Annotated in this window: 49 protein-coding genes, 1 tRNA gene and 1 pseudogene (1 of these 51 running past the window's edge); 26 read left to right on the top strand and 25 right to left on the bottom strand. The window is 60.9% G+C overall.

Annotated elements, in window-relative coordinates; all coding sequences use genetic code 11:
• The first annotated feature begins 306 nt into the window (after positions 1-306).
• Together J3456_RS13025 and J3456_RS13030 are read left to right on the top strand one after the other, a co-directional pair.
• Positions 307-1,239 (top strand): FAD:protein FMN transferase, encoded by a 933-nt coding sequence (locus J3456_RS13025; protein ID WP_349580610.1) that lies wholly within the window; start codon positions 307-309, stop codon positions 1,237-1,239.
• 177 nt (positions 1,240-1,416) lie between these two features.
• Positions 1,417-1,818: a CBS domain-containing protein gene (locus J3456_RS13030; RefSeq protein ID WP_349580611.1), complete on the top strand. Its 402-nt coding sequence runs from the start codon at positions 1,417-1,419 to the stop codon at positions 1,816-1,818.
• A gap of 30 nt (positions 1,819-1,848) precedes the next feature.
• Here the strand turns inward: J3456_RS13030 and J3456_RS13035 are convergent, their stop codons facing one another.
• The 4 genes from J3456_RS13035 to J3456_RS13050 all read right to left on the bottom strand — a co-directional run bounded on the left by J3456_RS13035 (position 1,849) and on the right by J3456_RS13050 (position 4,945).
• Positions 1,849-3,243 (bottom strand): MBL fold metallo-hydrolase, encoded by a 1,395-nt coding sequence (locus J3456_RS13035; protein ID WP_349580612.1) that lies wholly within the window; start codon positions 3,241-3,243, stop codon positions 1,849-1,851.
• 325 nt (positions 3,244-3,568) lie between these two features.
• Positions 3,569-4,000, bottom strand: coding sequence for a DUF302 domain-containing protein (locus J3456_RS13040; protein ID WP_007117506.1), 432 nt, complete (start codon positions 3,998-4,000; stop codon positions 3,569-3,571).
• Between the two features lie 134 nt (positions 4,001-4,134).
• Positions 4,135-4,548 carry a c-type cytochrome gene (locus tag J3456_RS13045; RefSeq protein WP_349580613.1) on the bottom strand — a complete coding sequence of 138 codons (414 nt, stop codon included), beginning with the start codon at positions 4,546-4,548 and terminating at the stop codon, positions 4,135-4,137.
• 43 nt (positions 4,549-4,591) lie between these two features.
• Positions 4,592-4,945, bottom strand: coding sequence for a phasin family protein (locus J3456_RS13050; protein ID WP_349580614.1), 354 nt, complete (start codon positions 4,943-4,945; stop codon positions 4,592-4,594).
• A gap of 416 nt (positions 4,946-5,361) precedes the next feature.
• On the opposite strand from J3456_RS13050, the gene J3456_RS13055 reads away from it, so the two are divergent.
• A protein-coding gene (locus J3456_RS13055) for an IS5 family transposase (protein ID WP_349580615.1) occupies positions 5,362-6,119 on the top strand; the annotation gives its coding sequence in 2 pieces (ribosomal slippage) (positions 5,362-5,683 and positions 5,683-6,119; 759 coding nt in all).
• A gap of 40 nt (positions 6,120-6,159) precedes the next feature.
• Positions 6,160-6,594: an EamA family transporter gene (locus J3456_RS13060; RefSeq protein WP_349580616.1), complete on the top strand. Its 435-nt coding sequence runs from the start codon at positions 6,160-6,162 to the stop codon at positions 6,592-6,594.
• A gap of 395 nt (positions 6,595-6,989) precedes the next feature.
• On the opposite strand, the pseudogene J3456_RS13065 reads toward J3456_RS13060, so the two are convergent.
• The 7 genes and pseudogenes from J3456_RS13065 to pdxH all read right to left on the bottom strand — a co-directional run.
• Positions 6,990-7,437: pseudogene (locus J3456_RS13065) on the bottom strand (transposase); the annotation flags it as partial.
• Positions 7,438-7,531: 94 nt separating this feature from the next.
• Entirely contained in the window at positions 7,532-9,034 is a 1,503-nt protein-coding gene (locus tag J3456_RS13070; RefSeq protein WP_349580617.1) for a TniQ family protein, read from the bottom strand.
• Between the two features lie 564 nt (positions 9,035-9,598).
• Positions 9,599-13,255: a vitamin B12-dependent ribonucleotide reductase gene (locus J3456_RS13075; protein WP_349580618.1), complete on the bottom strand. Its 3,657-nt coding sequence runs from the start codon at positions 13,253-13,255 to the stop codon at positions 9,599-9,601.
• 696 nt (positions 13,256-13,951) lie between these two features.
• Positions 13,952-14,028: transfer RNA gene (locus tag J3456_RS13080), tRNA-Pro, on the bottom strand.
• A 77-nt stretch (positions 14,029-14,105) separates the two neighbouring features.
• Complete coding sequence (locus J3456_RS13085) at positions 14,106-14,612, bottom strand: DUF192 domain-containing protein (protein ID WP_349580619.1); 507 nt, start codon at positions 14,610-14,612, stop codon at positions 14,106-14,108.
• Positions 14,588-15,136: a cold shock domain-containing protein gene (locus J3456_RS13090; protein WP_349580620.1), complete on the bottom strand. Its 549-nt coding sequence runs from the start codon at positions 15,134-15,136 to the stop codon at positions 14,588-14,590. The genes J3456_RS13085 and J3456_RS13090 overlap by 25 nt, the downstream gene beginning before the upstream one ends.
• 20 nt (positions 15,137-15,156) lie before the next feature.
• Positions 15,157-15,762, bottom strand: a complete 606-nt coding sequence (gene pdxH, locus J3456_RS13095) for a pyridoxamine 5'-phosphate oxidase (RefSeq protein WP_349580621.1) — start codon at positions 15,760-15,762, stop codon at positions 15,157-15,159.
• A gap of 238 nt (positions 15,763-16,000) precedes the next feature.
• On the opposite strand from pdxH, the gene fabI reads away from it, so the two are divergent.
• From fabI to J3456_RS13125, 6 genes are read left to right on the top strand one after another with little or no spacing between them, the layout of a single operon-like run.
• Complete coding sequence (fabI, locus tag J3456_RS13100; protein WP_067935589.1) at positions 16,001-16,807, top strand: enoyl-ACP reductase FabI; 807 nt, start codon at positions 16,001-16,003, stop codon at positions 16,805-16,807.
• A 54-nt stretch (positions 16,808-16,861) separates the two neighbouring features.
• Positions 16,862-17,395, top strand: a complete 534-nt coding sequence (gene gpt / locus J3456_RS13105; RefSeq protein ID WP_067629419.1) for a xanthine phosphoribosyltransferase — start codon at positions 16,862-16,864, stop codon at positions 17,393-17,395.
• A gap of 48 nt (positions 17,396-17,443) precedes the next feature.
• On the top strand, positions 17,444-18,625 hold the full coding sequence (locus J3456_RS13110; protein ID WP_349580622.1) for an aminotransferase: 1,182 nt from the start codon (positions 17,444-17,446) through the stop codon (positions 18,623-18,625).
• Positions 18,626-18,655: 30 nt separating this feature from the next.
• On the top strand, positions 18,656-20,500 hold the full coding sequence (locus J3456_RS13115) for a peptidyl-prolyl cis-trans isomerase (protein WP_349580623.1): 1,845 nt from the start codon (positions 18,656-18,658) through the stop codon (positions 20,498-20,500).
• Between the two features lie 12 nt (positions 20,501-20,512).
• Positions 20,513-22,024: an anthranilate synthase component I gene (gene trpE / locus J3456_RS13120; protein WP_349580624.1), complete on the top strand. Its 1,512-nt coding sequence runs from the start codon at positions 20,513-20,515 to the stop codon at positions 22,022-22,024.
• A 2-nt stretch (positions 22,025-22,026) separates the two neighbouring features.
• A complete protein-coding gene (locus J3456_RS13125) occupies positions 22,027-23,067 on the top strand; it encodes a succinylglutamate desuccinylase/aspartoacylase family protein (RefSeq protein ID WP_067935596.1) in 1,041 nt (346 codons plus the stop codon).
• A gap of 24 nt (positions 23,068-23,091) precedes the next feature.
• Here the strand turns inward: J3456_RS13125 and J3456_RS13130 are convergent, their stop codons facing one another.
• On the bottom strand, positions 23,092-24,663 hold the full coding sequence (locus tag J3456_RS13130; RefSeq protein ID WP_349580626.1) for a divergent polysaccharide deacetylase family protein: 1,572 nt from the start codon (positions 24,661-24,663) through the stop codon (positions 23,092-23,094).
• Positions 24,664-24,829: 166 nt separating this feature from the next.
• Here J3456_RS13130 and J3456_RS13135 point away from each other — a divergent pair, with 166 nt between their 5' ends.
• From J3456_RS13135 to lexA, 7 genes are all read left to right on the top strand, one after another.
• Positions 24,830-25,411 (top strand): anthranilate synthase component II, encoded by a 582-nt coding sequence (locus tag J3456_RS13135; RefSeq protein WP_132443498.1) that lies wholly within the window; start codon positions 24,830-24,832, stop codon positions 25,409-25,411.
• Positions 25,408-26,424, top strand: a complete 1,017-nt coding sequence (gene trpD / locus J3456_RS13140) for an anthranilate phosphoribosyltransferase (RefSeq protein ID WP_349580627.1) — start codon at positions 25,408-25,410, stop codon at positions 26,422-26,424. The genes J3456_RS13135 and trpD overlap by 4 nt, the downstream gene beginning before the upstream one ends.
• On the top strand, positions 26,421-27,080 hold the full coding sequence (locus tag J3456_RS13145; RefSeq protein ID WP_349580628.1) for a uracil-DNA glycosylase: 660 nt from the start codon (positions 26,421-26,423) through the stop codon (positions 27,078-27,080). The genes trpD and J3456_RS13145 overlap by 4 nt, the downstream gene beginning before the upstream one ends.
• Positions 27,081-27,087: 7 nt before the next feature.
• Complete coding sequence (gene trpC, locus J3456_RS13150; protein WP_349580629.1) at positions 27,088-27,900, top strand: indole-3-glycerol phosphate synthase TrpC; 813 nt, start codon at positions 27,088-27,090, stop codon at positions 27,898-27,900.
• Positions 27,900-28,373, top strand: coding sequence for a cyclic pyranopterin monophosphate synthase MoaC (gene moaC / locus J3456_RS13155; protein WP_349580630.1), 474 nt, complete (start codon positions 27,900-27,902; stop codon positions 28,371-28,373). Before trpC ends, moaC begins: the two co-directional genes overlap by 1 nt.
• On the top strand, positions 28,370-29,542 hold the full coding sequence (locus J3456_RS13160) for a molybdopterin molybdotransferase MoeA (protein WP_349580631.1): 1,173 nt from the start codon (positions 28,370-28,372) through the stop codon (positions 29,540-29,542). The genes moaC and J3456_RS13160 overlap by 4 nt, the downstream gene beginning before the upstream one ends.
• Before the next feature lie 71 nt (positions 29,543-29,613).
• Positions 29,614-30,309, top strand: coding sequence for a transcriptional repressor LexA (gene lexA / locus J3456_RS13165; RefSeq protein WP_349580632.1), 696 nt, complete (start codon positions 29,614-29,616; stop codon positions 30,307-30,309).
• On the opposite strand, the gene J3456_RS13170 is transcribed toward lexA, so the two are convergent.
• Positions 30,303-32,330 carry a ComEC/Rec2 family competence protein gene (locus J3456_RS13170; RefSeq protein WP_349580633.1) on the bottom strand — a complete coding sequence of 676 codons (2,028 nt, stop codon included), beginning with the start codon at positions 32,328-32,330 and terminating at the stop codon, positions 30,303-30,305. The genes lexA and J3456_RS13170 overlap by 7 nt on opposite strands.
• Before the next feature lie 115 nt (positions 32,331-32,445).
• On the opposite strand from J3456_RS13170, the gene gltX reads away from it, so the two are divergent.
• The 3 genes from gltX to J3456_RS13185 all read left to right on the top strand — a co-directional run bounded on the left by gltX (position 32,446) and on the right by J3456_RS13185 (position 36,037).
• The gene (gene gltX / locus J3456_RS13175; protein ID WP_349580634.1) at positions 32,446-33,846 is read left to right on the top strand and encodes a glutamate--tRNA ligase; all 1,401 of its coding nucleotides are present in this window, start codon (positions 32,446-32,448) and stop codon (positions 33,844-33,846) included.
• A 115-nt stretch (positions 33,847-33,961) separates the two neighbouring features.
• Positions 33,962-35,257: a citrate synthase gene (locus tag J3456_RS13180; protein WP_349580635.1), complete on the top strand. Its 1,296-nt coding sequence runs from the start codon at positions 33,962-33,964 to the stop codon at positions 35,255-35,257.
• Between the two features lie 480 nt (positions 35,258-35,737).
• The gene (locus J3456_RS13185) at positions 35,738-36,037 is read left to right on the top strand and encodes a hypothetical protein (protein ID WP_349580636.1); all 300 of its coding nucleotides are present in this window, start codon (positions 35,738-35,740) and stop codon (positions 36,035-36,037) included.
• A 2-nt stretch (positions 36,038-36,039) separates the two neighbouring features.
• Here the strand turns inward: J3456_RS13185 and J3456_RS13190 are convergent, their stop codons facing one another.
• The 10 genes from J3456_RS13190 to J3456_RS13235 all read right to left on the bottom strand — a co-directional run bounded on the left by J3456_RS13190 (position 36,040) and on the right by J3456_RS13235 (position 47,301).
• Positions 36,040-36,813 carry an enoyl-CoA hydratase-related protein gene (locus J3456_RS13190; protein ID WP_349580637.1) on the bottom strand — a complete coding sequence of 258 codons (774 nt, stop codon included), beginning with the start codon at positions 36,811-36,813 and terminating at the stop codon, positions 36,040-36,042.
• A 67-nt stretch (positions 36,814-36,880) separates the two neighbouring features.
• Entirely contained in the window at positions 36,881-37,333 is a 453-nt protein-coding gene (locus J3456_RS13195) for a cytochrome c-type biogenesis protein (RefSeq protein WP_349580638.1), read from the bottom strand.
• Positions 37,330-39,294: a heme lyase CcmF/NrfE family subunit gene (locus J3456_RS13200; RefSeq protein ID WP_120350938.1), complete on the bottom strand. Its 1,965-nt coding sequence runs from the start codon at positions 39,292-39,294 to the stop codon at positions 37,330-37,332. The genes J3456_RS13195 and J3456_RS13200 overlap by 4 nt, the downstream gene beginning before the upstream one ends.
• Positions 39,295-39,368: 74 nt before the next feature.
• Positions 39,369-39,944, bottom strand: coding sequence for a holin family protein (locus tag J3456_RS13205; protein WP_349580639.1), 576 nt, complete (start codon positions 39,942-39,944; stop codon positions 39,369-39,371).
• Positions 39,935-40,546 carry a holin-associated N-acetylmuramidase gene (locus J3456_RS13210; protein WP_349580640.1) on the bottom strand — a complete coding sequence of 204 codons (612 nt, stop codon included), beginning with the start codon at positions 40,544-40,546 and terminating at the stop codon, positions 39,935-39,937. The genes J3456_RS13205 and J3456_RS13210 overlap by 10 nt, the downstream gene beginning before the upstream one ends.
• Before the next feature lie 82 nt (positions 40,547-40,628).
• Complete coding sequence (gene ccmE, locus J3456_RS13215; RefSeq protein ID WP_067626977.1) at positions 40,629-41,072, bottom strand: cytochrome c maturation protein CcmE; 444 nt, start codon at positions 41,070-41,072, stop codon at positions 40,629-40,631.
• Positions 41,069-42,097: an N-acetyl-gamma-glutamyl-phosphate reductase gene (gene argC, locus J3456_RS13220; protein ID WP_349580641.1), complete on the bottom strand. Its 1,029-nt coding sequence runs from the start codon at positions 42,095-42,097 to the stop codon at positions 41,069-41,071. The genes ccmE and argC overlap by 4 nt, the downstream gene beginning before the upstream one ends.
• Before the next feature lie 38 nt (positions 42,098-42,135).
• Positions 42,136-42,945, bottom strand: coding sequence for a glutamate racemase (locus J3456_RS13225; RefSeq protein ID WP_349580642.1), 810 nt, complete (start codon positions 42,943-42,945; stop codon positions 42,136-42,138).
• Positions 42,946-42,954: 9 nt separating this feature from the next.
• A complete protein-coding gene (locus J3456_RS13230) occupies positions 42,955-43,827 on the bottom strand; it encodes a lysophospholipid acyltransferase family protein (protein WP_349580643.1) in 873 nt (290 codons plus the stop codon).
• 57 nt (positions 43,828-43,884) lie between these two features.
• The gene (locus J3456_RS13235; RefSeq protein ID WP_349580644.1) at positions 43,885-47,301 is read right to left on the bottom strand and encodes an indolepyruvate ferredoxin oxidoreductase family protein; all 3,417 of its coding nucleotides are present in this window, start codon (positions 47,299-47,301) and stop codon (positions 43,885-43,887) included.
• Between the two features lie 169 nt (positions 47,302-47,470).
• Between J3456_RS13235 and J3456_RS13240 the strand changes: the two genes are divergently transcribed.
• On the top strand, positions 47,471-48,382 hold the full coding sequence (locus J3456_RS13240) for a LysR family transcriptional regulator (protein WP_067937759.1): 912 nt from the start codon (positions 47,471-47,473) through the stop codon (positions 48,380-48,382).
• A gap of 285 nt (positions 48,383-48,667) precedes the next feature.
• The gene (gene purL, locus J3456_RS13245; RefSeq protein WP_349580645.1) at positions 48,668-50,827 is read left to right on the top strand and encodes a phosphoribosylformylglycinamidine synthase subunit PurL; all 2,160 of its coding nucleotides are present in this window, start codon (positions 48,668-48,670) and stop codon (positions 50,825-50,827) included.
• A 211-nt stretch (positions 50,828-51,038) separates the two neighbouring features.
• Here the strand turns inward: purL and J3456_RS13250 are convergent, their stop codons facing one another.
• Positions 51,039-52,298: a vWA domain-containing protein gene (locus tag J3456_RS13250; protein ID WP_349580646.1), complete on the bottom strand. Its 1,260-nt coding sequence runs from the start codon at positions 52,296-52,298 to the stop codon at positions 51,039-51,041.
• Positions 52,299-52,303: 5 nt separating this feature from the next.
• On the bottom strand, positions 52,304-53,212 hold the full coding sequence (locus J3456_RS13255) for an AAA family ATPase (protein WP_067629100.1): 909 nt from the start codon (positions 53,210-53,212) through the stop codon (positions 52,304-52,306).
• Positions 53,213-53,397: 185 nt separating this feature from the next.
• Between J3456_RS13255 and J3456_RS13260 the strand changes: the two genes are divergently transcribed.
• The 4 genes in view from J3456_RS13260 to J3456_RS13275 are tightly spaced (at most 3 nt apart) and all read left to right on the top strand, a layout consistent with a single transcriptional unit that may run on beyond the window.
• A complete protein-coding gene (locus J3456_RS13260; protein WP_349580647.1) occupies positions 53,398-54,417 on the top strand; it encodes a glycosyltransferase family 2 protein in 1,020 nt (339 codons plus the stop codon).
• Positions 54,414-55,040 (top strand): sulfotransferase, encoded by a 627-nt coding sequence (locus J3456_RS13265; protein WP_349580648.1) that lies wholly within the window; start codon positions 54,414-54,416, stop codon positions 55,038-55,040. The genes J3456_RS13260 and J3456_RS13265 overlap by 4 nt, the downstream gene beginning before the upstream one ends.
• On the top strand, positions 55,040-57,394 hold the full coding sequence (locus J3456_RS13270) for a glycosyltransferase family 2 protein (RefSeq protein WP_349580767.1): 2,355 nt from the start codon (positions 55,040-55,042) through the stop codon (positions 57,392-57,394). The genes J3456_RS13265 and J3456_RS13270 overlap by 1 nt, the downstream gene beginning before the upstream one ends.
• 3 nt (positions 57,395-57,397) lie before the next feature.
• Positions 57,398-57,671: the beginning of an FkbM family methyltransferase gene (locus J3456_RS13275; protein ID WP_349580649.1), read on the top strand. Its footprint extends 416 nt past the window's final position; 274 of the gene's 690 nt are visible here — the first part of the coding sequence; the start codon lies at positions 57,398-57,400; the stop codon falls past the right edge of the window.

The raw sequence follows: 57,671 nt of genomic DNA on the forward strand, positions 1-57,671 counted from the left end.
CTGAGGCTGCAAAGAAAACACGAAAGGAGGCCAAAACATTGACCGCGTCATAAACCACGACGCATAACTGAGGGTGGGTCAAATCTCGGTGAAAATACCGGGTCAGTTCTCAGTGACAATCAACAGGCGGCCCACCCGGCGCCCCATGACTGCGAATACTACCTTTGCGGACCGCCAATGATGATCAAGGCGGTCCTCGCCATGCTTGATGATTTGGGGGTCGGCCCGGACCATATTTTCAACGACGATTTTGGAGGATAGGTGATGCGGTTCTCTCGACGTGGTTTTCTGGGGGGCAGCGGCGCCATGCTTGTCGCAACGGCGCTTCCGGCGGCGGGGTCTGACCTGTTACAGATAGAGGGTCCGGCCTTTCGCGCAGGCTGGCGGGTGCGGCTGGGAAGCGGAGCCGATGCAGATGCTGTTGTCCGGGTGATCACTGGCGTCATCGCATCAGTTGACGCGGCGATGTCACCCTTTCGAACAGGGTCGGAAATTTCAGTGTTCAACCGCGCAGAGACCACGGACTGGCAACCGCTTTCGTCCCAGACCCTCGCAACTATTGCCGAGGCACAGCGCATTGCCGACAAAACCCGAGGCGCTTTTGATCCGACCCTTGGCGGTCTTGTGGGCCGATATGGTTTCGGCCCAATCACGGCGGGGCCGGAAGGCGCGATTCATGACCTCACGGTGGGGGCCGGCGGCGCGCGCAAGGCCCATCCGCGGCAAACGTTAGACCTGTGCGGCATTGCCAAGGGCCACGCGCTCGACCGGTGTGTCGCCGCTTTAGAGTCACTCGGCCTTCGCACGTTCTTTTTGGAACTAGGCGGCGAAGTTGCAACACGCGGGTTGAAGCCCGATGGCACTGTCTGGCGTGCGGCAGTCGAACGCCCCCTGCCCGGACAAGTGGCACCGCAATGCGTGGTGGGGCTGACAAATGAAGCTCTGGCAACCTCGGGCGATTTGATAAACAGCTACGCCCTCGCCGGGCACCGCTATAACCACATCATCAATCCGCAGTTGTTGGCACCCTCAGACACGGCGCTGGCGTCGGTTTCGGTCTTTGCGGCACGAGCCATAACGGCGGATGCGCTGGCCACTGCGCTTTTCGCGATGGGGTCGGAACAGGGACCGGCCTTTGCACAGGCCGCAGGGCTCGATGCCCTGTTCCTGTCGCGCGATGGGCCGGGACTGCGCCAAGACATAACAGGCCGGTTCGCGGACCGGATTATCTGGGGGTAAGACAGCGATGATGGCTTTTATGATCACATTCGGATTGTTCTTATGCGCCTTTGCCGGGCTTGGGCTCGGAGCCCTCTTTGGCCGTGCGCCGATCAAAGGCTCATGCGGCGGGTTGTCCTGCATTCCGGGCGCAGACTGCGCCGCCTGCCCCAAACATGGCACCAAAGGAGATCGGACATGACCGAGCGACCTTGTATCGCGGATTACATGGCCGTTGATTTGGTCCTGTTCAAACCGGAATTCGAAATCCTGCATGCCATGAATACACTGCTGGGAAAGCGGCTCTCCGGCGCGCCCGTCGTTGATGACGAAGGTCGGCTCGTCGGGGTGCTGTCAAAGAAGGACTGCCTGCGCGCCGCTTTGAATGGAGCCTATTATCAAGAATGGGGCGGTCAGGTCGACGCCTACATGAGCGCAAATCCCAAGACTTTGGATGCGGGCCTTGATCTCGTAACCGCTGCCGAGTGGTTTCTGAACAGCGATTATCGCCGGTTTCCTGTGCTTCGTGGTGGTAAGCTTGTTGGACAGATCAGCCGTGGTGATATTCTGCGTGCGTTGCTGGACAACTGGTCCGCCTGACCCCTGTCTGAACACGGGCCGTGCAACGGCTCAAAGATCAACAACCTCATGCAGTTCTGGGCAGCGCACTGGAAGACCCTTGCGTTCCAATTCCTGCCGCAGACCTTCCATGCCGCCGTCTCTTTCACCATGCACCAGAAAGGTCATCCGAGGCTTGCCGGTCGTCCCTAGCCAATCCAGTAATTCCTGTTGATCCGCATGCGCCGAGAAACCATTAATCGTGTAGATCTTGGCATTGACGGGCATGTCCTTACCTTGAAGACGAACGGACTTGGCCCCGTCGATGATGTCACGCGCCAAGGTGCCAAGCGCGGCGAAGCCGACAAATACAATGCTGCATTCTTTGCGCCAGATATTCTGCTTCATGTGGTGTCGCACCCTGCCCCCGGTACACATGCCTGATCCTGCCATGATGATGGCGCCCCCCCTGACCCTGTTGATCAATATGGAATCGACAACGTCGCGGGTGAGGCGCAAACCGGGGAGCACAAAGGGATCCGCCCCCCTGCTCATTCCGCGGCGAAGGTGGTCGCGAAACCCCTCCGGATGGGCGCGAAATATTTCGGTCGCGGAAATCGCCATCGGACTGTCGAGAAAGACGGGCGTGTTCGCAGCAAATACATCTCCGTTAATGCCCTTCGCCAGATAAAATAGAACCTCTTGCGTGCGTTCCAAAGCGAATGTGGGGATGATCACATTGCCCCCCCGCGAAAGGGTTTCGCGCACGGCTTCAAGAAGCTCCTCAATTGAGCCGTCAAGCGGGCGATGCTGACGATCGCCATAAGTGCTTTCGACCACAACGTAATCAGCCGTTGGCGGCGGTGTCGGATCAGGAAGAAGCTGATGCCAGCGATTGCCAATGTCGCCCGAGAAAACGATGCGCCGGCTCTTCCCCTCCTCCACTGCGTCAATAACAACAGACGCAGCACCCAGGATGTGACCCGCGTTGATAAAGCGGGCATCGACACCTTCGCTGATCTTGAGCGGCTCCTCATAGGCCACGACGCGGCCAAAGCGCTTCAGCGCGGCGAGGACATCTGGAATGGTGTATAAAGGTGTGATCGGGGATTTTCCCTGCCGCCGTCGCTGTCGGGTGGCGCGGGCTGCGTCCTCTTCCTGAATCTTGGCGGAATCCATCATGATCAATTCGGCCAAATCGCGGGTCGGCGCGGTGCAGATAATTTCGCCTTTAAACCCGCGCTTCACCAACAGCGGGATACGTCCGCAGTGGTCCAGATGCGCGTGGGTCAGAAGAAGGACATCAATCTCGGAAGGCTCAAAACCAAAAGCCCCTGCGTTTTCCTCATCCGTATGCTGTCGGCCCTGAAACATGCCGCAATCGATCAAGATACGCAGACCGGCACACTGCAAAAGATGACAGGATCCGGTGACGTTTTGCGCCGCTCCGTGAAAAGAAAGTTTCATTCGGTCAAATCCTCATTGCAGGTCCGTAACGGTTCGAGCGAGGCGTCGCATTCAGCCCTACTGGCTTTCTTTTTTCGAAAGATTGCGTAGCCCAGCGAGGGTTAAGACGAATTATCTCTCTGGCTGTCGCAGCATCACAAGGACGAGACATCCAATCTCCTCTAAAAGCGCGCCGAGATCATTGATCCGAACCTGGCCGAGACTGAAAATGAGATTGGCTGGGAAAGGACCGCTTAATCTGAAATTGCTGAGTTTCAGTGCCATTGATTGGCGTCTGCATGCGCTGCCCATATCGGCAAGTTCGACTGACCTCCTTTCGCGAAAATCAATTCCCAATGGCGTCTTTGACGATACCGTCCAATAGAGTTTGAACTTCCTGCATGGCGCCTTCGGGGTAATTGCGGAAACCTACGATCACCTCATCGCCCTGATCGGCAACGAATATCCCATAGGGGCAATAGCCGATGTTCATGGGGTCAGCCTCCATCACCTTACGAGAGGTCACAGCTGAGCAGAAAATAAACACATCTGCTGCGTCGAAAAGCTTGACGTCACTCCCCACGTCCGCACCCGTTCGGGCGAGCATGTCCCCAACATGGCTGACATAATCGACAACGAGCCCACGGTCGACTATCGCGCTTTCGACAGCAAACGTGACATCTTCAAAGCTGTCATCGACAGAATAGGTCGTCATGCCTTGGGAAAAGGCCTGCGAGGCTGCGGTTATGGCGACAAGTATTACTGCAAGGCGTTTCATCGTGATCCTCCCGTTAAAGCTGAATGAAATATTGCTGCACGAACCCCCCGCTTTGCATTGATATGCATCAACCTAAGGGCGCAACTGCGGCTTCGGTCGTGGCAATCTCGGACCCGTCGCTCATCAAACACCGTTCAAGGAACGTAGCTGGTGGGCGCTGGATCTTGTAAGCTTAACAGAAATTCGACGATGTCGATCAATTTTGCTGGCACCAAAGTATTAGCGCCATTTCCGGTATCAAATTCGACCATCTCATTATCCAAAAGATTCTCGAAAACAGGCATATCTTCGCGCGGGAGGGTATTTCGTGAATAGCCGTCGATGACCGACATGATCTCAAGCATCGGCCAAACCCCATTGCGGCGCGCGGCGATCTCGGTCAGGTTTGCGGGTTTCGTGGCCAACCCCGCCGCTAAAGGGCCATCCCCCCGCCCCGCGGTGCCGTGGCAAGCCACACAGTTCTCCATAAAAAGGGCTTCCCCTGGGCTTTGGGCCTCCATAGTAGTCCCAATAAGGAGAAGCGGAAGCAATACGAGAAAGTGTTTCATATGTGACCTGCTTTACTGACGTCCTATTGTGGGTGAGCCATGCTTAAAGCGGAATATCGTCATAGCGACGAGCATGACCAGTTCGCGCATCTTCTGCTGTATTGATAGTTGTAGTCGAGATCATCCTGTATAGACGGGTGAATTCTTCCGCATACTGGGCCAAGGCTATCTCGTAGAACTCCGCTTGGACCTGCAACAATTCGCCAGGGTTTTTGCAGGCGAGCATGGCGCTTTGAGCGTTCATATTCTCTTGCAGCCGATTGTTCACGAAGCGCGTGCTTTCGGAAATGACGTCGAGCCAGCCCTTGGTGGCGACCGGGTTTGTCGCCATCATGGCGACGGTGATCGCGGGAAGGTCGATGTTGGCAATCGTGGACGCCTTATCGTTTACATTCATCGTTCACACCTCTTTATCTGCGCGGCTACTCTGCTGCTCCGAAACTGCTCAGCGACCAAACATAGCTTAACCCACATTCAACCAACCACATTGATCTAAATCATTCTGGCGGAGGGTAAGGTCTGTAAAATAGCGGTGCTCAATGTCGGGTACGACGGCGGTACCGGGTAGTGATGCATAGTACCTCGACCGGCGGCCAAAGGCCGTAGCGCCTAACTGCGCTGCGGATTGGGTCAAATCCGCTAGCTCAACCGCCACAGGCCCTTCCCACGGCCCGTGACAAAGAAGCATATCCTATTAGCGGACCATCGATTTAATTTTTGTCAATCTGAGGTCAAACTAAAAGTCTACTAGGCTCAGGACCCATTGATTATCGTGGAGCCGCATGATTCACCGTCCGAAAACGGAGCGGTGATATGTCTGATCTTTTCTGGCTGAACGATGCGCAGATGGCGCGGCTGGAGCCCTACTTTCCGAAATCCCATGGCAAACCTCGTGTCGATGATCGGCGGGTTTTAAGCGGGATTATTTTCATCAATCGCAATGGTTTGCGATGGCGAGATGCGCCTAAGGAGTATGGCCCCCACAAGACGCTCTATAACCGTTGGAAGCGTTGGAGCGACAAAGGCATTTTCGCACAGATGATGGTGGGACTGGCTGCCGAGCACAGCGAAAAGAATACCGTGATGATCGATGCTACCTACCTGAAGGCTCATCGCACAGCGTCCAGTTTGGGCGTCAAAAAGGGGGGCGTGGACGTCTTATTGGACGAACCAAAGGCGGCATGAACACCAAACTTCATGCAATCTGCGATAGCCGGGGGCGCCCACTCAACCTGTTCGTAACGGCAGGACAGGTGAGCGACTACATAGGTGCGCGAGCGCTTTGCGATAGTCTTCCGGATGTCGATTGGCTGCTCGGCGATCGCGGCTACGACGCCGACTGGTTCAGAGAAGCATTAAAAGACAAGGGGATACACGCCTGCATCCCCGGACGAAAGCAGCGGAAGGCGACGGTGAAGTATGACAAGCGCAGATACAAACGCCGCAATCGGATCGAGATCATGTTCGGCAGACCCAAGGACTGGCGGCGCGTTGCCACTCGCTACGACCGATGCCCAAAGGTCTTCCTCTCAGCCATCGCTCTCGCCGCCACTGTCATCTACTGGCTATGAGTCCTGAGCCTAAACGCTTAAACTCAAAAGAGGAAAATTCATGCATTCCGTTTCAGAATCTTGGCTCTTTTGGGCCATTCTCGCCGCCATTTTTGCCGCGCTAACTGCGATCTTTGCAAAGGTCGGGGTGTCGGGCGTCAACTCCAACTTTGCGACTTTTCTGCGCACCATCGTCGTTGTTTTCGCACTGGGCCTTCTGATCTGGTTGACGGGCGAGGTGCAGTTACTATCCACGATCTCCCCGAAGACGGCAATATTTCTGGTGCTGTCCGGTCTTGCGACTGGCGCGTCATGGTTGTGTTATTTTCGTGCGCTTCAGCTCGGCAAGGTCTCGCAGGTCGCACCCATCGACAAGTTAAGCGTTGTGCTCGCCGCAATTATCGCCGCGGTTTTTCTGGGGGAGAAGTTATCGGCGACCGGGTGGAGCGGAGTGGGTCTGATCGGGCTCGGCGCCGTCCTCGTAGCCTTGGCATGATATGTTTCAAAAAGGTTTCAGAACAGAACGGTGCCTAATGATTTTCGGTAGTAACATCATGTCGACCTACCTTCAGGACATTCTCTAATGCGTAGGGACTTAGCCAAAAGATCAGGTCGTAGAACTTGAACGTTCTCAAGAATTTGACGTATGAAAGCTCGCGTTCGAGCGTCATGTAGCGATAGTCCGCAACCCGCACTTCCGCCCAAAGGTCCTCTCAACAGCAACGGAAACTGAGCGGCCGCAGCGAACGGCAGGAAGGTCCGGAGACTGTGTGAAAACTCCTCCATTTTGACCGGACTGATGGTATAAATTTTGTATTCGGCACGGAGGTTGATGATGACGCAATTTATCTCCTCCTTCGACGTCGAGTTTTGTTTGTTGGCCTCAGATTAGATAAGGCTGGCATCAACGGACATCCTTTGACCGCTGACCAGCCCCTCGTCGATACGCGGTGAGACGGTCGTTTCGAACAGCTGCCGGAGCAATTCACTCTCACGGGAATGGCCGTGCCGGTTCTTGGAGAATTTGGAAAGATCCGGGATGCGGTCGCTCAAGTCGAGGCGGCAGAACAACCGTACGCAAGGTTCATATGTACCTATTCGCAAAGCTGGCGCTCCGATCGGATGCCGAAGCAATAGCCCACCCGCAGGATCCTGATGGGGAGCTGGGGATCGACAAACGGCCGTCCAGTGTAGCTGTAGAAATGGACAAGGTAGGTGCGGATCCGGGCAGGTCGACGAACCGATCAATGGAGCGCAGCAGGTGGTTCTACGGGACATGATCCTCGAGCGAGATTTCGTAGAACTGCGCCGATTGCGCCTCCTGCCGCGGCCCCATCATCACTGGTTCCTTCAATCCCTCACAGGAACTGAATCAATCGATGGTCCTTCGATCAAGAGCGAGTTTGTCAAAATGCGCCCGTTGATCCGTAGCCCTAAACCGTTTCTTCGGTGTTTTCGTCGTCCCGAAGAAGCATAGAAATTTCATATTTGTCGATCAGGATCGCGGAAAATGCACTCTGCCCCTGCAGCCGGAAGACTTTCTTGGCGCGACATTCTAGGATGAGCTTAAAAATACGATCAGTAGATGCCCGGTGCTTGCGGACCGCATCGGCGATACTGGTCAACGTCTCCCACTTCTTAGATTCAGGAAATGAACCAAACAGCTCCACCCACGACACTATTGTAGCCTCAGTGAACCTTGGGCGTGCCAGATCGCCCCCCTCACCCGGAACCAAAATCTCGGCTTTGATAAGCGTTTCCATCTGGCCACGGGTCAGCCCCAGTCTCTTTTGTGCGGCCGTAAATCCGACTGACCCACTTGCCTGCTCGAGGAACTCACGCGCTTCTGCTGCGTCGAAGATGACCTTGAAGTCAGCCAGATTGCTGTCCTGTATGATGCCTGCATCGACCAAGATGTGGCGCAATCGTTTCGGGTGTAGATCATGGGTCTTCGCCGCCGTCCTAATCGAATGGAGACGTCGGTCAGCCATGACGTAGTCCAGTGCCTGATCCCCCGCACCCAGCGGCCAGTTTTCTAAAATGTGTTGCCGCACTAGTTCTCGAAGAGGCTCAAACTCTGTGCCACTCCCTGCCCCACGTTTCAGCCAATCATATATCTTACCGTAACAAGCTTGTGGCCGATCCTGGGGCTTCCCGGGGTTCATTCTCAGGTGCTCGAAGTAGGCAAGAACTTTATTAGGGCCGCCATTCAATAGAGCAAACCCTGTAGATGTCGCTGTGGCCAGTTCTTCTTGCGCCAGTTGGGTCAAAGTCGCTGTCTTCCCGTGGATGACCGATACCCCCAACACTTCGCAAATCGCGCCCAATGCACCGATAGGGAAGCTGGTGGCCCATCCTTCGGGATGGTCGCCGTCAAGCCGGCGAACGATGTGATCCTCGTATACACCACCCTCGGTGACGTCCTGGTCGAGTTCACCCTCCATCACCTCAAACATCCACGGCAGCCATGCATCTACAAATTCATGTTTGGAAGAGTCTTCCGGGGGTGGAACTAAGGCAAGCTTGTGAACAGGACAGACCCGTGCTGACGAAATCACCCAGAGCGTACGACCATAGGTTTTTGCCATCGCCTCAGGGGTGAGCTGCATGTCGAAATCGCTACGAAGGCACGCCGGGCAAACTCGACTTTCTCCGCGCAAGAGATGTTGCTTTCCCAGGTCATGTCCAAACAATCGGTATCGAGACAGTCCGGTTGGCACGCATGCCTGCCTCAGTAGATCGCAAACGGGGACTCCAGAAAGTTCAAAAAGCTTTCTGAAAACCTTTGGGTCCCCCTTTAGGAATTCCGCCATAGTCAGCTCAGCATCAAGCAAGAGATCTGCAATTGTTGGAACCCCGTTGGCAAACGCCAAACGCGCGACAAATGATGTCGTTGTTTCGTCAGAATGGAGCGGAACCGTGTTCTTCAATCTCATGGTTTTGGATGTTGCAAAGAAAAAGGCGCGCCACAAGGGCACCCCGAGGTTTGAATGACTCAGCCCACTATCTTAACGCTCGGTTTGTTCTATGCCTCTGGCTCAGTCTTCTTCAGGAGGTAAGCGCACTTACATCTGGTGTCCCTGCAGACCTAGAAAGAAAAGCTCCCGGGCCGTGTAACATCATCAGCCCTCAAGAAACGTCGATTATAGGTGGTTTCTCTTTGCTCTTTCCCAGAGGATCCTCAATTTTAAGAGCAAATGTCAACATCCATTTTTTTAAGGGGGCAAGCGCACTTGCCCCTTGTCTTTTTACCCATGTTACACGAGCTAAGCTCGCTTCGCAGGAAATTTCAAAAATTCAAGAAATCGCCTTTATAAGCTATTTTCCATAATTCTTTCTTTAAGTCGCCTGAATTAAAGTAATTTCACTTGACACCAAATTCCGCCAAATTTTGAAATTCCGACAAAATTACGGATTTTTACAGCTTTGCCTTTTTAAATTGCGAGCACCTGAGCGCCCTCAGGCCTTAAGACCCTCGCAAATGAGCGCCACAACCCCGTTTAGCTACAGCCGCTGGTGCCGCCGCAGGTGTTGCACTTCATGCAGGTGCCGTTGCGAACCAGCGTATAGTTGCCGCATTCGCCGCAGGCTTCGCCTTCGTAGCCCTGCATCTTGGCTTTGGCCCGCGCATCAAGGCTGACCCCGCCGGAACTGACGGCTGTGGAGGATTTCACCGCCAAGGCCAAGTCACCGCTGCCGCTGACCTGTGGGGCGAGCCCCTGCGGGCCCGCATCTGCGTCCGCGTTTTGCCCGCCTTGCAGCACCACAAGATCTTGCGGCAGGCGGTTGCGCAGATACCCGGACGAGCTGATCTGCTTGAGCACCTCAAGCGATTTATTCGCCGCGTTCTCACTCAACTCGCTCACATTCCCAAGGTTCTCTTCCTCACCCCGGCCCAGATCGTCAAAGGTCGCGCCTTCAGGCTTCACATGCGCCAGATCGGTCCGGTCGAGGTAGGACACGGCGAGTTCGCGGAACACATAGTCAAGGATCGAGGTCGCCTGTTTGATGCTGTCGTTGCCCTGCACCATGCCCGCGGGCTCGAATTTGGTGAAGGTGAAGGCATCGACGAACTCCTCCAGCGGCACGCCGTATTGCAGGCCCACGGAAACCGCGATGGCGAAGTTGTTCATCATCGCCCGGAAACCCGCGCCTTCCTTGTGCATGTCGATGAAGATTTCACCCAGCTTGCCGTCTTCGTATTCGCCGGTGCGCAGATAGACCTTATGCCCGCCGACATTCGCCTTCTGGGTATAGCCCTTGCGGCGCTGCGGCATCTTCTCGCGGTGCGATTTGATGATCTCTTTGACGATCACCTTCTCGACGATCTTCTCGGCCAGCACGGCGGCTTTCTCATGCGTGTTGCCGCTCTCCAGTGTCTCGGCAGCGTCATCGTCGTCTTCGACCAGCGCGGCCGCCAGCGGCTGGCTCAGCTTTGAGCCGTCGCGGTAAAGCGCATTGGCTTTGATGCCCAAGGACCAGCTTAGCTCATAGGCCTTTTGGCAGTCCTCGATAGTGGCGTCATTCGGCATGTTGATCGTCTTGGAGATCGCCCCCGAGATGAAGCTCTGCGCCGCCGCCATCATATGGATGTGGCTGTTGACCGACAGATAGCGTTTGCCCTTCTTGCCGCAGGGGTTGGCACAATCGAAGATGCCGTAATGCTCTGCCTTGAGGTGCGGCGCGCCTTCCAGCGTCATGGTGCCGCAGACGTGGTCATTGGCCGCTTCGATATCCGCCTTGCTGAAACCGAGGGAGCGGAGCAGATCGAAGGTCGGGTCGTTCAGCTTTTCGGTCGGGATGCCCAGCACCTGCGTGCAGAACGCCTCGCCCAGCGTCCATTGGTTGAACACGAAACGGATATCAAACGCCTGCTTCAGCGCGGCATCCACCTTGGCCAACTCATTCGCGCCAAAGCCGTGACCCGCCAGCGTGGTATGGTTGATTGCAGGCGCGTTGCCGATGGTGCCGTGGCCCACCGCGTAGCTGACGATTTCTTCGATCTGGGCCGAGCCGTAGCCGAGTTTCTCAAGCGCTGCGGGCACGGATTGGTTGATGATCTTAAAGTACCCGCCTCCGGCGAGTTTCTTGAACTTCACCAGCGCGAAGTCCGGCTCGATCCCCGTGGTGTCACAGTCCATCACAAGCCCGATGGTGCCCGTGGGCGCGATGACAGAGGTCTGGGCGTTGCGGTAGCCATGCACCTCGCCCAGCTTCAGCGCCTCGTCCCAGCATGATTTGGCGATGTCGACCAGCCCGTCCTGTGGACAATTGGCGTGATCCAGCGGGACTGGCTTGACCGAAAGCTGCTCATAGCCATCCGCCTTGCCATAGGCGGCGGTGCGGTGGTTGCGGATGACGCGCAGCATATGCTCAGCGTTCTTGGCATAGCCCGGAAAGGCCCCCAATTCGCCCGCCATCTCTGCCGACGTGGCATAGGCCACGCCGGTCATGATCGCGGTCAGCGCCCCGCCAAGGGCACGGCCCTCGTCACTGTCGTAGGAATAGCCCATGTTCATCAGCAGCCCGCCGATATTTGCATAGCCAAGCCCAAGCGTGCGGAAGTCATAGGAGCGCTGCGCGATCTCCTTGGAGGGGAACTGCGCCATCATCACGCTGATCTCAAGCGTCACGGTCCACAGACGCGAGGCATGCATGTAATCCTCGACCTGGAAAACGCCGTCCTTGAGGAAGGTCAGCAGGTTCATCGACGCCAAGTTGCAGGCCGTGTCGTCAAGGAACATGTATTCCGAACAGGGGTTCGAGCCGCGGATCGCACCGTCTTCGGGGCAGGTGTGCCAGTCATTCACCGTGTCGTGGTACTGGATGCCCGGATCGGCGCAGGCCCATGCGGCATGACCGACCTGATCCCAAAGATCGCGGGCCCGGATGGTTTTCACCACACGGTTTTCGGTGCGGCTGATCAATTCCCAATCGGCGTCCTTTTCCACCGCCTTGAGGAAGGCGTTGGTGACCCGGATCGAGTTGTTGGAGTTCTGGCCCGAGACCGAGTTGTACGCCTCGGAGTCCCAATCGGTGTCATAGGTCGGGAATTCGATGCCGGTATGGCCCTGCTTGGCGTAATCCAGCACGCGCTTGACGTAGGTTTCGGGGATCGCGACCTTCTTGGCTTCGCGGATCGCGGCCTTCAGCTGGTCGTTCTTTGCGGGGTCATAGGCATCCGCCGCGGCCCCGTCCCATGCCTTGATCGCGTCGAACAAGAGGTTCAACTTCTGCTCGTGCATCTTGGAGCCGGCGACGATGCTTGCCACCTTCTGCTCTTCGAGCACTTTCCAATTAATGAAGTCCTCGATATCGGGATGGTCGGCGTCGACGATCACCATCTTCGCCGCGCGGCGGGTGGTACCGCCGGATTTGATGGCGCCGGCTGCACGATCGCCGATCTTAAGAAAACCCATCAAACCCGAAGACTTGCCGCCGCCCGACAGCTTCTCGCCCTCTCCGCGGAGCGATGAAAAGTTGGTGCCTGTGCCTGAGCCGTATTTAAAAAGCCGCGCCTCACGAACCCAGAGGTCCATGATACCGCCCTCGCCCACCAGATCGTCGGCAACCGACTGGATAAAGCAGGCATGGGGCTGCGGGTGCTCATAGGACGACTTCGAACGAGTCAGTTTCCCGGTTTTATAGTCGACATAGTAATGCCCCTGCGCCGGACCATCGATGCCATAGGCCCAGTGCAACCCGGTGTTGAACCATTGCGGGCTATTGGGAGCCGCGCGCTGGCTGGCCAGCATGTGGCGCATTTCGTCGTAATAGGCGCGGGCGTCTTCTTCGGTCGAGAAATAACCGCCCTTCCAGCCCCAATAGGCCCAAGCGCCCGCCAGCCGGTCAAAGACCTGCTTGGAGGAGGTCTCTCCCCCCATCTCGGCGCTCTCGGCGGGGACCGAGCGCCAGAGGAACTCCGGCACGCCCTTTTCTTTGACACGGCGCGTGGCGCTTGGCACGCCCGCTTTGCGGAAATACTTCTGCGCGATCACGTCGCTTGCGACCTGGCTCCATGATTTCGGGACTTCGACGTTGTCGAGCTTGAACACCACCGAACCGTCAGGGTTGCGGATCTCTGACACCGTGGTGACAAAGTCCAAATCCGCATAGGCGTCCTGCCCGGCTTTGGTGAAATTCCGTTCAATCTTCATCGTCGCTGCCCTTTTCTAAACTTTTAAAATCTTTAGCCGACCCGCTCTGAGCAGACCGTCTCCCCCCGTTTGTTGGCAGTTTGGACAGAGCTTCGCCGTGCCACCTGCTGACGCGGGCGGCTGGAATCCCATTGAAACACTGGTTCTTGTATTCTGTCCCCACTGCCAAAGCGCCGGCTGCGTTGCACACAACATCTTGTGGCGCTCTACTTGACCCCCACAAACTGACGTAGATAGACCTAATCGGTCAACGGTTTTTTTACGTTTTATTTCCGGGAGGACAGTTGACCGATGCGCCGCTACTTGCCCCATCCGCGCGCGAAGTGATTCAGCCTCAGGATATCCCCAAAGATACCCGCAAGCCCGGTGCGGCGCTGAATTCCAAATAATCCATTGCCCCGGCAGAGTTAGGGGCGGTGCTTGAGGGATTGGTCAAATTCATCCACAGGCCGCGGCGGCTGAGGCGGCGACAAGCCCGCCGAAGCTGGCCCCACATCGCATCGGAAGGGGTCCTGCGCCCCTGCCCGTCAGCTCAATGTAAAACCGCGACAGAATCATCACGGTCTTTGCGGGCAATGGCGCAAATCTGCCAAAGCACAGGCGGCAGACACTATATCTTGTGCAGAATGGAAATATTCCAGCCGATAGAGCCCCTAGATCGCTAAGGACTGAGATAATCTCAAGACTGGAAGAAAGTGGTCGGAGCGAGAGGATTCGAACCTCCGACCCCCTGTACCCAAAACAGGTGCGCTACCAGGCTGCGCCACGCTCCGACTGGGGCTTCTTTAGCCATAAGCCCGCCGATTGAAAAGCCCCGATTGACCTTAAACTCAGAAAAACGACGAAGTCTTTAGCAGGGCCAGGCCGGGGTGTTCCCAGCAAAGGCCGGATGGCGGATTTCGCTGCCTTCGGTGATGCCCAGACGTTTCGCCAGACCGCCGTTAATCTCCAAAACCGACAGCAGATCATCCCCGCCCAGAATCGGTGTCTCATCCAGTGGTATGGCGGAGTGGTGAATTTTCTTTACCACGCCCCGATCGTCGATAAACAGCAGATCGAGCGGGATCAGCGTGTTGCGCATCCAAAAGCTCAGCGGCTGGGGTGTCTCATAGACAAAGAGCATCCCCGCACTTAGCGGCAGGGAGCGCCGGTGCATCAAGCCCTCGGCCCGCTCCGCCGGGTCATCCGCCACCTCGACGGAAAACCGCGCCTTGCCCCAGTCGCCCCGCAGGTTCACGCCATCGGCGCGACAGGCCTCGGCCAGCGCCGCGCCGGTGAGCAGCAGGCTGGCAAGCGCCGCCCCTGCAATATGCCCTGTCAGATGTCGTACCTTCAGCCGTCTATCACCGCGTCCCATGAACTTACCTCCGCCGCCAGGTGGCCCCGATCGCCAACAATCACCCGCATGGCAAGCGCTTCGCCCGGTTGCAAATCACAAAGTCCGGATTGGCGCAGTACATCGATATGCAGAAACACATCTTCCGCGCAGCCAAAGACATTTGCAAACCCAAAACCCTTGGCCTTGTCGAACCATTTCACACGGGCGGGCTCGAACTCGGCGGCGGCGAGTTGATCTGGATCAAATCCTGCGAATTCGACCACGGCGGCGGGCGGCTCACTGGGGGGCGTGACGGCAAGCACCTCGACCGCCTGCGCGCCGCGATCGGTCTGCTGCACCCGCACCGTCACCCGCGCCCCGTCGGCGACCGAACTTTGGCCGAAATTGCGCAGAACATTGACGTGCAGCAATATGTCGGCCCCGCCCGCATCGGCCACGATAAAGCCGAAACCTTTGAGCGGATCGAACCATTTGACCACACCCTCAAGGGGATCGTTTATTCCCGGCGTTTCTGCCGTTTGGGTATCAGACACATCTTTCATCGCTAATCCGTGCCGTCCTATCAAGGATTGAGCCGGGTGACGGCCCAAGGCGCTGCGACATCCGCGCGGCGCCATTGAAAACGGTCATGCAGGCGGAATTCGCCATCTGCCCAGAACTCGATTTCCAGCGGGGTGATCCGGTAGCCGCCCCAGAACGGCGGACGTTTGGGGTTCACCCCCTGCTGCGCGGTAACTTTGGCGACTTCGGCCATCAACGCCCCGCGCCCTGAAAGAGGCTGAGATTGGCGCGAGGCCCAAGCCCCCAAGCGGCTCTTGAGCGAGCGCGATGCGTAGTAGTCATCGGCCTTTGGCCCGTCTTCGCGGCTGATCAGCCCGCGCACCCGCACCTGACGGCGCAATGATTTCCAATGCATGACAAAAGCCGCTTTGCCCGCGCCATCCAGCTCTTGCGCCTTTTGGCTTTCGTAATTGGTGTAAAAGACAAAGGCGTCCGCTTCGATCTCTTTCAACAGCACCATACGGGCGTTTGGCAGCCCGTGCGAATCTACCGTGCTCAGCGCGATGGCGTTGGGGTCATTCGGCTCACTCGCCTCTGCTTCGGAAAGCCAACGCTGCGCAATCGCAAAGGGATCATCCCCCGCAAATATACCAGTCCGCGTTTCCATTCGGCATCCCCTCTTAGAGTGTTCGAGCCCGTCACCGGTTCTTCGCCGGAGTCTGAGTTATTCGCTAAGACATTTGTTAACGATCGGCAACTCAAAGGACAACCTTACCCGATTTCCGTCAGTTAGCCGCCGATCTTATGGCAAATCACGGGGGTGAAGCCGCCTGTGCAGTCTTGATGGCCGCGCTGCAATCGCCTAGACCAAGACAACCTGAACGGAACATAGACAAGGCGGCGGAATGGGAAACGAATTGATGCGGGGCAAGCGCGGGCTCATCATGGGTCTGGCGAATGACAAATCCATCGCATGGGGCGTGGCCAAAGCGCTGGCCGATGCGGGGGCGGAACTTGCCTTTTCCTACCAAGGTGACGCGCTCAAGAAACGTGTTGGGCCTTTGGCCGAGCAGCTTGGCAGCGACATCGTTCTGCCCTGCGACGTGGGCGACGAGGCGTCGATCGACGCGATGTTTGATGGGCTGAAAGAACGCTGGGACGGGCTTGATTTCATCGTTCACGCGATCGGCTTTTCCGACAAGGGGGAACTGCGGGGCCGCTATGTCGACACCAGCCGCGGCAACTTCACCATGTCGATGGATATCTCGGTATACTCTTTCACCGCCGTGATGCAGCGCGCGGAAAAGATGATGTCGCCCGGGGCCAGCGCCCTGACGCTGACCTACTACGGCGCCGAGAAAGTCATGCCGCACTACAATGTCATGGGTGTGGCCAAGGCTGCGTTGGAAGCGTCCGTGAAATACCTCGCCGAAGATCTGGGCAAGGACGGCATCCGCGTCAACGCGATTTCGGCGGGGCCGATCAAGACGCTGGCGGCCTCTGGCATCGGTGATTTCCGCTACATCATGAAATGGAACGAGTACAACTCGCCTTTGCGCCGCAATGTCACCACCGAAGATGTTGGCAAGGCCGCGCTCTTCCTGCTGTCGGATCTGGGCAGCGGCACCACAGGTGAGAACCTGCATGTCGACGCAGGCTATCACGTTGTCGGCATGAAGGCGGTTGACGCGCCCGACATGTCCAAGGAATAAGCCGCCCAAATTAAATCGCGCGGGTGCCCGCGCCAGCTGCTGCAAAGGACCATCATGACCAAATCCAAGGACGCCTCGCGCCTGCCCCATGAAAAGGGCTTTCACATCTCCTGGGATCAGATCCACCGCGACAGCCGTGCGCTGGCGTGGCGGCTCGATGGTCTTGGTCCCGACGATGGCGCCTGGCGTGCCGTGGTGGCGATCACCCGCGGCGGCATGGCCCCCGCGATGATCGTCGCGCGGGAACTCGACATCCGCACCGTCGATACGATTTCGGTCATGTCCTACCATTCGGGCGGCGGCGCCGCCGACCAACGGCGCGAGGCCAAGGTCCTGAAATCCCCCGACGCCGAGATGATGGGCGATGGCACCGGCATCCTGATCGTCGATGATCTGGTCGACAGCGGCAAAACCATCGAACTGGTGCGCGAGCTTTACCCCAACGCCCATTTCGCCACGGTCTATGCCAAGCCCGAGGGCGAGCCGCAGGTCGATACTTTCATCACCGGCGTCAGCCAAGACACCTGGATCTTCTTCCCGTGGGACATGGCGCTGCAATATGTCGAGCCCTACCGCGGCAAGGACTGAGGGGCCCTGCGCCACCTTCCCCTGCCCCTTACCTGACCGGATACACCAATGCAGCTTTCGCGCACCGCCACCACTTTCTTCCCTCCGGTGATGGAGGCGCGGCGCTGGCTAGATGGTGTGACATTCACCGATGATCGCCCGCTGATCAACGTAAGCCAAGCCGCCCCCGTCGATCCGCCTCCAGAGGGGCTGCGCCGGGCGATGGCCGAGATCACGCTGAACAACGATGAGGCGCATCTCTACGGCCCCGTGCTGGGCCTGCCGGAACTGCGCGCGGAACTGGCGCGGCAGACGGCAGAGAAATACGCGGGCGTGGTGACCGACGAACAGGTCTGCATCACATCCGGGTGCAACCAAGCCTTCGCCGCCGCCATTGCCACGCTCTGCGGTGAAGGCGATGAAGTGATCATCCCGACGCCTTGGTACTTCAACCACAAAATGTGGCTCGACATGAGCGGGGTCGCCGCTGTGCCGCTGCCCGTGGAAGCCGACATGCTGCCCGACCCCGATAAGGCCGCAGCCGCCATCACCCCGCGCACCCGCGCCATCGCGCTAGTCACCCCCAACAACCCCGGCGGCGTGGAATATCCCGCCGCCCTCGTGCAGGAATTCTTTGACCTCGCGCGCCGTCACGGCATCGCGCTGATCCTCGACGAGACCTACCGGGATTTTCACAGCCGCCCCGGCCCGCCGCATGCGCTGTTCCGCGACCCCGACTGGCACGACACGCTGGTCCACCTCTATTCCTTCTCCAAAGCCTACCGCCTGACCGGCCACCGCGTCGGCGCGCTGATCGCCAGCAAGGCGCGGCTGGCGGAGGTTGAAAAGTTTCTCGATACCGTGGCCATTTGCCCGGCGCAGATCGGCCAGCATGGCGCGCTCTGGGGGATGCAAAACCTTGGCCCCTGGCTGGCAGATGAACGCGAGGAAATCCTTGCCCGCCGCGCCGCGATTGCTGCGCTGATGCCCAAGATTGAACCGCTGGGGTGGGAATTGCTTGGGCTGGGCGGCTATTTCGCCTATCTGCGACATCCCTTCGACCTCTCCTCGGCGGAACTTGCCCCGCAACTGGTGCGCGATGCAGGCGTGCTTTGCCTGCCCGGCACGATGTTCCAGCCCGAGGGGGACACGCGCGGCGAAAGCCAGTTGCGCATCGCCTTTGCCAACCTCGACACCGCCGGTCTCGAAGTGCTTTTCGACAGGCTTGCAGCCCTGCCACGCAACGCATAGACAGGTCCGAAATCAACGAGGGACCGTGTCATGGCCAAAAAAGGCTTCAGCTTTTCGAAAACCGCCGTTTGGGTCTTGATGGGCCTGCTTATCTTAGGTCTGGGCGGCTTTGGCGCGATCAATCTCAGTGGCAATCTGCGCAGCATTGGCACGGTCGGGGACAAGTCGATCTCGGTCGATCAATATGCCCGCCAATTGCAGCAGGAAATCCGCGCGATTGAAGCGCAAACCGGCGAGAGCCTGTCCTTTGCCCGCGCCCAAGAGATGGGTCTGGACCGCGCCGTTCTGCAACGGATCGTCCGCAACCGCGCGCTGGATCACGAAGCCGACGAAATGGGCCTCTCCATCGGCGATGCCACCCTGCGCGATGAGATCGTGGCCATTTCGGCGTTCCAAGGGATCGATGGCAACTTCGACCGCGAAGGCTATCGTTTCGCCCTTCAGCAAAGCGGCATGAGCGAGGCCGAGTTCGAGCGTTCGATCCGCGAAGAAGCGGCGCGCGGCCTGCTACAGCGTGCGGTTCTGGGCGGTGTCTCCATGCCCGACACCTATGCCCGCACGTTGGTCGACTACGTCGCCGAACAGCGTAGCTTTACTTGGGCCCGCCTCAGCGAGAGTGACCTCGACACCCCCGTGGCCGCACCGACAGCCGAAGAGCTTCAGGCCTATTACGACGCCAACACCGATGACTTCATGCTGCCCGCCAGCAAAAGCATCACCTATGCATGGCTCCGCCCCGAAGACCTGCTGGACGAGGTTGAGGTGCCCGAAGAAGAACTGCGCGCCGAATATGACGCCCGCAGCGATGAATACGACCAGCCCGAGCGTCGCTTGGTCGAGCGTCTGGTCTTTGCCAACGAAGAGGCCGCCACGCAGGCCGCAGCAGCGCTCGAAGTCGACGGCACCACCTTTGAGGCGCTGGTCGAAGAACGCGGGCTGGCGCTGGCGGATGTGGATATGGGCGACGTGGCCAAATCCGATCTCGACGCCGCAGGTGACGCGGTGTTTGGGGCCCAGAGCGGCAACATCGTCGGTCCCCTCCCCACTTCGCTTGGGCCGGCCCTCTTCCGCGTGAACGCAGTTCTGCCTGCGCAGAACGTGCCTTTCGAAGAGGCCCGTGAGGTTTTGGAAGAAACCCTCGCCATTTCCCGCGCGACCCGCGCCGTCGAAGCCCGCGCGCAGGAGATCGACGACCGCCTTGCCGGAGGGGCCACGCTCGAAGATCTGGCCGAAGAAACCAAGATGAACCTCGGCACCATCGACTGGACCCAAGAAAGCAGCGAAGGCATCGCCGCCTATGGCGCCTTCCGCGAAGCCGCAGCGAGCCTGAGCGCCGATGCCTTCCCGCAGATCGACCAATTGGAAGACGGCGGCGTTTTCGCCATGCGCCTTGATGAGACCAAGCCCGAGCGCCCCGAACCTTTCGAGCAGGCCCGCGATGCGGTTGAGACCGCGTGGCGCAACGCTCAGATCGTGGAGGCGCTGACCGCCAAGGCCGAGAGCCTGACCGGCACATTGGCCGAAGAAGGTGGTTTCGAAGCCGCCGGTCTCACGCCGGAGCTTGGCGAAGGCCTGACCCGCAGTTCCTATGTCGACGGCACGCCCGACGATTTCATGGATCAGGTCTTTGACCTCGACGAGGGTGGCGTCGCGGTCCTGCCCGCAGGGGACAGCGTCGTGGTGCTGCGCCTTGATGCCGTGACCCCCGCGGGCGAAGACGACCAGACCCAAGCGCTGATGACCCGCCTCTCACAGCAGTTGGATCAGGCGCTGGCCCAAGGTCTTTTCGATATCTACAGCAATGCAGTGATGCGCGATGCCGATCCCCAGATCGACCAGCGCGCGGTCAGTGCCGTGCATGTGAACTTTCCCTGATAGGCAAATTTGATGGCCCTGACCCCGGATTTCGACACTTTCGCCCGCGCTTATGAAGCGGGCGAAAACCAGATCGTCTACACCCGCCTTGCCGCCGACCTCGACACGCCGGTGTCGCTGATGCTCAAACTGACGGGCGCGGCGGAGAATGCCTTTGTGCTGGAGTCTGTCACAGGCGGCGACGTGCGCGGACGCTATTCCATCATCGGCATGAAGCCCGACCTGATCTGGCGCTGCCAGGGTGAGACCGCAGCCCTTAACCGCGCGGCCCGCTATGATGCGGATGCCTTTGAGGACATGCCCGGCGCTCCACTAGACTGTCTGCGCGATGTCATCGCGGAATCGCGCATCACCCTGCCCGATGATCTGCCCCAAGCCGCTGCCGGTCTCTTTGGCTATCTCGGCTATGATATGATCCGGCTGGTCGAACATCTGCCCAATGTGAACCCTGACCCTTTGGGCCTGCCTGATGCGGTGATGATGCGCCCCTCGGTCGTGGCCGTGCTGGATGGGGTGAAGGGCGAAGTCACCATCGTCTCCCCCGCTTGGGTGTCCGAGGGTCAGACCGCCCGTGCCGCTTATGCCCAAGCCGCCGAGCGGGTGATGGACGCGGTGCGCGATCTGGAACGCGCCATGCCGCAGACCTCCCGCGATTTGGGAGAGGCCGAAGACGCACCGGAGTCAGTGAGCAATTTCACCCACGACGGGTACAAGGCCGCCGTCGAAAAGGCGCGTGATTACATCAAGGCCGGCGATATCTTTCAGGTGGTCCCAAGCCAGCGTTGGGCCCAAGGGTTTACCCAGCCCCCCTTCGCGCTCTATCGCAGCCTGCGCCGCACCAACCCGTCGCCCTTCATGTTCTATTTTAACTTCGGCGGCTTCCATGTGGTCGGCGCGAGCCCCGAAATCCTCGTGCGGGTTTTTGGCAACGAAGTTACCATTCGCCCCATCGCGGGCACCCGCAAGCGCGGCGCCACGCCGGAGGAAGACCGCGCGTTGGAGGCCGATCTGCTGAGCGATCCGAAAGAACTGGCCGAACACCTCATGCTGCTCGATTTGGGCCGCAACGATGTGGGCCGGGTCGCCAAGATCGGCACCGTGCGCCCCACCGAAGAGTTCATTGTCGAGCGCTACAGCCACGTTATGCACATCGTCTCCAACGTGGTCGGTGAGTTGAAAGAGGGCAAAGATGCGCTTGATGCCTTCTTTGCCGGCATGCCCGCAGGCACCGTCTCGGGCGCGCCCAAGGTCCGCGCGATGGAGATCATCGACGAGTTGGAGCCCGAAAAGCGTGGCGTCTATGGCGGTGGCGTGGGCTATTTCAGCGCGGGCGGCGACATGGATATGTGCATCGCCCTGCGCACGGCGGTGGTGAAGGACGAGACGCTCTACATCCAAGCCGGGGGCGGCGTTGTCTATGACAGCGATCCAGAGGCCGAGTTCATGGAGACGGTGCATAAATCTGGCGCGATCCGCCGGGCTGCAGCCGATGCCGCGCGCTTTGGCGGTAAAGGGAACAGCTGACCATGCCAAACCGTGCCCCCTTTCAGATTGCGGGGCATTCCGTTGCCCCCGGCAGCAGCCTTGCGGTCGACCTGCCCGTCTCAATCCTGCCGGATCACACGCCGGTGCATCTGTCGCTCGAGATCTATCACGGCAAACGTCCGGGGCCGACGATGTTCGTCTCTGCCGCCGTGCATGGGGATGAGGTCATCGGCGTTGAGATCACGCGCCGCCTACTGCGCGCGCCGCAGCTCTCCGCCCTGCGCGGTACGCTGATCGTGGTGCCAGTGGTGAACTCCTTTGGCTTTCTCAACCGCTCACGCTACCTGCCCGACCGCCGCGATCTGAACCGTTGTTTCCCTGGCTCGCCTTCGGGCAGCCTTGGCGCGCGGCTGGCGCATATTTTCCTGCAAGAGGTGGTGCTGCGCTGCGACTTTGGTGTCGATCTGCATTCGGCGGCGATCCACCGCACGAACCTGCCGCAGGTGCGTGTTTCGCCCGCGGACAAGGTGACCCATAAGATGGCGATGGATTTCGGCGCGCCGGTGGTGCTGACCTCGCCGCTGCGCGATGGGTCGTTGCGCGCGGTCGCGGCGCGCGAGGGCACGCCGATTCTGCTTTATGAAGCGGGCGAAGGGCTGCGCTTTGACGAGATGGCCGTGCGTGCCGGGCTTGCAGGCATCCTGCGGGTCATGCGCGGCCAAGACATGCTGCCCGCCAAGGGCATCGCCAGCGCCCGCAGTGCGCCCTATATCTGCACCGCTTCCCATTGGCTTCGTGCGCCTGCGGGCGGCCTGCTGCGCACCTTCCGTGCCGAGGGTGAGACGGTGGCCGAAGGCGATCTGCTTGCCATCGTGTCAGACCCCTTTGGCAAAGAAGAGGCCGAACTGCTGGCCGATGCACCGGGCATTCTTATTGGGCGTGCCATTCTGCCGATCGTCAACGAGGGCGACGCGGTCTTTCACCTTGCCAAGCTCAGCCCCCGCGCGGCAGAGGCGACGGTGGATGAACTGGTCAACCAGTTGGAAGAAGACCCGCTCTTTGACGAAGACGAGATCATCTAAATCAGAACCATACCCTGCGCGGGGTCACTCCTCGCGCAGCAGCACTGCCGAGATCGGGACTAAGGCCACATCGCTCGCTCGGTCCTGCAGGCCCCAAAGCAGCAGTGCCGAGACGGTATCGGGCCGTAGCCGGCCCAACATGATCACCGCCCCCTCTTGCCCGGCCTTGAACGCCGCTTGATCGAGGAAGCGGCGGATCACCCGCGCGGTCTGGTCCTTGCTGTCGAAATCGCGAAACACCGGATCCGCAGGCACCCCGGCCTTCCGCGCCAGTTTCGGCATGGTGTTGAGCCCTTTGTCCTGCGTGACCAGCCCGTGGCCGGACTGCGCAAGGATATCCGTTACTTGGTCGGCCAGCGCCCGGCTGCCTTGAAAGCCGCTCTGGGTCCCTTCCAGCACACCGACCACGGGCCCGATCCGCTCGAGCGTGGCGGCAAAGGCTGTCTCGGCGTCGCTCGGCTGTGCGCCCTGCGGCAGATCGACCAGCGCCAAGACCTCAAACCCGGCCTCGCGATAGGTTTCCACCCGTTCCGCCGCGTCCGAGAGGCCGCTGTCGACCGCAAAGCTCAGCGGATAGGGAAAACTGCGCAGCGCGGCCAGCCCGGCGCTGCCCGCGGTGACCGAAGTGCCATCGTCGATCAAGACCACGCTCATCAGCGGCTTGCCCTCGGGCTGGTCACCAGCAAGGCTGTTGACCACCACGGGGCGCGGATCGTCGTTCACAATCTCGTCAGCCTCGGCGGGCTCTGCCGCGGGTGTCGCACCGGGGCGGTTAATCACCACCCCCGTATCACGGTCTGCCAAAGTGTCTGCGGGTGTGCCGATGTTCGGTCGGCCATCGCTCTCCGTATCGCCAGTTTCTGGCGCGGCTTCTGCAGACTGCGGCTCTTCCTCTTCCACCGGCGCGGGGGTGTCTGCTGCGGTGGATTGAGGAGCAGCCTCGGGTGTAGGCGCATCTTCCTCGGCATCAACGACAGGCGGAGTTTCGACGATATCACTCTCCGGTGCCGGTTCCGGCACCGCATCCTCTTCAACGGCAATCTCTTCCGCTGGCAGGGTGATCGCCTCGTCCTCCTCGACCTCCGGCGCTTCCATGCCTTGCGGCGCGTCAAACGCCCCTTCGATATCGGCCACATCCGGCGCAGGCGGCTGCGCGGGTTCGGTGCTGATGGAAAGCTCGTCGGCGGCCTGCGGCGCATCGGGGGCCACGGCCTGCGGATTGGGCAACACCGGTTCTTCCGCGCCCGGAGACATCGGGGTTTGCCCCTCCGGTACCGCGGGGGTGCTAAGCCCCTCTGCGCTGCCGGTCTCTGGCAGGCTGGCCGACGTCTGCGTGTCGGGGTCAAGCGCGGCCAGGCTGTCTTGCTCAGGCACATCGGCACGCGGCGCGGGGGCATTCAACACAGGCGCAGAATCGCGGCTGCGCCCCTGCTCGCCTGCATCGGTCACATTGATCCGCGCCGGGGCGGGACCAGAGCCGGGCGCATCGCCCACCTGCGGCGGCAAGGGCAAGGGCATCATCAACGACACCGCACCGGCCACACCGATGCACGTCACACCCCCCCAAATCAGCCCGCTCAGAACTCCGCGTGCCATCTGCGCTACTCCTGCTGTCTGCGCCATGGCCAGAAAGCCCGGCGTTCCCCTCAATTGGCTTGCCCCAAACTCTTGACGATGGGGTTCAAGCCTGAACATGTATGCCAAAACCTATACCGCGCTCCGGCGCGGTTTCTCCAGTCCTAATACAAAGAAATGCCTGCCTGTGCTGCTGCTCATCGATAACTACGACAGCTTTACCTATAACTTGGTCCACTATCTGGGCAGCCTCGGGGCGGATGTGCAGGTGCACCGCAACGACGCGCTCAGCGTGGACGAAGCGATGGCCATGAACCCCGCCGGTATCTTGCTGTCCCCCGGCCCCTGTGACCCTGACCAAGCGGGGATATGCCTAGAGCTGACCCATGCCGCCGCCGAAGCGCGGGTGCCGCTCTTGGGCGTCTGCCTGGGCCATCAGACCCTTGGCCAAGCCTTTGGCGGCAAGGTCGTGCGTGCGGATGACATTGTGCACGGCAAGCTGGGCCAGATGCAACATGAGGGGCGCGGTGTCTTTGCCGGGCTGCCCTCGCCCTTTGGGGCCACGCGCTATCACTCGCTGGTGGTGGAACGCGCAAGCCTGCCGGAGTGTCTTGAGATCACCGCAGCACTCGAAGACGGCACGATCATGGGTCTGCAACACCGCGACCTGCCGTTGCACGGCGTGCAATTCCATCCAGAATCGATCCGGTCCGAGCATGGTCACGCCCTGCTGCAAAACTTCCTGAATGAGATGAAGGTCCCGGCATGAGTAGCGCGCTGAAACCCTTGCTTGACGCCGCTGCCAACGGGCCGCTCACCTCGGATCAGGCTGTCGAAGCCTTTGAAATCCTCTTCGAAGGCGAAGCCACGCCAAGCCAAATCGGTGGCTTTCTTATGGCCCTGCGCACGCGCGGCGAAACGGTCACCGAATATGCCGCCGCCGCACAGGTCATGCGCAGCAAATGCAATGCCGTGCGCGCGCCCGAAGGGGCAATCGACATCGTCGGCACGGGTGGTGATGGCAAGGGGACGCTGAACATCTCAACCGCCGCCGCCTTTGTGGCCGCGGGCGCAGGTGCGGTGGTGGCCAAACATGGCAACCGCAACCTCAGCTCGAAATCCGGCGCTTCCGACGCGCTGTCGCAGCTTGGTATCAACGTCATGGTCGGCCCTGCGGTGGTTGAGCGTGAATTGGCCGAGGCGGGCATCGGTTTCATGATGGCCCCCATGCATCACCCCGCTGTCGCCCATGTCATGCCTACAAGGTCCGAGCTTGGCACCCGCACGATCTTTAACATCCTCGGCCCGCTCACCAATCCCGCAGGAGTCAAACGCCAGCTTACCGGTGCCTACAGCCGCGATCTGATTGAACCGATGGCGCTGACGCTGAAACAACTCGGCTCTGAAAAAGCGTGGCTCGTGCACGGGTCCGACGGCACGGATGAGCTGACCATCACCGGCGTAAGCTGGGTCGCCGCACTGGAAAACGGCGTGGTTAACTTGCGCGAATTGCACCCCGAAGACGCGGGCCTGCCGGTCCATCCGTTCGAGGCCATCGCCGGGGGTGAACCTGCCGAGAACACAAAACATTTCAAAGCGTTGCTAGACGGCGCTCCATCGGGTTACCGCGACGCTGTGTTGCTTAACGCGGCCTCTGCCTTGGTCGTAGCGGATGTGGCCCCCGATTTGAAAACCGGCGTCGAAATGGCCCGTGAAAGCATCGACAGCGGCGCAGCGCGTGACCGGATCGAAAAAGTGGCGCAGATCAGCCAGTCGAAATGACACCGCCAAGTCACAGCGCGCTTGGCGAATGGGCCGACCTGCCCTTTTTCGCTGAGGACTGGCCGCACATCGCCCAACGGCTAGCTGCCGAGCCGGGTGACATTTTGCCGCCCGCTCCTAAGATATTCGCAGCACTTGAACACCTTCAACCCACAGCGGTAGAGGTGGTGATCCTCGGCCAAGACCCCTATCCCACGCCGGGCCATGCCCACGGCTACGCCTTCTCAGCCGAGCCTTACGTGCGCCCGATGCCGCGTTCTCTTGCCAATATATTCAAAGAGTTACAAGACGATCTTGGCGCATCACCTGAGGACCCCGATCTGCGGTTCTGGGCCGATCAAGGCGTCCTGTTGTTGAACAACGTGCTGACCGTTCCGGCAGGCTGTGCGAATGGACATGCGAAACTCGGTTGGCAGACGCTGACCGCTCAGGTGCTGGCCCGCCTCTCAGATCGCCCCCGCGCCTATCTGCTTTGGGGCGCACATGCCCAGAAGGCCGCGGCGCAGGTTGACCCGGCGCAAAACCTCAAGATCGAGACACCGCACCCATCGCCGCTTTCCGCCCGGCGCGGCTTCTTTGGCTCGCGCCCCTTCAGCCGGGTGAATGACTGGTTGCAGGGCCAAGGCAAGCCCGGCATACATTGGACAAAGCCGTGAGGATGCCATGACCGCCACTATTCTGGAAAAGATCAAAGCCTATAAGCTGGAAGAAATCGCCGCTGCGAAGGCCGAAAAATCGCAGGCTGACATGGAGGCCGCCGCCCGCGCTGCGCCGCCCGTGCGCCCCTTTGCGCAGCGCCTGCACGAAGCCTCCCGCGAGGGCTATGGCCTGATTGCCGAGATCAAAAAAGCCAGCCCGTCGAAAGGGTTGATCCGAGAAGATTTCGAACCCGCCGACCTTGCCCGCGCTTATGCCGCAGGCGGCGCGACCTGCCTATCGGTTTTGACCGATACGCCTAGTTTTCAAGGTGCGAAAGAGTTCTTGGTCGAGGCTCGTGCGGCCTGCGATCTGCCGGTACTGCGCAAAGATTTCCTTTACGACCCCTATCAAGTCGCCGAAGCACGGAGCCTTGGCGCGGACTGCATTCTGATCATCATGGCCTCTGTCTCTGATGCGCAGGCCGCCGAGTTGGAGCAAGCCGCACAGGACTGGGGCATGGATGCGCTGATCGAAGTACATGACGCCGCCGAGCTGGCCCGCGCCGAAAAGCTAACGAGCCGGATGATTGGGATTAATAACCGTAATCTCAATACCTTCGAGACCTCTCTTGATGTAACACGTCAACTCTCCGAAGCGGTCCCGCCTGATCGGATGCTCGTTTGTGAATCCGGCCTCTACACCCCTGCGGACCTCGCCGATATGGCGGTCTATGGCGCACGCTGTTTCTTGATCGGCGAGAGCCTCATGCGGCAAGAAGATGTCGAACAGGCCACCCGCGATCTACTGGCCAGCCCCCTCGTCCCGGGAGGCATGTAATGGCGCTGACGCATTTCGACTCCGAAGGTGACGCGCATATGGTCGATGTCTCGGATAAGGCCGTCACCTCTCGCGTGGCCCAGGCCGAAAGCTACATCAAGATGGCACCCGAAACTCTTGAAATTATTACCGAAGGGCGGGCCAAGAAAGGTGACGTTCTCGGCGTCGCAAGGCTTGCCGGGATCATGGCGGCCAAGCGCACGGCGGATCTGATCCCGCTCTGTCACCCTTTGCCGATCACGAAAGTGAGCGTCGATCTCACCCCCGACGTCACCCTACCGGGGATCCGGATCTCGGCCACCGTTAAGACCACCGGTCAAACCGGCGTGGAGATGGAAGCTCTCACCGCCGCCTCTGTCACCGCGCTCACGGTCTATGACATGGCGAAAGCGGTGGATAAGGCGATGGAAATTGGCGGCACGCGGGTCACATTGAAAGACGGTGGCAAATCAGGCCGTTATGAGGCGACATGATCAGCGTTGAAGCGGCAATGGAGGCTGTTTTAGACCTCGTCACCCCGCTAGAAACCGAAGAAGTGGCTCTGCGGGCCGCAAATGGCCGCGTCTTGTCACGACCCGTGATTGCGCAGCGCAGCCAACCGCCCTTCGCTGCGTCCTCCATGGACGGCTACGCACTGCGCCGGGCTGAGGTCGAGCCCGACGCGATGTTTAAGGTGGTTGGCGAGGCCGCGGCGGGCCATGGCTACGCAGGTACGCTTCGCGCCGGGCAAGCCATCCGCATCTTCACCGGCGCACCGATCCCCGATGGGGCCGATTTCGTGGTGATCCAAGAGGATGTCACCCGGCGGGGCAACCTTATCACCCTCGGCCACCGTGTTGATGACAAAGACAATATCCGCCCTGCGGGGGGTGATTTTACCCAAGGCGAAGAGCTCACCGCCCCGCGCATTCTGCGCCCCGCCGAGGTGGCGTTGCTCGCCGCGATGAACGTCGCGAAAGTGCCCGTCACCCGCAAACCCGTCATCGCGATCCTCGCCACAGGCGATGAACTGGTGCAACCCGGCGAGAGCCCCGGCCCTGACCAGATCATCGCCTCCAACAGCTACGGCCTTGCCGCGATGTTCGAGGATGCAGGCGCCGAGGTGCGTATGCTGCCCATTGCGCGCGACACCGCGGCCTCGCTCAAACAAGCATTCGCCTTGGCCCGCGGCGCGGATCTTATTGTCACGATCGGCGGCGCTTCGGTGGGCGATCACGACCTGATTGCGCCGGTCGCGGCTGAGCTCGGCATGGAGCAGGCTTTCTACAAAGTCGCCATGCGCCCGGGCAAGCCCCTGATGGCAGGCAAAATCGAAGCGTCCGCGATGATCGGTCTGCCGGGAAACCCAGTTTCTGCAATGGTTTGCGGGGCGGTCTTCGTGTTGCCCATGCTGCGGCGGATGTTGGGGCTGCAAGACCTACAAGCCCCCCTGCGCGAAGCGCCCCTCGGGCGCGGCATTGGCCCGAATGGACCGCGAGCGCACTATATGCGAGCCCGGCTTCGCGATGGGGCGCTTTATCCGGATGATCGCCAAGATTCATCCCTTCTGTCCGTCTTGGCACAGGCCGATGCATTGATGGTTCGTCCGCCCGCGGACCCAGCAAGGAATGCCGGAGATATGCAGCGGTACATTTTGATTTAACGCCCGCAGCGGTTGACACAAAACAAGAACATCCCTAGAACAAAAGCAATAAAAGCTTCAGGGGCCGTGCCATGCTGACCAAAAAACAACTCGATTTGCTCTCCTTCATTCATCAGCGCGTGCAGCGCGACGGCGTCCCGCCGAGCTTCGATGAGATGAAATTGGCACTCGATCTGCGGTCAAAATCTGGCATTCACCGTTTGATCACGGCATTGGAGGAACGCGGATTTATCCGGCGCCTTGCCCACCGTGCCCGCGCGATCGAAGTGGTCAAACTTCCGGAAAGCCTCGGCGGTGCGCCTGGTTTCGCCCCGCGCGTGATTGACGGGGATCGCCCCGACACCCCGCCGCCATCTGCTGCGCAATCCGTGACGGCGCAGCACGCCTTTGATGTGCCCGTCATGGGTCGGATCGCTGCCGGTGTTCCGATTGAGGCGATCTCGCAAGTCTCGCACAGCATTACGGTTCCGGGTGGTATGATCGCCGGTCAAGGCGAGCATTACGCGCTTGAAGTGCGGGGCGACTCGATGATTGAGGCGGGCATCAACGATGGCGACATCGTGGTGATCCGCGAGACAGCTGTGGCCGACAACGGCGATATCGTGGTCGCGTTGGTCGAGGATCAAGAGGCGACGTTGAAACGTTTCCGTAGGCAGGGGTCTTCGGTCGCGTTGGAAGCGGCGAATGCGGCCTATGAAACCCGCGTATTGCCCTCGGACAAGGTTAAGGTTCAGGGCCGACTGGTGGGGTTGATCCGTACCTACTGACGCTTTGGCCTGCTGTTCCACAAACGCAGGCCGGCACGGTCCCTAGCGGTGGTGATCTGCCAACCTTGGGACGATTTGGTTAGCGCCAGGGCGCCGGTTTCACGTAAGCGAACGGGATCATAGACCGGGCAGCCCAAAGGCTGGGCTGCCTTCATTTCAACGGATGCCACCACAATTTCTTCTGGCTGGCAGCCGGTAAATGCGGCGACGGCGCGTTTTCCTGAAAGGTGGATGATACCGGCTTTTTGCGCTGCCCACCTTTGGGCGGCCATGGCCTGATCGACGCCGTCGCCGTCATTTTCCAACCAATTGCGGGCAACAAACCCTGCGCCCCGTTCTTTGCTGAGCGCCCTGCCCGCCGGAGTCATTACACCCACCAACGTCCCAGTATCAGCGACAAGCACATCGGGGCGCGTGGCTCCCTGCCAAAGAGCGAATGACAGCAGCATCGCGGGCGCGCCCAACCAGCGCATGCGGCCTTGCCACAGGATGAGCCATAGAAATCCAAGCGACAGAAGCGGCAGCACCCATCCCCCCAGCCCCGGCACGAAACTGCGCGCGCCGGGCAGATGCGCCACCAGATCCGCAACCGATAGTATCCATCTCAGGCCGAGCCCCATCGCCCAAAGCGGGAGCCCTTCGCCCCCGATGGGCGCGAGGACGGCGGCCAGCACGGCGGCGGGGATGACCAAAACGCCCATTAAAGGGACCGAAAGCAGGTTTGCCACCAGCCCGTAATGGGCGACCGTGTTGAAATGCGCGGCGGAGATCGGTGCTGTAGCGAAACCCGCAACGGCCGAAGAGATCACGACAGCAGCGACCGGGCGAAGGCGCTTGGGGATGACCTCACCCTCGAAATCGCGCATCCAGCCAAAAACAGCGACGAGCGCTGTGGTCGCGGCGAAGGACATCTGGAACCCCGGCCCCATCAGCGCCTCGGGGCGCAGGGTCAGCACGATGATCCCCGCCACGGCAACGGCACGCAGCGAAATCGCCCTCCGCCCGATCATCAGCGCGCACAAGGCGACAGCGCACATAATATAGGCCCGCTCGGTCGCGACATTCCCGCCCGAAAGCGCGAGATAACCGGTGGCGGCGATAAGTGCAGCCGCCGCCGCGATGCTGCGGCTGGGCCACCCTGTGGCCGAGACCGGATGCGAAGCGAGGATCAACCGCGCCGCACCAAAGACGACCGCACTGAGCAGTCCCATGTGCAGCCCCGAAATCGCTAATAGATGGGCCAGATTGCTGCTGCGCAGGTTTTGCAGCGCGGCCTGCGAGATGGCGCTGCGGTCGCCGGTGGTGATGGCGGCGGCAAAACCGCCAATGTCACCGGGCAGATGCGCGCGCACCCGTGCCGATGCGGCCATGCGCAGCCGAAACAGGGCCAGTCCGGGGTCTCTTTCGGCTGGCTCTGCGGTCCCCAATAACGGCACCCGGGCATAGCCGACTGCCCCCAGCCCGGCAAACCAAGCGTGGCGCTGAAAATCAAATCCGCCCGGTTCAACAGGGCCCGCAGGCGGCGACAGATGCGCGGTGGTCATCACATGCAGGCCCGGCTTGGGCGCAACCGCGCCGGGGAGTTTCGAGTGGAGCGAGACCCGGACCCGGCTTGGCGTCCGCGCGGGCGGCACACGGTCCAGCCGGACCTGATCAAGCGTGACACGCGGCGCATCCGATTGGCTACGGTCAAGCGCCACAACGCGCCCTTCAACAGCGCCGTAGTAACGCCAGCCGAGCACGGGGGCGCTCATCGAATGCGCCCGAAACGCCGCAAGTAGCAATCCCAGCAGAACCAAGGCCACACCGACCGCGAAGGGTGCAGTGACCTCAGACAAGGCCCGCGCCACAACAGCCAACGCGGCGACGGCGAGTGCGGTGGCCCAAAGCAAAGCGACCGAAGGCTCCGCCGCCAGCGAAAAATACCATCCGATCCCCAAGGCGAGACAGACCGGCACCCAGCCGAACAGATGCCCCCGCTGGCGCAGCATCACGGTGCTGAACTGGTTCCAAAGGCCCATGCTTGCCCCCGCGGATCGCACTGGGTAGACAGACGTCAAATCCTAGGACCGGTAGGGTTACCAAATGGTAAACGCCGCTCCGAACACCATATCTCTGACCGAAAGGCCCACCGCCATGAACGCCCCTGTTGTGACCCGTTTCGCCCCGTCTCCTACCGGGTTCCTGCACATCGGCGGGGCGCGTACCGCCCTGTTTAACTGGCTTTATGCCCGTGGCCGTGGGGGTGAATTCCTGCTGCGCATCGAAGACACCGACCGCGCGCGGTCCACCCCCGAGGCGACGGAGGCGATTCTCGCCGGCATGTCTTGGCTGGGCCTGGATCACGACGGTGAAATCGTCAGCCAGTTCGAAAACGCCCCCCGCCACGCCGAAGTCGCACATGAGCTGCTTGGGGCGGGCAAAGCCTATAAGTGCTTCGCCAGCCAAGAAGAAATCACCGCATTCCGGGAGGCCGCCAAGGCCGAGGGACGCAGCACGCTCTACCGCTCGCCCTGGCGCGACGCCGATCCGGCAAGCCACCCCGACGCGCCCTACGTGATCCGCATCAAGGCCCCGCTGGAAGGCACCACCGTGATCCGTGATCAGGTGCAGGGAGATGTGACCATCCGCAACGATCAGCTTGACGATATGATCCTGCTGCGCTCGGACGGCACGCCGGTCTATATGCTGGCCGTGGTGGTAGACGATCACGACATGGGCGTGACCCATGTGGTGCGCGGCGACGACCACCTCAACAATGCCGCTCGGCAGATGATGATTTATGAGGCGATGGGTTGGGACGTGCCGGTCTGGGCGCATATCCCGCTGATTCACGGTGCAGACGGCAAGAAGCTTTCGAAACGCCACGGGGCCTTGGGGGCGCAGGAATATCAGGTGATGGGCTATCCGGCTGCGGGGATGCGGAACTATCTTGCCCGTCTTGGTTGGAGCCACGGGGACGATGAATTCTTTACCGACGCGCAGGCGCAGGAATGGTTTGACCTTGACGGCATCCGCAAAAGCCCCGCGCAGTTCGACCTGAAAAAGCTCGAAAATCTTTGCGGCCAGCATATCGCGCAGGCCGATGATGCCGCGCTGCGGCGCGAAATCGAAGCCTATCTGGAGGCCGCTGGCCTACCTGCCCTTACGGCACCCCAAGCCGAGGGTTTGAAGCGCGCGATGTATTGCCTCAAAGATCGCGCGAAGACATTCCCGGAACTGCTTGAAAAAGCGGTATTTGTCCTAGCCGAACGCCCAATCACCCCGGATGAGAAAGCGGCAAAGAATCTTGATACGGTATCCCGTGGCATACTGTCGGAATTGACGCCGCAATTGCAAAATGCTAGCTGGAACAAAGAAACGCTGGAGGAGGTACTGAACGGCTTTGCTGCCGCGCATGACACCAAATTTGGCAAGCTGGCGGGGCCCCTTCGGGCGGCTTTGGCTGGCAGGGCAGTCACCCCATCGGTTTTTGACATGATGTTGGTGCTGGGGCGCGAAGAGACCCTTGCCCGACTGACGGACGCCGCGGCCTAAGTTTTGGTTCACCACTTCTTTGGGCGGCAGGTATAACTGAACGGGACAGCCCCATTTGGGGCTAGGCCCAGACGGCGGGGAGCATCTCCGCAGCCTACATTCGGGAAGGGATTTCATGACCAATAAAAATAAAACCGCAACGCTGACGATCGACGATCAGAGCTTTGAGCTGCCGATTCACAGCCCCACCGACGGCCCCGATGTTGTCGACATCCGCAAGCTTTACGCTCAAGCGGGTGTCTTTACCTACGACCCGGGTTTCACCTCGACCGCGGCCTGCGACAGCACGATCACCTTTATTGATGGTGACGAAGGCGTGTTGCTGCACCGTGGCTACCCAATCGAGCAACTGGCGAGCAAATCGCATTACCTCGAAGTTTGCTACCTGTTGCTTTACGGTGAACTGCCCTCCCCCAAGGCGCTCGAAGATTTCGAATGTCTGGTGACCAATCACACCATGCTGCACGAGCAGATGATGAACTTCTTCCGTGGTTTCCGCCGCGACGCGCATCCGATGGCGATCATGGTGGGCGTGGTCGGCGCGATGTCGGCCTTCTATCACGACAGCACCGACATCAACGATGAGCACCAGCGCGAAGTCGCGACGATCCGTCTGATTGCCAAGATGCCGACCATCGCGGCAATGGCCTATAAATACACCATCGGCCAGCCCTTCGTTTATCCGCGCAACGATCTGGACTATGCGTCGAACTTCCTGCGCATGTGCTTTGCCGTTCCGGCCGAAGACCATGAGGTAAACCCGATCCTGAGCCGCGCGATGGACCGGATCTTTACCCTCCACGCAGACCACGAGCAGAACGCCTCGACCTCGACCGTGCGTCTGGCGTCTTCTTCCGGCGCGAACCCCTTCGCTTGTATCGCCGCCGGCATTGCCTGCCTTTGGGGTCCGGCGCATGGTGGTGCGAACCAAGCCTGCTTGGAAATGCTCAAGGAAATCGGCACGCCCGATCGCATTCCTGAGTTCATCGCCCGCGCCAAGGACAAGAACGATCCCTTCCGCCTGATGGGCTTTGGCCACCGCGTTTACAAAAACCACGACCCGCGCGCGACCGTGATGAAGGAAAGCGCCGACGAGGTTCTGGAGCTGATGGGTGTTGAAAACAACCCGATCCTTCAGGTCGCCAAGGAACTGGAAAAGGCCGCGTTGGAAGACCCGTATTTCGCGGAGAAGAAACTCTTCCCGAACGTGGATTTCTATTCCGGCATCATCCTCGAAGCGATGGGCTTCCCCACATCGATGTTTACCCCGATCTTCGCACTGGCGCGGACCGTGGGCTGGATCTCGCAGTGGAAAGAGCAGATCAGCGATCCGCAGCTTAAAATCGGTCGTCCGCGTCAGCTTTATCTTGGTGAAGACAAGCGCGACTACGTCGATATCGAGAACCGCTGAACCAACCGTCAGTGACATCGCAAACGCCCCGGACTTCCGGGGCGTTTCGCATTTTTCCCCGACCCTGCAAACGGCACCCGCGTTGGACGTTGTTGACCCTAGGGCAACAATTGAGATGCGATGCGGCGTGCGAATACCCTGGCTCCGAATCGCGTAAATCAACGCCACTTCTCGCTGCGTATGCAATGGGTCCGAAAAACAGTGAATGTTTCCAAGCGTTTTGCCAGTTGCGAAACACCGAGGCGCAAATTACGGCCAAATTACGGCACTGTTTCGCCCCGCGTGACAATGGCCCAGTCCCGCTTGACGGGAATCCCCCTGCGACGATACCCTCACATCAAGAGGCCTTTTCGGGGTGGGAAAGGCATCATCGCGGCACTGCATTGAGGGATTTCCCCTCTCGCGGTCCGGCTGGAGTCCGCCCCAAAGGTAGATGACATTTGGCAGCTTAGCAGCCCGCCCGCGACGAAGGACAGCACGATGACCGGATCAGAACGGACCAAAGGGCTTCGCTGGGACTGCGCCACCGGTCTGACGCCCGCCAAGGCCAGCGAAATCCCCGGCCCTCAGGGTGCTCTGGTGCCCGACACGCTGCATGATTGCGATCAGATCGCGGTGGTCTATGACAAGGGCCAGACCCCGCCACGGATCACCATCGCGCAGGTGTCGAACTCCGTGCATACGGTTTTGGCGGATGGGGTCGCGGTGGCTGTGGTGGCGCGGGCCCATGGCCCGGCACCTTCGGCAAGCGATGTGCTTTTGGTCGAGCGGAGCTGCTAGCCTTACCGCCCCTGAAACTTCGGGCTGCGCTTTTGGGTAAAAGCCGTGACCCCTTCGGCGAAATCTTGTGACTTTCCGCAGCGGCCCTGCGCTTCGGCCTCCAGCGACAGTTGATCCTCTAACCCATTGCCCCAAGACGCCCGGATCGCCTTCTTGGCCTCCGCATAGGCCGCTGTAGGGCCGGCGGCCAATTGCGCGGCCTTGGCCCGCCAATGGGCGTCGAATTCGGCATCCGGTACGGCTTGCCAGATCATGCCCCAGTCATCGGCCTGCCGCGCGGTGATCTTATCGGCGAAAAGGGCCGCGCCCATCGCCTTGGCCATGCCCATCTGACGCGGCAGCGCATAGGTGCCGCCCGCGTCAGGGATCAGGCCAATGCGGGTGAATGCCTGCATAAAATAAGCACTCTCACTGGCAAAGACGACATCGGCGGCCAACGCGATATTCGCCCCCGCCCCCGCCGCCGGGCCGTTCACCGCGGCGATGGTCGGCACGGGGCAGTTGATGATGGCGCGCAGCAGCGGGGCATATTCTTCGCGCAGCGTTTTCTCCAGATCAGCGACGCCGCCTGCCCGGTCGGCCAAGTCCTGCCCCGAGCAAAAGGCCCGGCCCGCCCCTGTCAGGACCACGACCCGCGCGGCGCGCCCGCCTTCGGTCACCGCATGGGTCAGCTCCGCCCGCATTTGGGTGGTCAGCGCATTCATCTTGTCGGCGCGGTTCAGCGTGATCAGCGCGACATCATCGGTCAGCGCATAGGTGATCGTTTCATAGTCCATCTTGCTATCCTTGATTGCTTGGCCGCAGCATATCAAAGCAAGTTGTCACTGCCAGTACAACGGCGCGTCAGCGGTCGAGAATATCGCGCAGGCGGGCTTCTTCCTCGGGCGAGAGTGGTGCCTCGGTCGGGGTTTTGCTGCGGGCACGGCCCCGCAGATAGACCACGCCCAGCCCCCCGGCCAGCAAAAGCATCAGCGGCCCCGCGCCCCACAGCAGCCAATTGGCCCCCGTGGCTTGCGGGTTCAGCAGGACATATTCACCGTAGCGGTCGACGATGAAATCAACCGCTTCCTCATCGCTGTCGCCTAACACCAACCGCTCGCGCAGCAGAATTCGCAGATCGCGCGCAAGGCTTGCGTTGCTCTCATCGATGCTTTCGTTACGGCAAACGAGGCAGCGGAGACCTTGGCTCAGCTCCCGCGCGCGGGCTTCCAGTGCGGGATCGTCCAACACCTCGTCAGGCTGAACCGCCCAGAGGGGGCTTGCCAGCAGGGTCAGGATCAGCAGCAGCCGCTTCATTCCGCAGGCACCCCTGCTGGTTGCTTGCGTGCGCCCGCCGCGACACGGAAGCGCCGATCGCTCAGGCTCAGTACCCCCCCAAGCGCCATCAGCGCACAACCGATCCAAATCCAATTGGTCATCGGTTTGATATAGGTCCGCACAGCCCAACCGCCGCCGTCCTGCGCATCGCCGATCACCACATAGATGTCCCGGGCGAGGTTATAATCGATCGCCGCCTCGGTCGTCGGCATCTGCGCCACGGGGTAGAACCGCTTTTCTGGCCGCAGGGTCGAGATCACATCGCCCTCCTGCGCCAGCGTGATCTCGGCCATGGTGCTGAGGTAGTTCGGCCCCCTGACCTCACTCACGTCGCGGAGGGTCAGCGTATAGCTGCCCACGTCAAAAGGCTCATCAATCCGGGCCACGCGGATGTCATCCACGGCCCAAGCCATCAGCCCCGCGATCCCGGCCATGGTGATGCCCAGCCCACCATGCGCCGTGGCCTTGCCCCAATCTGCGCGCGGCAGACGCCGCAGACGGCGCAATTTACCCGGGCCGCGGCCCAGACGCTGCATCACATCCACCGCAGTGCCCATCAGCAGCCATGCCCCAAGGAACATGCCCACAGGCCCCAACAGCCCGCGTCCAGACTGCATGGCAAAGGCCAAGCCCCCAAGCGCCAGCGCCAAGAGGAAGACATAGCGCAGCGGATATAGCGCACGCATGATCTTGGCCCGTTTCCACGGCATCGCGCTGCCGATCGGCAGGATCAGTCCAAGCGCTACCATGAAAGGAGTAAATGCAGCGTTAAAGAATGGCGGTCCGACACTTAGTTTGCGGTCAAGGAACATCTCGGCCACCAGCGGCCACATGGTGCCCACGAAGACCACGAAACAGGCCACGGCGAGCAGCAGATTGTTCACCACGAGGGCCGTCTCGCGGCTCAGCAGGCCAAAGACGCCCTTGGCCTCAAGCGCAGATGCGCGCAGCGAGTAAAGCACCAGCGCCCCGCCGGTGAAAGACCCCAGAATGGCCAGAATAAAGACCCCGCGCTCAGGGTCGTTGGCAAAAGCATGGACCGAAGTCAGCAGACCGGAGCGCACGATAAAGGTGCCGATCAGCGAAAAACCGAAAGCAAGGATCGCCAGCAGGATTGTCCAGCTTTTCAAGCTCTCGCGTTTTTCGACCACAATCGCCGAATGCAGCAGCGCCGCCGCCAAGAGCCAGGGCATGAAGCTCGCGTTCTCGACCGGATCCCAGAACCAGAAACCGCCCCACCCAAGCTCATAATAGGCCCACCAAGACCCAAGCGCGATGCCGATGGTCAAGAAGACCCAAGCCGCCAGTGTCCAAGGCCGCACCCAACGGCCCCAAGCCGCATCCACACGCCCCTCAATCAACGCCGCCACGGCAAAGCTGAAGGCCATGCTGAGGCCGACATAGCCCAGATAGAGAAATGGCGGATGAAAGGCCAAACCCGGGTCTTGCAGCAGCGGGTTCAAGTCTTGGCCATCAAAAGGCGGCGTGCCCATGCGCAGAAAGGGGTTCGAGGTAAAAAGGATAAACGCCAGAAAAGCCACGCCAATCGCGGCTTGGACCGAGAGCACCCGCGCGCGCAAGCGCGGCGGCAGATTGCCGCCAAACCACGCGGCCATCGCTCCGAAAAGCGCCACGATCAGCACCCAAAGCAGCATGGAGCCCTCGTGATTGCCCCATGTGCCGCTAATTTTATACAGCATCGGCTTGGCGGAATGGCTGTTGGCCACCACCAGTTGCAAGCTGAAATCCGAGGTGATGAAGGCCCACATCAGTGCGCCAAAGGACAGGGCAATGAGGATGAACTGCGCCGCCGCCGCCGGTTCGGCCATCGCCATCCAAGCAGCACGGCCCCGCCAAGCGCCCCACATCGGCACCACCATCTGTACAAGGGCCACGCCAAAGGCGAGCACAAGCGCGAAATGTCCAAGCTCTGTAATCATGGGCCGGACTATAGGGGGCCTAAGCCCCCTAAGCCATGGCAAATCAAACGTGGAAAACGGTCAATCGGTCGCAGTCAGGCGCGGCTGCGGCGCCATGCGTCTAGGGCCGGATTCTCCGACGGGGTGACTGCGGCAAGGGCCAAGCGGCTGTCGGCACCGGTGGCGGCAACCTGCGGGCTGTCGGCACGCAATTTGCGCAGCGTCTCAATATTCTCCACCACCTGCGGCACCCGCGCGATGGTGCCCACGATGGCGCGCTGAAACTCCTGCGACTTCATCTGCTGCCGCGCCCCGAAGTAGAAGGACACGATCACGCCCAACAGCCACCAAAGCGGCTCTGGCACCAGTGCAATGCCCTGCATCCGTTCGGCAAACCACAAAGGGTTAACCATGGCTGTGATGAACAGCCCCAAGGTGCCGAGCGCAAGCATTGGGCGGGGCAAACGGTTGATCCCATCCATAAAGCGGTCAAAGCCGCCCTGCCGAGCTTGGGCGAACTCCGCCCCATATTGCGCCATTGCTTGGCCTCGCACCGCATGGGCACGCCGCGCCCCGGCCTCGGCATTTTCGCGGAACACTTCGACAGTGTCGCGGATGACATTTCGCTCGCCGCCGAAAACCGTCGTGAAGATACGTTCGATCAGCCCCATTGTGCCACCCTCCGTGCGAAATCTGCGTCGCTCATGTGATATTGCGGTGCGATGAACTCTTCGGCGCGCCGGATCCAGCCGCCCTTGCCGCCTGCCCGGCTGCGCGCGTATTTGCGGCTGGCGGGGCGACGGTCGGCGAGACGGAAGTAGTAGTTGCGCCGCGCGATGCCGTAGGCGTCGACCAGATGATCGGGTGCGGCCTGCCATGCGGCTTGGGCGGCGCGGATCGTCTGCGGCCCGATGGCCCCGTCAACCGCGATCTCCTGCCCCATCTCGCGCAGCAAGCTTTGCAGGATCTTCACCGCATTGCTGCCCGCATTAACATACATGTCAAAAACGCTCGGCTGCAATGGCGCGGGCAATTCCGCGATGCGCGGGGCGTTGAAGTAATGTCTGACAAAGATATCCACTGCCTGCGCGCGGCTAAGACGGCGCACATCGACCACATCGACCGCCCCATCCCCCGTCAGGTCCAGCCTCAATCGGCGCATGGTATGGATCGTCACCCCGAATTTCGTCGCCCCGCCGGGGTCATCGGGATCATTCACAAAGCCGCCCTCCCGGGCGACGATGGCGCTGGCGATCTCTCGGACGGTCTGCATCGCGGGCTCTCCTGTCTTGGGTGCAAACAGGCTCGGCCGGATGGGTTAACGGGGGCTCAGCCCCGCGTGCGTTGCGCGCAGATCAGCCTTCCGGCTCGCGGTAGACGCCCTGCTCTTTCAGCGCATCCGTAACTTCCTTGGGCATGTAGGTCTCGTCATGTTTGGCAAGGATTTCAGAGGCTTCGAAAGTCCCGTCGATATAACGCCCGGTGCCCACCATGCCTTGGTTCTCTTCAAACAGATCAGGCAGCACCCCGGTAAAGACCACCGGCACGGAGGCGCCGCCATCGGTCACGGCAAAGCGAATCTGTTCGCCCTGTCCGCGCTTCAGCGAGCCTTCCTCGACCAGACCGCCAATGCGGAACACCTCTGCCGGGCCGGGCGGTTCGGCAATGACTTGGCTCGGCGCGCGGAAATAGTTGATCCCGTCGCGCAGTGCATAGCCGATCAGCGCAGTCGACAGCACCAAGGCCACCGCCGCCACTGCGATGATCTGGATCCGGCGCTGTTTCTTAAGGCTCTTCATGGGAACAGCGGGGCCATCATCAGCCCTTCGGTTTCCGGCAGGCCGAGCATCAGGTTCGCGTTCTGCAACGCCTGGCCGCTGGAGCCTTTGGTCAGATTATCGAGCGCCGCGACCACTGTCGCCCTCCCGGTCTGACGGTCAGCGACCACGCCGATATGGCAGAAGTTCGAGCCGCGCACATGCCGGGTGCTGGGCGCTTCACCGAAGGGCAGCACCTCGATAAAGGGCTCATCTGCATAGGCGGTTTGCAGCGACTGATGAATCGCCTGCGCGTCGCCTTTGACATAGCAGGTTGCCAAGATGCCGCGGTTTGCGGGCACCAGATGCGGGGTGAATTGCACCTGCACGGGCCGCCCGGCGATGGCCGAAAATTCCTGATCGAATTCGCCCAGATGCCGGTGCGTGCTGCCAAGCGCATAGGCGTGGTAGCCCTCGCTCAACTCCGCATGGAGCAGGTTTTCCTTCAGCGAGCGTCCTGCACCGGAGACCGCGCATTTTAGGTCCAGTATGATATCGTCCAGATCAATCACACCCGCCGCGATCAGCGGGCGCAGTGCAAACTGCCCCGTCGCCGCGTTGCAGCCCGTGCCCGCCACCAACCGCGCGGCGGAAATCTCTTTGCGGTAGAATTCGGTAAGGCCGTAGACCGCCTCTTTCTGCTGGTCTAGGGCGGCGTGTTCATTGCCGTACCACTTGGCGTAATCCTCTGGGTCGCGTAGGCGGAAATCGGCAGAGAGGTCGACGATCTTCAGGTCTTTGGGCAGCGCCGCGATCACCTCTTGGCTGGTCTTATGCGGCAACGCGCAAAAGCACAGATCAATTTGCGAAAAGTCGATTTCTTCAATCGTGACCAATGTGGGTAGATCAAGATGGCGCAGATGCGGAAACACCTCGGCGATAGATTGCCCCGCCTTGGAGTTCGCCCCCAAAGCCTTGATTTTCATTGCGGAATGTCCAGCGATCAGCCGGATAAGTTCTGCCCCGGTATAGCCGGAGGCGCCGAGAATGGCGATGTTCTGGGTCATGGTCTGTCCCCTTGTTCGGAACGAAATATAATTGGAGTTCAGGCGGCGGTGAATGTGATCTGTCGTCGCAGGAACTGCGTCGCACGGTCGCTCACCCGGGCAGGATCGCCGGTGGTGAGAAACGCCGCCTCGCCGCTGCCCATCATATTGGGATGCCGCTCAAGATAATCCGCCAAGGACTCCGCCACCAACTCGGCTTGGCCAAACACTTTGACTTGCCCGCCCAAAGCCGCCTGAAACGCCTCTTGCATCAGCGGGTAATGGGTGCAGCCCAAGATCGCCGCGTCGGGATTGGGCATCTTGCGTTTCAATGCATCGACATGGCTGCGCACCAGCGCTTCGGCGAGGATCATATCGCCCTCTTCGATGGCATCGACCACCCCACCGCAGGCCTGCGCTTCGACATCCACCCCGATGGCGCGGAAGGACAGTTCACGCTGAAAGGCGCGGCTTGCTACCGTCGCGGGCGTGGCGAAAAGCGCCACATGGTTCACCGCCACTTCGCGCGGCGGGGAGTTGTCGCCCCACTGGCGTTCGGTCATCGCTTCGATCAGCGGCACGAAAACGCCCAGCACACGTTTGTCACGCGGGATCCAGCCCTCTTGCATCCGGCGCAGCGCAGCAGCCGAGGCAGTGTTACAGGCAAGGATGACCAGATCGCAGCCCGCATCAAACAGCCGCTGCACGGCGGCGCAGGTCAGCGCATAGATATCATCGGCATTGCGCACGCCGTAGGGCGCATGGGCGCTGTCAGCGAGATAGACAAAATCCACCTCCGGCAGCCGTTCTTGCACCTTGTTCCAGACGGTCAGCCCGCCCAGCCCCGAATCGAAAATACCAACTGCCATGGTCTGTCGTCACCTGTCGGCTCTATGCCGTTCCTCAAACTCATAGCCAAGACCCTGATACTGGCCCGGCTTTGGTGACAACTCATAAGTGGCTTTGCGCAGGAAATCCATCATCGCTTTTGCGTCCCCCGCCAGCGGGTCCAGCATGGCGCGCGGGATCGGGTCGCCGATGGCCACGCGCACGGAGCTATCGACACGGGCGCGGAACTCTTTGATCAGCAGCCCCATACGCAGATTGGCATGCAGGTGGCTGGCGATTTGGAACAGCCGGCTGGTGTGGCCATCGAAATAGATCGGCACCACCGTGGCGTTAGACTTGGCGATCATCCGCGCGGTGAAACTGCGCCATCCGGGGTCCATCGGTTGCGAAAAGGGCCGCGCGGCGGTGCTGACCGTGCCGCCCGGGAAGATGCCAATCGCACCGCCTTGGTCTAAATAGGTCAACGCGGTCCGGCGCGTGGCGAGGTTCAGCGCCAGCGCGGCGCGATCTTCGGCAAAGCTGATGGGCAGAAGATGATGCGCCAGATCCGGCGCTTGGCTGAACACCGCATTGGCCATGATCCGAAAGTCACCGCGCGTCTCGCTGAGGATATGGCCCAGCATCAGCCCGTCCAGAATGCCGTAGGGATGATTGGCGATCAGAATAACAGGGCCGCGCTTTGGAATATCGGCCAAAGACCCGCGCATCACATCCAATGTCAAACCACAGCGCCGCACCATGGCATCAAAGAACCCCAGCCCCGCGGCCAGATCGTCTTCGTAGCCCTCGGCCCGTTTCAGTAAGGACACCCGCCCGGTGGTGTTTTCCATCAATCGGATGAGCGCCCTCCCGCCCCGAGTTCGGGCTGAATGGGCATAGCTTATGTCACGGGCGTAGGTCACATCTGGGCCTCAGGATCGCACTGATGCTCTCCCTAGCCCAGAAATGTAACAGCCGTATTACTCCGCTGCCTTGGCCGTGGAGGTGCCGCCCGCGCGGATCACCGCCAGCAGTTCCTCGCGGCGCTTCTCGGCTTTGGCTTCATTGGCCTGTTTCACCGGACCGAAACCGCGAATTTGCAACGGCAGTTCGGCCAACGCCACGATGGCGTCGCGGGTCTGATCGGTCAGTTTGGGCAGCACTTCGGCCATGTCGGCCTCATACTGTTTGATCAACGCACGCTCCATCTTGCGCTCGGCGGTATAGCCGAAGGGATCGAAAGGCGTGCCGCGCAGACCCTTGAACTTCGCCATGGCCCGCAGCGGCCCTTCGAGCCACTGACCGAACTCGCGTTTCTGGGGCCGACCGTTGGGCCCCATCTTGGACAAAAGCGGCGGCGCCATGTGGAAGGTCATGTTGAAATCGCCATCGAACTGCGCACGCGCCTTGTCACGGCTGGTGATCAACAGGCGGGCGACCTCATATTCGTCCTTGTAGCTCAGAAGCTTATGATAGCCCATCGCCACCGCCGCCTTGACGTCACGGTCCTCAATACCGTCGAGCATCTTGGTATAGCGTTTGGCCAGCCCCTTGCCCTGATAGTCGGTCAGGTGGTTTTCGCGGAACGCGATTTTCTCAGTCAGCGATTTGGGCAACTCCACCACGTTATCCGGCTGGCTTACCGCTTTGGCGTCTTCGGGATAGAGCACGGCCCAGCGGCCAATCTCAAACGCGCGCTTGTTGCGCTCCACCGCCGCGCCGTTCATCTCAATCGCCTGCATCAGACTTTCGAACGAGAGCGGCAGAAGGCCGCGCTGCCATGCGGCGCCGAAGATCATCATGTTGGAAAAGATCGAATCTCCCAAACTCGCCTTGGCCAGATCCGAGGCATCAAACATCGCGACATCGTCCTTCAACCGCGCTTCGAGCGCGAGGCTCAGCCGGTCATAGGGCATCTGAAACTCGGTATCGCGGGTGAAATCACCGGTGATGATCTGATGCGAGTTCACCACAGCCCCGGTACGCCCGGCGCGGGTCAGCCCCAGCGTCTTGTGCCCCGCCGAGACCACCAGATCGCCGCCAATGAGCGCATGCGCCTCGCCGGTGGCGACACGGATTGCGCTAATGTCTTCGGGGCGCTCGGCCAGACGGCAGTGGATATGCACCGCACCACCTTTTTGAGCGAGGCCGGCCATCTCCATCATGCCAGCCCCCTTGCCATCAAGCTGTGCCGCCTGCGCCAGCAGCGCGCCAATGGTCACGACCCCGGTGCCGCCCACGCCGGTGATGACGACGTTATGGGTGCCGTCGATCTTGGGCAGGTCCGGCATCGGCAGGTCGGGAATGGTCAGTTCGGTGGTCGGATCCTTGCGGATCTTGGCGCCCTCCAGCGTCACGAAGGAAGGGCAGAACCCGTCAAGGCATGAGAAGTCTTTGTTGCACTGAGACTGGTCGATTGCGCGTTTGCGGCCCAGTTCGGTCTCGTTCGGCACCACGGCCACGCAGTTCGACTGCACGCCGCAATCGCCGCATCCTTCGCAAACGTCTTCGTTGATAAAGACGCGCTTGTCGGGGTCCGGGAACAGCCCGCGCTTGCGGCGGCGGCGCTTCTCGGCGGCGCAGGTCTGGATGTAGACGATGGCCGACACGCCCTTGTGCTTGCGGTAGGCCTTTTGCACGTTCGGCATCTCGGCGCGCTCGTGGATTTCAACGCCCTTGAAGCGCGACAGGTCCACGTCTTCCTTCTGATCATAGACCACGGCGAGGTTCTTCACGCCCATCGCCTTCAACTCTTCGACAATGCGGTAGGCGTCCAGATCGCCCTCGTTGTGCTGACCACCGGTCATCGCAACCGCGTCGTTATAGAGGATCTTATAGGTGATGTTAGTCCCCGCCGCGATGGCGGCCCGAATGGCCAGCACGCCAGAGTGGTTGTAGGTGCCGTCGCCAAGGTTCTGGAACACATGCTCTGTATTGGAGAACGGCGCTTCGCCGATCCAGTTCGCACCCTCGCCGCCCATATGGGTGAAGCCCGTGGTCTCACGGTCCATCCATTGCACCATATAGTGACAGCCGATCCCCGCATAGGCGCGGGAGCCCTCTGGTACTTTGGTCGAGGAGTTATGCGGGCAGCCCGCACAGTAATACGGCAGTCGCGCGGCGATATCTTCGGCATTGTCCGACCGGCGTGCCTCGTTCAGCGCCTCAAGCCCCGCGCGGATGCCATCGGTCTCGCGGCCCTCTTCCAACAGAATGCCGCCGATCTTTTCGGCGATCAGGATAGGGTCGAGCGCGCCACGAGTCGGGAACAACTCTTCGCCATGCTCCATGCCCGCGCCCCCCTTGTGCCACCCATAGACGCGGCGGTGGGTATCATTGAACAGCGCTTCCTTGATCTGCACTTCGATCAGCTTGCGCTTTTCTTCGACCACGACCACCAGATCAAGCCCGTCGGCCCATTCATGGAACCCCTGCATGTCTAGCGGGAAGGTCTGACCGATCTTATAAGTGGTGATGCCAAGACGCTCGGCCTCGTACTCATCGATGTTCAGCAGGCTCAGCGCATGAACCAGATCGAGCCAGTTCTTGCCCGCGGCGGCAAAGCCGATCTTGGCCCCGCGCTTGCCCCAGACGCGCTTGTCCATCTTGTTGGCATGAGAGAACGCCTCCGCGGCGAAGCGTTTGTAGTCGATCATCCGCGCTTCTTGCAGATGCGGGGTGTCGCCCAGACGGATGCTCAGCCCGCCATCGGGCATGTCGAACTCAGGGATCACCAGATTCATCCGGTTCGGATCGCCGTTGACGACGCTCGTCGCCTCAACCGTGTCCTTCATCGTCTTCAGGCCCACCCAGAGGCCGGAAAAGCGGCTGAGCGCCCAGCCGTAGATGCCGTAATCAAGGATTTCCTGCACACCGGCGGGCGAGACCACCGGCATATAGGCATCCACCATCGCCCATTCCGACTGGTGCAACACGGTGGAGGATTCGCCGGTATGGTCATCCCCCATCGCCATCAACACACCACCATGAGGCGAAGTGCCCGCCATATTCGCATGGCGCATCACATCGCCGGTGCGGTCCACCCCCGGGCCTTTGCCGTACCAGAGGCCATAGACGCCATCATATTTCCCCTCACCGCGCAGTTCCGCCTGCTGGCTGCCCCAAAGCATCGTCGCCGCGAGGTCTTCGTTCAGCCCCGGCTCAAAACGCACGTTATGCTCGGCCAGTTTCTTCTCTGAACGCTGCATTTGCAGGTCGACCCCGCCCAGCGGGCTACCCCGGTAGCCGGTCACATAGCCTGCGGTGTTCAGCCCCGCCGCGCGGTCGCGGGCGGATTGCATCATCATCAGCCGAACCAGCGCCTGCGTGCCGTTCAGCAGCACCGGGCTTTTCTCAAGGTCGAAACGGTCGTTCAGTGAAATCTTTTGCGTTGTCATGGCGGGCCCTCCCTAGCACGTCAGTCTTGCATGATTGCCTCTTATATAGGTCACACTTGCTGACCTGTATAGCGGTTATTCCGCAACGGCAGCCCTGCAGGGGACGGTTTGTGCTGTTTTCTCCCGGCTATTAAGGTAGGAGAAAGGCTGGGCAAGGAAAGTACGGGCCATGGATTGGGACAAACTCAGAATTTTTCACGCCGTGGCCGATGCCGGGTCGCTGACCCATGCAGGCGACAAGCTTAACCTGTCGCAGTCTGCCGTCAGCCGGCAGATTCGCGGGCTTGAGGAGCAGCTTAATACCAACCTCTTCCACCGCCACGCACGCGGGCTGATCCTGACCGAACAGGGCGAACTTTTGTTCGACGCGACCTCGGCCATGGCCAAGCGCCTTGACGCCGCCGCCGCGCGCATTCGCGACAGTGAGGAAGAAGTCTTTGGCGAATTGCGCGTGACCACCACCACCGGTTTCGGCACGCTCTGGCTGGCCCCGCGCCTGCCCAAACTTTATGAGCAATATCCTGACCTTAAGGTCGATCTGATGCTTGAAGAGCGGGTGCTCGACCTGCCGATGCGCGAGGCCGACGTGGCGATCCGCATGAAAGAACCAAGTCAGGCCGATCTGGTGCGCAAACGGCTGATGACCGTGCGGATGGGGCTCTACGCCAGCCCCGAATATCTGGAAAAACACGGCACGCCAGAGCGGATGGAAGACATGACCGACCACCGGTTGATCTGTCAGAACACCGACAGCGATCAAGTCGGCGCCGGGCTGCAACTGGTCAAAGAACTGATGATGTATGACCTGCGCTCGCTCTTGACGGTGAACAACTACTTCGGCGTGTTGCAGGGCGTGGTGCATCACCTTGGCCTTGGCGTGCTGCCCAACTACCTGATTCAAGACTTCCCGCATATCGTGCAGGTGATGCCCGATATCGAATCCGCCGAAGTGCCGGTCTACCTCGCCTATCCAGAAGAGCTTCGCCAATCCAAACGCGTCGCCGCCTTCAAGGATTTTGTGCAGGAAGAGATCATAACCTACCGCAAACAATGGCGCGAACGGGTCGAAGGCGACAACTGAACCGCGGCCCCTCCGCCAGCCATGCAATAGGCGCATATCGGCCATGATGACTTGCGATGTTAAATAGCCTTGATTTGAACAGCCCTGCCTCCTATTTCACCATTATGAAGATTGACAGCCTGAGGGCGCGTCGCTTCATACCTCCCTGTTGGACTTGGCCGAGCTTTTAGCTCGGCCTTTTTTTTTGGCCCATCGCCTTCTTTCAGCCCACAGGCGGCCAAAGCCACTTCCCCCCCGGCATTTCCCCTTGTATGAGGGCGCAAACGCGCCAGCCGGGGAATTTCCATGCAAGATCCAGCCATCACGCCCGACCTTATCGCCAGCCACGGGTTCACCCCCGAGGAATACGCCGAGGTCGTCACCATCCTCGGGCGCGAGCCGAACTACACCGAGATGGGCATTTTCTCGGCCATGTGGAACGAGCATTGCTCTTATAAGTCTTCCAAGAAATGGCTCCGCACCCTGCCCACAGACGGCCCGCAGGTGATCTGCGGCCCCGGCGAAAACGCAGGCGTGGTCGACATCGGTGATGGCCAAGCGCTGGTCTTCAAGATGGAGAGCCACAACCACCCCTCCTACATCGAACCCTACCAAGGGGCTGCCACAGGCGTGGGCGGCATTCTGCGCGATGTCTTCACCATGGGCGCGCGTCCGATTGCTGCGATGAACGCGCTCAGCTTTGGCCGTCCCGACCACCCCAAGACTCGCCAGCTTGTACATGGCGTCGTCGAAGGTGTCGGTGGCTATGGCAACTGTTTCGGCGTCCCCACCGTCGGCGGCGAAGTGCGCTTCGACACAGCCTATGATGGCAACTGCCTCGTCAACGCCTTCGCGGCGGGCCTCGCGGATGCCGACAAAATCTTCTACTCCGCCGCCTCTGGTGTCGGCATGCCGGTGGTCTACCTCGGTGCCAAAACAGGCCGCGACGGTGTCGGCGGGGCGACCATGGCCTCCGCCGAATTCGACGACACCATCGAAGAGAAACGCCCCACTGTCCAAGTCGGCGACCCCTTCACCGAAAAGCGCCTGATGGAAGCCACGCTAGAGCTGATGGCCACCGGTGCCGTGATCTCGATCCAAGACATGGGCGCTGCGGGCCTGACCTGCTCTGCCGTGGAAATGGGCGACAAAGGCGGCCTCGGCGTGCGTCTCGACCTTGAAAAAGTGCCGACGCGCGAGCCGCATATGACCGCCTATGAAATGATGCTCAGCGAAAGCCAAGAGCGGATGCTCATGGTCCTGCGCCCCGAACTTGAGGCCGAAGCCAAAGCCGTCTTCGACAAATGGGACCTCGATTTCGCCATCGTCGGCGAAACCCTCCCCGAAGACCGCTTCCTCATCTGCCTCAATGGCGAGGTCAAAGCCGATCTGCCGCTGTCGAAACTCGCCTCCACCGCACCGGAATATGACCGTCCTTGGGTCGAAACCCCTGCCGCCGCCGCTTTGTCCGATGCGCCAACCATCGACCCCATCGAAGGTCTGCGCGCCCTCATTGGCTCCGTGAACCACGCCTCCAAAGCGTGGGTCTATGAGCAATACGACACGATGGTTATGGGCGACACCGTCCGCCTGCCCGGCCTTGGCGCTGGCATCGTGCGGGTCCATGGCACCGACAAGGCGCTGGCCTTCACCTCCGATGTGACCCCGCGCTACGTCAAAGCCAACCCCACCGAGGGTGGCAAACAGGCCGTGGCCGAAGCCTATCGTAACCTCTGCGCTGTGGGTGCCAAACCATTGGCAACAACAGACAATCTCAACTTCGGCAACCCCGAAAAGCCCGAAATCATGGGCCAGTTCGTCGGCGCGATCAAAGGCATCGGCGAAGCCGTGGGCGCGCTCGATATGCCGATCGTGTCGGGCAACGTATCGCTTTATAACGAGACTGACGGCAAGGGCATCTTGCCCACGCCCACCATCGGCGCGGTCGGCCTGATCGACAATGTTGACCAGATCATCAGCAACCAGCTGCGCGCGGGCCACGTGGCTCTCCTGATCGGCAGCGCGGGCAGTCACCTCGGCCAATCCGCCCTGCTCGCCGAAGCCTTCGGCCGTGCCGAGGGCGATGCGCCCCACGTCGACCTCGCCGCCGAACGCCGCCACGGCGAATTCATCCGCGCCCAGTCCGGCCAAATCTCTGCCTGCACCGACCTCGGCGATGGCGGCCTTGCTCTAGCAGCCTTTGAACTGGCCGAAACCGCCGGCATCGGTATCGAGATTGAAAGCGATGATACCGCGATCCTCTTCGGCGAAGATCAGGCCCGCTACCTCATCGCCTGCACCGCCGAGGCTGCCGAGACACTGATTGCCGCTGGCAAAGAAGCGGGCGTACCCGTCTCCCAAATCGGCGCCTTCGGTGGCGACAAGATTAGCTTCGGCGCTGCCACCGCACCGCTCAGCGATCTGCGCGAGACCTACCGCACCACCTTTGCCAAGACCTTCGCCTAAGAAACTCTGGTTTCGGAGCCGCCCTTGCTTGAGACCAAACGGTCGCGCGCAGGGCGGCGGGGCAAGCTAAATCGTCGAGGGGCCCCTTCAGGGGATACGGCTATTTCGCTTGAGCCGACGACAGGCGGGTGACAGGCCGGGATCAATCAAGGGTGGCTCTGAAACCTTCTGGTTTTGGAGAGACCCGCAGCCGTCTCCCTCGGCCTCGCGCCTAGCCTCTGGCGTTCAACCCCGCCAACATCCGCGCCTTTTCACCCGGATCATCGGGGCGCGAGATCGCCTCGGCCAAGGCCTCCAACGACGCAATCGAATGCCCTGCGCGAAAACTATCGACATGGGGCAGCATCGCGCGAATACCCGCCGCTTTGGGCGCAAACCCGTCCCACCTCAAAAGCGGATTTAGCCAGATCACCCGCCGCGCGGTCAATTGCAGCCGCTGCATCTGACGGGCCAGTTCCGCCGGATCGTCCCGGTCCAGCCCGTCGGTGATCAGCAAGACCACCGCGCCCTGTCCCATGACCCGCCGCGACCAATCGCGGTTGAACGCCGCCAGCGCGGCCCCGATGCGCGTGCCCCCCTCCCAATCCTGCGCCTGCGCGCCCGCCGCTGCCAGCGCCGCATCCACATCGCGGGTCGCAAGATGCCGGGTGATATTGGTCAGCCGTGTACCAAAGGTGAACCCATGCACCTGTGCCCAGCCCGCGCCCTTGCGGTTGGCCACCGCGTGCAGGAAATGCAGGATCACCCGACTGTATTGGCTCATCGAGCCTGAGATATCACAGAGCACCACAAGGTTTGGATAGCGCGCGCGCGGCGTCATCCGGTAGAGGCGTTCCATCTCCCCCCCGCGCCGCAGCGCTGCTTTCATCGTGCGTGCCACGTCAATCCGCCCCCGCGCCGCCGCCACGTTCCGGCGGCTCGGCATCGGCGGCACCGGGAGTTCCAGCTTGGCCAACATGCGTTTCGCCTGCGCCATCTCGGCAAGGGTCATCTGTTCGAAATCCAGCGTTCGGAGCCGCTCGCGCGCCGACATCGTGAGGCTCGCATCCACTTCAATGAGGGTCTCTTCCGGCTCGGGCTGCTCTTCCCGTTCCGGCGCTTCGGCCCCGTCCAACAGAGCCTCCGCCGCGCGTTTCTCTGCCGGGGTTGCGGGGCGGTCCTCTTGCACACCGCGGATGGCGGGCAGCATCGCGGCCATCATATGTTCCAGATAGCGCGGATCGCGCCAATAAAGCCGGAATATCTGCGCAAACACCCGCGCCTGTTCGGGGCGGTTCACGAAACAAGCGTGCAGCGTCCAATAGAAATCACGGCGGCTGGTAAACCCCACGGCGGCGACCGCCTCCACCGCCTCCACCACGCGCCCCGGCCCGATGGACAGCCCCGCCCGCCGCAGGGCGCGGGCGAAATGGGTGATATTCCCCGCCAGCTTCGGGTCGTCCGGCAGGTCGAGGGGGGGCTGCTCAACCATCCTGCTTAGGCGGGCACCAACGACGCCCGGGCCTGTTCGAGAATGCGCGCGGCCTCGGACCCTTGCAGCTTGGCGATGTCGTCTTGGTATTTCAGCACCGCCCCCAATGTGTCGGCGATAACCTCGGGGCTTAGGGTCGTCACATCCAAGGCCAGCAAACATTTCGCCCAATCGATTGTCTCTGCCACGCCGGGTTTTTTGAACAGATCCTCGGTACGCAATTGCTGAACAAAAGCCACCACCTCGCGGCTAAGCGCCTCTGCGGCTTCGGGCGCGCGCGCCGAAAGGATCGCCATCTCACGCGCCACATCCGGGTAGTCGACCCAATGGTAAAGGCACCGCCGCTTCAGCGCGTCATGCACCTCTCGCGTGCGGTTGGAGGTCAGGATCACGATCGGCGGCTCCGGCGCACGGATCGTGCCAAGCTCGGGGATCGTCACCTGAAAATCACTCAGCGCTTCTAACAAAAACGCCTCAAAAGGCGCGTCGGTGCGGTCCAACTCGTCGATGAGCAGCACCGGCGCGCCGTTCTCATCGGGGCGCAGCGCCTGCAAAAGCGGGCGTTCGATCAGGTAATCGTCGCTGAACAACTCTTGGGTCAGCGCGCGCCGATCCGCGCCGCCACCCGCCTCCGCCGTGCGGATCGCGACCATCTGGGCGGGAAAGTTCCATTCATAAACCGCGCTCGACGCATCAAGCCCCTCATAGCATTGCAACCGGATCAACCGCCGCCCCAACCCGGCGGCCAGCGCCTTGGCGATCTCGGTCTTGCCGACGCCCGCCTCGCCTTCCAGAAACAAAGGCCGCCCCAGCGTAAGGCTGAGGAAAACCACAACCCCAAGCGCGCGGTCGCAAACATAGCCCTCAGCGCTTAGCATCTCTTGGACCGCGTCGATCGTATCAATGTTTTTCATGGCCCCAGTGGTGCATTCCCGCCCCGCCCCGTCAAGGGGTCTGACAGGGCGCGGGCAGATTGACGTGATTTCCCCGCGCTGGCATAGTCTTAAGCAATAATCGACGGTCACCGGGAACAACGGGGCCACAGGGGCGGATATGGGACAGAGCATTTTCATCGCGATCCGGCGCGGCGGGGTCTGACATGCGCATCACCGCTGTCACCTGCGTCAAGAACGAAGGCCCGTTTCTGCTGGAATGGATTGCCTTCAATCGGGTGATCGGGGTCACGAATTTCCTATTCTATTCAAATGATTGCACCGATGGGACCGACCGCCTGCTCGATGCGCTTGACGGGCATGGTATCGTCACCCATCTGCCCAACCCGGCCAGTAATCGAAACTACCAGATGCAGGCGCTGAAGGATGCCCGGCGCCAACCCGTCGTCACGCAGGCCGATTGGGTCTGGGTCGCGGATGTGGACGAGTTTTTAAACATCCATGTGGGCGACCACCGCTTGCCCGCGCTGATCACAGCCTGCGGCGATCCGCAGGCAATCTCGCTGCATTTCCAGTTTTTCGCCAATGGCGGGATCGAGGATTTCGTCGATGAACCGATTATCGCGCAATTCACCCGCAGCCATAACCCCGACATCTGGTGCGCCGATATGGCGATTGAGGTTAAATCCTTGATCCGGCAAGATTTTCCTTTGGGCTATTACGGCGCGCACCGCCCCTTTCATGATGACAGCAAAGTTCAACCCAATTGGACGGACGGCGCAGGCAGGCAGGTGCCCGCGCCGTTTCGGACTGCCGCCAACAAACGCCGCATCCGTGCCTTTCCTGCCCGCGGCGCGCGACGCTTTGCAACCCTGAACCACTACGCGCTGCGCTCGCTCGACAGCTATTTGGTCAAGAATGATCGGGGTGACGTGAACCGCGAGCACCGCGTCTTTGACGATACCTATTGGCGCGACCGCAATGATGCCGCTTGGGAGGATCGCTCGATCCAGCGTTACCTGCCTGCCCTGCGCACCGAGATGGACCGCCTCAAAGCGCTGCCCGGCATCGCTGAACTTCATGCGAATGCCGTGGCCGCGCACCGCGCCCGCCGCGATGCCCTGCTGGCCGATCCGGCCTACCGCGCGATGCAGGCGCAACTGCGCGAGGCCAGCCCCTACTCCGCCGCCGAAGCGCAGGTCCGGGCCGAGATTGGCCTGAAATGACCGGGCCACGGATCATCAACCTCGGCCTGCCCAAGACCGGCACCACCACGCTCACCGATGCGCTGCGCCACGCGGGGCTCAAGGTCGCCGATTGGCGCATCCGCAAAGGGCAAAGCGCCCTGCCTGACATTACCGGCGAGCATGTCGGTCGGATCATCTATGCCGATTATTTTGCCAGCGGCGACCCGCTGGCGCGGCTGCAAGAATTCGACGTGATCAATGAGATGAGCGCCGTGCGCCATGACCGCAGCCTTTGGCCGCAGACCGATTGGGGGCTGCTGAGCGCCATTCAGCAACATCACCCCGACATCAAGTTCCTGCTGTCGTACCGTGATCCGGCAAAAACGGCGAACAGCATGATGCGTTGGAACAATCTGGGCCGCCGCCGCCTGCCACAGGCCGACGTGCCGGGCCTGCCCCGCGGCTTTGGCCGCAGCGAGGCCGAGCTTGCCAAATGGGTCGAGGGGCATTTCACCTTTTGCCGCCGGGTTTTTGCTGGCTGCGCCAATTTTCTGGAATTCGACATCGAAGACCCCGTGGCCCGCGACAAGATCGCCGCCTACCTCGGTATCGACCTGCCATGGTGGGGCCAAAGCAACACCGGCAAAGAGGTGGCCGAGTGATGCGCCTCACCCTGTTCATCGGCCCGACCGAAAAAGCCGCCGCGCGACTGCGCAATATCTTGCAGCAGCAAAAGGGCGCGCTGTTGGAACAGGGGGTTTTGGCCCCCGATTGGAACCACGTCCGCCTCTATGCCGCCTGCGCCGCGCCTGATGCGGTTGGACTGCTGCGCTATCGACGCGGGCTCGACAGTGCTTTGATCGGCGCCACGCTGCGTGATGAATTTCACGCGCTGATCCCTCGTGATTTGGCCGAGAGCCGCGCCGATCACGTGGTGCTTAGCGCGGCACAGCTGGGCAACCTGCTGTCGCGCCCCGAGGAGCTTGCCCGCCTGCGCGATCTGCTCTGCCCCTATTTCGACGACATCCGCATTATCGCGCATCTTGATGAACAGGCCCGACTTCTGACCGCGCATTATACCTTTGCCGTGACCGAAGGCCGCCGCCAGTCGCTGACCCAAGAACTCGCCTTGGCGGAGCGTGGCAAGTGGTGGCAAGGCGCGCATGAACCTGCTGAGGAGGCCCCCGACTTCGGCCTATTCTCAGATGTGCAAAACCCTCCCTTCTGGCTGGATTATCAGACACTTCACGGTCATTGGGCGGACGCCTTTGGGGCCGAAAAGGTCCAATTCCGCCCGCTCGACCTGCCGGAACTCCTGTCCAAACACGGGGCGCGGGAAGTTTCCGATAGCCTTGACCTGACCACGCCCCTCGGTCCGGTTGATCCGGGCCGCGCGCTTGCCCCTCTGCCCGCGCCTTGGCTGGCCCGAATGCGCGCGTTTAACGATGTGCTGATCCGCTATCTGCAAGCGCATGACCTCTCCTGCCCGCGCAGCACATGGAGCCAGATGTTGCAGGCGCTGCAGATCGGTGGCGCAGCGATCGCGCCCGGCAGTCTCGCCCCGATCTCTGACCATTTCGCCAGCGACAACGCTGCCCTCATCACCCGATATCCAACGCTGGCTGCGGCGCTCACCCCCGACAGGCCAGAACCCATTTGGACGGAAGCAGACCCCGAACACGGCTTTCGCGCTACGCAGTACCTCGCCGCTTTCGCCCACCGCATCCGAACAACCGCGACCCCACTGGCGCAGAAACGCGCAGAGGCTGAGATGGCGCGCCAGTCGGCCGCGAAATTCGAGGCGATGCTATCGGACCCCGCCGCCTCAGAAGACGCCCGCGCGACCAAGGCCCAGCTTTTGAACCGGGTGAAGGTCAACCACGAAACGATCCTTCGCAGCCCCTTCCGCCCGCATAACGACACGGCACCCGAGTGCGAAGACCAGCCCGCGCCCGCCTATAACCCCGTGCCGCCGCGCCAATTGCCGCCCGGCAACAGCGGCAATGTCATCGTCGGCTGCATGAAGAACGAGGCCCCCTATATCCTTGAATGGGTCGCCTATCACCGCGCCGTGGGCTTCGATAACTTCCTGATCTACACCAATGATTGCACCGATGGCACCGATGCCGTGCTCGGGCGGTTGCAAGACATGGGCATCCTGCAACACCGCAACAACGACGACTGGAAGGGCAATTCGCCCCAGCAGCATGCCCTGAACCAAGCGCTGAAAGAGCCGCTGGTCCGGGACGCGGAATGGATCGCGCATATCGATGTTGACGAATTCGTCAACATCCGCACCGGCAACGGCACGCTCAACGATTTTTTCGCCGCCGCGCCCGAGGCGACCAATATCGCGATGACTTGGCGGCTCTTTGGCCATAACGGCGTGACGGCCCTGTCCGATGCGCCGGTGATCGGCCAGTTCGACCACTGCGCCCCCAGCTTTTGCCCGAAACCCCATACCGCATGGGGGTTCAAGACGATGTTCCGCAACATCGGCGCCTATGAAAAACTCTCCTGCCACCGGCCCAACAAGTTGGACGACGCGCAGGCGCAACGGATCAAATGGGTCAACGGCTCGGGCCGCGACATGACGTGCGATGCGCTGCGCAACGGGTGGCGGTCTTCCAAAAGCAACATCGGCTATGACCTGCTGCAACTGAACCACTACGCTCTGCGCTCAGCCGACTCCTTTCTTGTCAAACGCCAGCGCGGGCGCGCGCTGCATGTCGACCGCTCCATCGGCATCAACTACTGGATCCGCATGGATTGGAACGACCACCAAGATGTCTCAATCCAGCGAAACCTGCCGCGCCTGCACGCCGAGATGGCCCGCCTGCTGGCCGACGACCCGCTTCGCGCGCATCACGAAGCGGGTCTTGCCTGGCACCGCGCCAAAGCGGAAGAGCTGCACCAAACGCCAGAGTTCCGCGATCTCTACCGCCAAGCGCTTAACGTCAAGTTAACCGCGACCGAGCGTGTCGCCTATGCTCTCGCTCTCGATATGGAAAGCTGACCCGTGACAGACACCAAGCCTGAGCCGAATTTCATTCACTCCCGCGGCATGAAATTCCCCGACGATCCAACGATCCTGCGCGGGCGGGTCCGCAAACTGCTGCGCCAAAACGCCTATGAAGCAAAGGAAAGCGAGGCCGCGCTGCGCGTCGTCCGGGAGGGCGACCGGGTAATCGAACTGGGCGGCGGCGTGGGCTATATGTCGACGCTGGTGGCCAGCAAACGCAAAGTGGCTTCGGTTCATTCATTCGAGGCAAACCCCAACCTCATCCCCTATA

Source organism: Sulfitobacter sp. NFXS29 (assembly GCF_040148765.1).
GTDB lineage: Bacteria > Pseudomonadota > Alphaproteobacteria > Rhodobacterales > Rhodobacteraceae > Sulfitobacter.

Bases quoted from the DNA above. Each gene is read 5' to 3' on its own strand.
- J3456_RS13025 (WP_349580610.1), top strand. From the start codon at position 307: ATGCTTGTCGCAACGGCGCTTCCGGCGGCGGGGTCTGACCTGTTACAG.
- J3456_RS13030 (WP_349580611.1), top strand. From the start codon at position 1,417: ATGACCGAGCGACCTTGTATCGCGGATTACATGGCCGTTGATTTGGTC.
- J3456_RS13035 (WP_349580612.1), bottom strand. From the start codon at position 3,243: ATGAAACTTTCTTTTCACGGAGCGGCGCAAAACGTCACCGGATCCTGT.
- J3456_RS13040 (WP_007117506.1), bottom strand. From the start codon at position 4,000: ATGAAACGCCTTGCAGTAATACTTGTCGCCATAACCGCAGCCTCGCAG.
- J3456_RS13045 (WP_349580613.1), bottom strand. From the start codon at position 4,548: ATGAAACACTTTCTCGTATTGCTTCCGCTTCTCCTTATTGGGACTACT.
- J3456_RS13050 (WP_349580614.1), bottom strand. From the start codon at position 4,945: ATGAATGTAAACGATAAGGCGTCCACGATTGCCAACATCGACCTTCCC.
- J3456_RS13060 (WP_349580616.1), top strand. From the start codon at position 6,160: ATGCATTCCGTTTCAGAATCTTGGCTCTTTTGGGCCATTCTCGCCGCC.
- J3456_RS13070 (WP_349580617.1), bottom strand. From the start codon at position 9,034: ATGAGATTGAAGAACACGGTTCCGCTCCATTCTGACGAAACAACGACA.
- J3456_RS13075 (WP_349580618.1), bottom strand. From the start codon at position 13,255: ATGAAGATTGAACGGAATTTCACCAAAGCCGGGCAGGACGCCTATGCG.
- J3456_RS13085 (WP_349580619.1), bottom strand. From the start codon at position 14,612: ATGGGACGCGGTGATAGACGGCTGAAGGTACGACATCTGACAGGGCAT.
- J3456_RS13090 (WP_349580620.1), bottom strand. From the start codon at position 15,136: ATGAAAGATGTGTCTGATACCCAAACGGCAGAAACGCCGGGAATAAAC.
- pdxH (WP_349580621.1), bottom strand. From the start codon at position 15,762: ATGGAAACGCGGACTGGTATATTTGCGGGGGATGATCCCTTTGCGATT.
- fabI (WP_067935589.1), top strand. From the start codon at position 16,001: ATGGGAAACGAATTGATGCGGGGCAAGCGCGGGCTCATCATGGGTCTG.
- gpt (WP_067629419.1), top strand. From the start codon at position 16,862: ATGACCAAATCCAAGGACGCCTCGCGCCTGCCCCATGAAAAGGGCTTT.
- J3456_RS13110 (WP_349580622.1), top strand. From the start codon at position 17,444: ATGCAGCTTTCGCGCACCGCCACCACTTTCTTCCCTCCGGTGATGGAG.
- J3456_RS13115 (WP_349580623.1), top strand. From the start codon at position 18,656: ATGGCCAAAAAAGGCTTCAGCTTTTCGAAAACCGCCGTTTGGGTCTTG.
- trpE (WP_349580624.1), top strand. From the start codon at position 20,513: ATGGCCCTGACCCCGGATTTCGACACTTTCGCCCGCGCTTATGAAGCG.
- J3456_RS13125 (WP_067935596.1), top strand. From the start codon at position 22,027: ATGCCAAACCGTGCCCCCTTTCAGATTGCGGGGCATTCCGTTGCCCCC.
- J3456_RS13130 (WP_349580626.1), bottom strand. From the start codon at position 24,663: ATGGCACGCGGAGTTCTGAGCGGGCTGATTTGGGGGGGTGTGACGTGC.
- trpD (WP_349580627.1), top strand. From the start codon at position 25,408: ATGAGTAGCGCGCTGAAACCCTTGCTTGACGCCGCTGCCAACGGGCCG.
- J3456_RS13145 (WP_349580628.1), top strand. From the start codon at position 26,421: ATGACACCGCCAAGTCACAGCGCGCTTGGCGAATGGGCCGACCTGCCC.
- trpC (WP_349580629.1), top strand. From the start codon at position 27,088: ATGACCGCCACTATTCTGGAAAAGATCAAAGCCTATAAGCTGGAAGAA.
- moaC (WP_349580630.1), top strand. From the start codon at position 27,900: ATGGCGCTGACGCATTTCGACTCCGAAGGTGACGCGCATATGGTCGAT.
- J3456_RS13160 (WP_349580631.1), top strand. From the start codon at position 28,370: ATGATCAGCGTTGAAGCGGCAATGGAGGCTGTTTTAGACCTCGTCACC.
- lexA (WP_349580632.1), top strand. From the start codon at position 29,614: ATGCTGACCAAAAAACAACTCGATTTGCTCTCCTTCATTCATCAGCGC.
- J3456_RS13170 (WP_349580633.1), bottom strand. From the start codon at position 32,330: ATGGGCCTTTGGAACCAGTTCAGCACCGTGATGCTGCGCCAGCGGGGG.
- gltX (WP_349580634.1), top strand. From the start codon at position 32,446: ATGAACGCCCCTGTTGTGACCCGTTTCGCCCCGTCTCCTACCGGGTTC.
- J3456_RS13180 (WP_349580635.1), top strand. From the start codon at position 33,962: ATGACCAATAAAAATAAAACCGCAACGCTGACGATCGACGATCAGAGC.
- J3456_RS13185 (WP_349580636.1), top strand. From the start codon at position 35,738: ATGACCGGATCAGAACGGACCAAAGGGCTTCGCTGGGACTGCGCCACC.
- J3456_RS13190 (WP_349580637.1), bottom strand. From the start codon at position 36,813: ATGGACTATGAAACGATCACCTATGCGCTGACCGATGATGTCGCGCTG.
- J3456_RS13195 (WP_349580638.1), bottom strand. From the start codon at position 37,333: ATGAAGCGGCTGCTGCTGATCCTGACCCTGCTGGCAAGCCCCCTCTGG.
- J3456_RS13200 (WP_120350938.1), bottom strand. From the start codon at position 39,294: ATGATTACAGAGCTTGGACATTTCGCGCTTGTGCTCGCCTTTGGCGTG.
- J3456_RS13205 (WP_349580639.1), bottom strand. From the start codon at position 39,944: ATGGGGCTGATCGAACGTATCTTCACGACGGTTTTCGGCGGCGAGCGA.
- J3456_RS13210 (WP_349580640.1), bottom strand. From the start codon at position 40,546: ATGCAGACCGTCCGAGAGATCGCCAGCGCCATCGTCGCCCGGGAGGGC.
- ccmE (WP_067626977.1), bottom strand. From the start codon at position 41,072: ATGAAGAGCCTTAAGAAACAGCGCCGGATCCAGATCATCGCAGTGGCG.
- argC (WP_349580641.1), bottom strand. From the start codon at position 42,097: ATGACCCAGAACATCGCCATTCTCGGCGCCTCCGGCTATACCGGGGCA.
- J3456_RS13225 (WP_349580642.1), bottom strand. From the start codon at position 42,945: ATGGCAGTTGGTATTTTCGATTCGGGGCTGGGCGGGCTGACCGTCTGG.
- J3456_RS13235 (WP_349580644.1), bottom strand. From the start codon at position 47,301: ATGACAACGCAAAAGATTTCACTGAACGACCGTTTCGACCTTGAGAAA.
- J3456_RS13240 (WP_067937759.1), top strand. From the start codon at position 47,471: ATGGATTGGGACAAACTCAGAATTTTTCACGCCGTGGCCGATGCCGGG.
- purL (WP_349580645.1), top strand. From the start codon at position 48,668: ATGCAAGATCCAGCCATCACGCCCGACCTTATCGCCAGCCACGGGTTC.
- J3456_RS13250 (WP_349580646.1), bottom strand. From the start codon at position 52,298: ATGGTTGAGCAGCCCCCCCTCGACCTGCCGGACGACCCGAAGCTGGCG.
- J3456_RS13255 (WP_067629100.1), bottom strand. From the start codon at position 53,212: ATGAAAAACATTGATACGATCGACGCGGTCCAAGAGATGCTAAGCGCT.
- J3456_RS13260 (WP_349580647.1), top strand. From the start codon at position 53,398: ATGCGCATCACCGCTGTCACCTGCGTCAAGAACGAAGGCCCGTTTCTG.
- J3456_RS13265 (WP_349580648.1), top strand. From the start codon at position 54,414: ATGACCGGGCCACGGATCATCAACCTCGGCCTGCCCAAGACCGGCACC.
- J3456_RS13270 (WP_349580767.1), top strand. From the start codon at position 55,040: ATGCGCCTCACCCTGTTCATCGGCCCGACCGAAAAAGCCGCCGCGCGA.